Source organism: Streptomyces sp. NPDC058662 (assembly GCF_042716255.1).
In the GTDB taxonomy this organism is placed as follows: domain Bacteria; phylum Actinomycetota; class Actinomycetes; order Streptomycetales; family Streptomycetaceae; genus Streptomyces.
Window position 1 is genome coordinate 1 of sequence record NZ_JBHXRU010000036.1, and the last position, 56,511, is coordinate 56,511.

47 protein-coding genes (1 of these 47 only partly in view) are annotated in these 56,511 nt (G+C 73.6%); 18 read left to right on the top strand and 29 right to left on the bottom strand.

Annotation, left to right across the window (positions count from 1 at the left end; genetic code table 11):
* A partial coding sequence (locus ACFWUQ_RS15480) for an acyl-CoA dehydrogenase family protein (protein WP_384538020.1) occupies positions 1-1,214 on the bottom strand: 1,214 nt, incomplete at its 3' end.
* 300 nt (positions 1,215-1,514) lie between these two features.
* On the opposite strand from ACFWUQ_RS15480, the gene ACFWUQ_RS15485 reads away from it, so the two are divergent.
* The 4 genes from ACFWUQ_RS15485 to ACFWUQ_RS15500 all read left to right on the top strand — a co-directional run bounded on the left by ACFWUQ_RS15485 (position 1,515) and on the right by ACFWUQ_RS15500 (position 8,500).
* Complete coding sequence (locus ACFWUQ_RS15485; protein ID WP_384538022.1) at positions 1,515-2,738, top strand: acetyl-CoA acetyltransferase; 1,224 nt, start codon at positions 1,515-1,517, stop codon at positions 2,736-2,738.
* 329 nt (positions 2,739-3,067) lie between these two features.
* Positions 3,068-3,439, top strand: coding sequence for a CU044_2847 family protein (locus tag ACFWUQ_RS15490; protein ID WP_384538023.1), 372 nt, complete (start codon positions 3,068-3,070; stop codon positions 3,437-3,439).
* Positions 3,440-3,443: 4 nt separating this feature from the next.
* Positions 3,444-7,820, top strand: a complete 4,377-nt coding sequence (locus ACFWUQ_RS15495; RefSeq protein WP_384538024.1) for a trypsin-like peptidase domain-containing protein — start codon at positions 3,444-3,446, stop codon at positions 7,818-7,820.
* A complete protein-coding gene (locus ACFWUQ_RS15500; RefSeq protein ID WP_384538026.1) occupies positions 7,817-8,500 on the top strand; it encodes a pyridoxal 5'-phosphate synthase in 684 nt (227 codons plus the stop codon). Before ACFWUQ_RS15495 ends, ACFWUQ_RS15500 begins: the two co-directional genes overlap by 4 nt.
* 77 nt (positions 8,501-8,577) lie before the next feature.
* Here the strand turns inward: ACFWUQ_RS15500 and ACFWUQ_RS15505 are convergent, their stop codons facing one another.
* The 3 genes from ACFWUQ_RS15505 to ACFWUQ_RS15515 all read right to left on the bottom strand — a co-directional run bounded on the left by ACFWUQ_RS15505 (position 8,578) and on the right by ACFWUQ_RS15515 (position 9,944).
* Positions 8,578-9,003, bottom strand: a complete 426-nt coding sequence (locus ACFWUQ_RS15505) for a Zn-ribbon domain-containing OB-fold protein (RefSeq protein WP_384538027.1) — start codon at positions 9,001-9,003, stop codon at positions 8,578-8,580.
* Positions 9,000-9,452: a DoxX family membrane protein gene (locus tag ACFWUQ_RS15510; RefSeq protein ID WP_384538028.1), complete on the bottom strand. Its 453-nt coding sequence runs from the start codon at positions 9,450-9,452 to the stop codon at positions 9,000-9,002. The genes ACFWUQ_RS15505 and ACFWUQ_RS15510 overlap by 4 nt, the downstream gene beginning before the upstream one ends.
* Before the next feature lie 90 nt (positions 9,453-9,542).
* Complete coding sequence (locus ACFWUQ_RS15515; protein ID WP_384538030.1) at positions 9,543-9,944, bottom strand: hypothetical protein; 402 nt, start codon at positions 9,942-9,944, stop codon at positions 9,543-9,545.
* Between the two features lie 206 nt (positions 9,945-10,150).
* Between ACFWUQ_RS15515 and ACFWUQ_RS15520 the strand changes: the two genes are divergently transcribed.
* The 3 genes from ACFWUQ_RS15520 to ACFWUQ_RS15530 all read left to right on the top strand — a co-directional run bounded on the left by ACFWUQ_RS15520 (position 10,151) and on the right by ACFWUQ_RS15530 (position 14,827).
* A complete protein-coding gene (locus ACFWUQ_RS15520) occupies positions 10,151-11,335 on the top strand; it encodes a flavin-containing monooxygenase (RefSeq protein WP_384538032.1) in 1,185 nt (394 codons plus the stop codon).
* Positions 11,336-11,574: 239 nt separating this feature from the next.
* On the top strand, positions 11,575-13,809 hold the full coding sequence (locus ACFWUQ_RS15525; protein ID WP_384538034.1) for an acetate--CoA ligase family protein: 2,235 nt from the start codon (positions 11,575-11,577) through the stop codon (positions 13,807-13,809).
* A 154-nt stretch (positions 13,810-13,963) separates the two neighbouring features.
* Positions 13,964-14,827, top strand: a complete 864-nt coding sequence (locus ACFWUQ_RS15530) for an enoyl-CoA hydratase/isomerase family protein (RefSeq protein ID WP_384538036.1) — start codon at positions 13,964-13,966, stop codon at positions 14,825-14,827.
* A gap of 48 nt (positions 14,828-14,875) precedes the next feature.
* Here the strand turns inward: ACFWUQ_RS15530 and ACFWUQ_RS15535 are convergent, their stop codons facing one another.
* The gene (locus tag ACFWUQ_RS15535) at positions 14,876-15,661 is read right to left on the bottom strand and encodes a VOC family protein (protein WP_384538038.1); all 786 of its coding nucleotides are present in this window, start codon (positions 15,659-15,661) and stop codon (positions 14,876-14,878) included.
* A 241-nt stretch (positions 15,662-15,902) separates the two neighbouring features.
* On the opposite strand from ACFWUQ_RS15535, the gene ACFWUQ_RS15540 reads away from it, so the two are divergent.
* Positions 15,903-16,520, top strand: a complete 618-nt coding sequence (locus ACFWUQ_RS15540; protein ID WP_384538098.1) for a flavin reductase family protein — start codon at positions 15,903-15,905, stop codon at positions 16,518-16,520.
* Positions 16,521-16,634: 114 nt separating this feature from the next.
* Here the strand turns inward: ACFWUQ_RS15540 and ACFWUQ_RS15545 are convergent, their stop codons facing one another.
* The 3 genes from ACFWUQ_RS15545 to ACFWUQ_RS15555 are packed head-to-tail and all read right to left on the bottom strand — an operon-like array spanning position 16,635 to position 19,929.
* A complete protein-coding gene (locus tag ACFWUQ_RS15545; RefSeq protein ID WP_384538040.1) occupies positions 16,635-17,702 on the bottom strand; it encodes a Zn-dependent alcohol dehydrogenase in 1,068 nt (355 codons plus the stop codon).
* Complete coding sequence (locus ACFWUQ_RS15550; RefSeq protein WP_384538041.1) at positions 17,699-18,973, bottom strand: acyl-CoA dehydrogenase family protein; 1,275 nt, start codon at positions 18,971-18,973, stop codon at positions 17,699-17,701. The genes ACFWUQ_RS15545 and ACFWUQ_RS15550 overlap by 4 nt, the downstream gene beginning before the upstream one ends.
* A 35-nt stretch (positions 18,974-19,008) precedes the next feature.
* A complete protein-coding gene (locus tag ACFWUQ_RS15555; RefSeq protein WP_384538043.1) occupies positions 19,009-19,929 on the bottom strand; it encodes an SDR family NAD(P)-dependent oxidoreductase in 921 nt (306 codons plus the stop codon).
* 108 nt (positions 19,930-20,037) lie between these two features.
* Between ACFWUQ_RS15555 and ACFWUQ_RS15560 the strand changes: the two genes are divergently transcribed.
* Positions 20,038-20,964 (top strand): cyclase family protein, encoded by a 927-nt coding sequence (locus ACFWUQ_RS15560; protein WP_384538100.1) that lies wholly within the window; start codon positions 20,038-20,040, stop codon positions 20,962-20,964.
* 243 nt (positions 20,965-21,207) lie between these two features.
* Here the strand turns inward: ACFWUQ_RS15560 and ACFWUQ_RS15565 are convergent, their stop codons facing one another.
* The 4 genes from ACFWUQ_RS15565 to ACFWUQ_RS15580 all read right to left on the bottom strand — a co-directional run bounded on the left by ACFWUQ_RS15565 (position 21,208) and on the right by ACFWUQ_RS15580 (position 25,347).
* Positions 21,208-21,672 (bottom strand): ATP-binding protein, encoded by a 465-nt coding sequence (locus tag ACFWUQ_RS15565; protein ID WP_384538045.1) that lies wholly within the window; start codon positions 21,670-21,672, stop codon positions 21,208-21,210.
* Positions 21,673-22,011: 339 nt separating this feature from the next.
* Positions 22,012-22,953: an acyl-CoA dehydrogenase family protein gene (locus ACFWUQ_RS15570; protein WP_384538047.1), complete on the bottom strand. Its 942-nt coding sequence runs from the start codon at positions 22,951-22,953 to the stop codon at positions 22,012-22,014.
* 4 nt (positions 22,954-22,957) lie between these two features.
* The gene (locus ACFWUQ_RS15575) at positions 22,958-24,121 is read right to left on the bottom strand and encodes an acyl-CoA dehydrogenase (RefSeq protein ID WP_384538049.1); all 1,164 of its coding nucleotides are present in this window, start codon (positions 24,119-24,121) and stop codon (positions 22,958-22,960) included.
* Entirely contained in the window at positions 24,112-25,347 is a 1,236-nt protein-coding gene (locus ACFWUQ_RS15580) for an amidohydrolase family protein (protein WP_384538050.1), read from the bottom strand. Before ACFWUQ_RS15580 ends, ACFWUQ_RS15575 begins: the two co-directional genes overlap by 10 nt.
* 136 nt (positions 25,348-25,483) lie before the next feature.
* Here ACFWUQ_RS15580 and ACFWUQ_RS15585 point away from each other — a divergent pair, with 136 nt between their 5' ends.
* On the top strand, positions 25,484-27,079 hold the full coding sequence (locus tag ACFWUQ_RS15585) for an AMP-binding protein (RefSeq protein ID WP_384538052.1): 1,596 nt from the start codon (positions 25,484-25,486) through the stop codon (positions 27,077-27,079).
* Between the two features lie 125 nt (positions 27,080-27,204).
* Here the strand turns inward: ACFWUQ_RS15585 and ACFWUQ_RS15590 are convergent, their stop codons facing one another.
* Positions 27,205-28,470 carry a maleylpyruvate isomerase N-terminal domain-containing protein gene (locus ACFWUQ_RS15590; protein WP_384538054.1) on the bottom strand — a complete coding sequence of 422 codons (1,266 nt, stop codon included), beginning with the start codon at positions 28,468-28,470 and terminating at the stop codon, positions 27,205-27,207.
* The gene (locus tag ACFWUQ_RS15595) at positions 28,467-29,030 is read right to left on the bottom strand and encodes a sigma-70 family RNA polymerase sigma factor (RefSeq protein WP_384538056.1); all 564 of its coding nucleotides are present in this window, start codon (positions 29,028-29,030) and stop codon (positions 28,467-28,469) included. The genes ACFWUQ_RS15590 and ACFWUQ_RS15595 overlap by 4 nt, the downstream gene beginning before the upstream one ends.
* Before the next feature lie 300 nt (positions 29,031-29,330).
* Between ACFWUQ_RS15595 and ACFWUQ_RS15600 the strand changes: the two genes are divergently transcribed.
* Positions 29,331-29,849 carry an EF-hand domain-containing protein gene (locus ACFWUQ_RS15600; protein WP_384538057.1) on the top strand — a complete coding sequence of 173 codons (519 nt, stop codon included), beginning with the start codon at positions 29,331-29,333 and terminating at the stop codon, positions 29,847-29,849.
* Between the two features lie 76 nt (positions 29,850-29,925).
* On the opposite strand, the gene purU is transcribed toward ACFWUQ_RS15600, so the two are convergent.
* Together purU and ACFWUQ_RS15610 are read right to left on the bottom strand one after the other, a co-directional pair.
* Entirely contained in the window at positions 29,926-30,795 is an 870-nt protein-coding gene (gene purU, locus ACFWUQ_RS15605) for a formyltetrahydrofolate deformylase (RefSeq protein WP_384538059.1), read from the bottom strand.
* A gap of 14 nt (positions 30,796-30,809) precedes the next feature.
* Positions 30,810-31,256 (bottom strand): hypothetical protein, encoded by a 447-nt coding sequence (locus ACFWUQ_RS15610; RefSeq protein ID WP_384538102.1) that lies wholly within the window; start codon positions 31,254-31,256, stop codon positions 30,810-30,812.
* Between the two features lie 220 nt (positions 31,257-31,476).
* Between ACFWUQ_RS15610 and ACFWUQ_RS15615 the strand changes: the two genes are divergently transcribed.
* Positions 31,477-32,760: an ABC transporter substrate-binding protein gene (locus ACFWUQ_RS15615; protein ID WP_384538060.1), complete on the top strand. Its 1,284-nt coding sequence runs from the start codon at positions 31,477-31,479 to the stop codon at positions 32,758-32,760.
* A gap of 13 nt (positions 32,761-32,773) precedes the next feature.
* Here the strand turns inward: ACFWUQ_RS15615 and ACFWUQ_RS15620 are convergent, their stop codons facing one another.
* Positions 32,774-34,222, bottom strand: coding sequence for a hypothetical protein (locus ACFWUQ_RS15620; protein ID WP_384538061.1), 1,449 nt, complete (start codon positions 34,220-34,222; stop codon positions 32,774-32,776).
* Between the two features lie 73 nt (positions 34,223-34,295).
* Positions 34,296-35,678 (bottom strand): transcriptional regulator, encoded by a 1,383-nt coding sequence (locus ACFWUQ_RS15625; RefSeq protein ID WP_384538062.1) that lies wholly within the window; start codon positions 35,676-35,678, stop codon positions 34,296-34,298.
* 215 nt (positions 35,679-35,893) lie between these two features.
* On the opposite strand from ACFWUQ_RS15625, the gene ACFWUQ_RS15630 reads away from it, so the two are divergent.
* The 3 genes from ACFWUQ_RS15630 to ACFWUQ_RS15640 all read left to right on the top strand — a co-directional run bounded on the left by ACFWUQ_RS15630 (position 35,894) and on the right by ACFWUQ_RS15640 (position 39,110).
* Positions 35,894-36,580 carry a bifunctional DNA primase/polymerase gene (locus tag ACFWUQ_RS15630; protein WP_384538064.1) on the top strand — a complete coding sequence of 229 codons (687 nt, stop codon included), beginning with the start codon at positions 35,894-35,896 and terminating at the stop codon, positions 36,578-36,580.
* Positions 36,581-36,678: 98 nt separating this feature from the next.
* Complete coding sequence (locus ACFWUQ_RS15635) at positions 36,679-37,512, top strand: ABC transporter ATP-binding protein (protein ID WP_384538066.1); 834 nt, start codon at positions 36,679-36,681, stop codon at positions 37,510-37,512.
* Positions 37,509-39,110, top strand: coding sequence for a transporter (locus ACFWUQ_RS15640; protein ID WP_384538067.1), 1,602 nt, complete (start codon positions 37,509-37,511; stop codon positions 39,108-39,110). The genes ACFWUQ_RS15635 and ACFWUQ_RS15640 overlap by 4 nt, the downstream gene beginning before the upstream one ends.
* 180 nt (positions 39,111-39,290) lie before the next feature.
* Here the strand turns inward: ACFWUQ_RS15640 and ACFWUQ_RS15645 are convergent, their stop codons facing one another.
* On the bottom strand, positions 39,291-40,223 hold the full coding sequence (locus ACFWUQ_RS15645) for an alpha/beta fold hydrolase (protein ID WP_384538068.1): 933 nt from the start codon (positions 40,221-40,223) through the stop codon (positions 39,291-39,293).
* 272 nt (positions 40,224-40,495) lie between these two features.
* The gene (locus ACFWUQ_RS15650; protein ID WP_384538069.1) at positions 40,496-41,188 is read right to left on the bottom strand and encodes a metal-dependent transcriptional regulator; all 693 of its coding nucleotides are present in this window, start codon (positions 41,186-41,188) and stop codon (positions 40,496-40,498) included.
* A gap of 311 nt (positions 41,189-41,499) precedes the next feature.
* On the opposite strand from ACFWUQ_RS15650, the gene ACFWUQ_RS15655 reads away from it, so the two are divergent.
* A complete protein-coding gene (locus ACFWUQ_RS15655) occupies positions 41,500-42,255 on the top strand; it encodes an SIS domain-containing protein (RefSeq protein ID WP_384538070.1) in 756 nt (251 codons plus the stop codon).
* 49 nt (positions 42,256-42,304) lie between these two features.
* Here the strand turns inward: ACFWUQ_RS15655 and ACFWUQ_RS15660 are convergent, their stop codons facing one another.
* Positions 42,305-43,627 carry a PAS domain-containing protein gene (locus ACFWUQ_RS15660; protein ID WP_384538072.1) on the bottom strand — a complete coding sequence of 441 codons (1,323 nt, stop codon included), beginning with the start codon at positions 43,625-43,627 and terminating at the stop codon, positions 42,305-42,307.
* A 425-nt stretch (positions 43,628-44,052) separates the two neighbouring features.
* Complete coding sequence (gene pdxH, locus ACFWUQ_RS15665) at positions 44,053-44,724, bottom strand: pyridoxamine 5'-phosphate oxidase (protein ID WP_384538073.1); 672 nt, start codon at positions 44,722-44,724, stop codon at positions 44,053-44,055.
* 201 nt (positions 44,725-44,925) lie between these two features.
* Between pdxH and ACFWUQ_RS15670 the strand changes: the two genes are divergently transcribed.
* A complete protein-coding gene (locus ACFWUQ_RS15670) occupies positions 44,926-46,032 on the top strand; it encodes a citrate synthase 2 (RefSeq protein ID WP_384538075.1) in 1,107 nt (368 codons plus the stop codon).
* Positions 46,033-46,101: 69 nt separating this feature from the next.
* Here ACFWUQ_RS15670 and ACFWUQ_RS15675 read toward each other — a convergent pair whose 3' ends face one another.
* The 7 genes from ACFWUQ_RS15675 to ACFWUQ_RS15705 form a co-directional block, all read right to left on the bottom strand.
* A complete protein-coding gene (locus tag ACFWUQ_RS15675) occupies positions 46,102-46,689 on the bottom strand; it encodes a TetR/AcrR family transcriptional regulator (protein WP_384538077.1) in 588 nt (195 codons plus the stop codon).
* Complete coding sequence (locus ACFWUQ_RS15680) at positions 46,677-47,402, bottom strand: enoyl-CoA hydratase family protein (protein WP_384538079.1); 726 nt, start codon at positions 47,400-47,402, stop codon at positions 46,677-46,679. The genes ACFWUQ_RS15675 and ACFWUQ_RS15680 overlap by 13 nt, the downstream gene beginning before the upstream one ends.
* A 143-nt stretch (positions 47,403-47,545) precedes the next feature.
* Positions 47,546-48,706, bottom strand: coding sequence for an acyl-CoA dehydrogenase family protein (locus ACFWUQ_RS15685; RefSeq protein ID WP_384538081.1), 1,161 nt, complete (start codon positions 48,704-48,706; stop codon positions 47,546-47,548).
* Positions 48,703-50,661 carry a biotin carboxylase N-terminal domain-containing protein gene (locus ACFWUQ_RS15690; protein ID WP_384538083.1) on the bottom strand — a complete coding sequence of 653 codons (1,959 nt, stop codon included), beginning with the start codon at positions 50,659-50,661 and terminating at the stop codon, positions 48,703-48,705. The genes ACFWUQ_RS15685 and ACFWUQ_RS15690 overlap by 4 nt, the downstream gene beginning before the upstream one ends.
* Before the next feature lie 8 nt (positions 50,662-50,669).
* Positions 50,670-52,268 (bottom strand): acyl-CoA carboxylase subunit beta, encoded by a 1,599-nt coding sequence (locus ACFWUQ_RS15695; RefSeq protein WP_384538085.1) that lies wholly within the window; start codon positions 52,266-52,268, stop codon positions 50,670-50,672.
* Entirely contained in the window at positions 52,265-54,187 is a 1,923-nt protein-coding gene (locus ACFWUQ_RS15700; RefSeq protein WP_384538087.1) for an acyclic terpene utilization AtuA family protein, read from the bottom strand. Before ACFWUQ_RS15700 ends, ACFWUQ_RS15695 begins: the two co-directional genes overlap by 4 nt.
* Entirely contained in the window at positions 54,184-55,023 is an 840-nt protein-coding gene (locus tag ACFWUQ_RS15705) for a TIGR03084 family metal-binding protein (RefSeq protein WP_384538089.1), read from the bottom strand. The genes ACFWUQ_RS15700 and ACFWUQ_RS15705 overlap by 4 nt, the downstream gene beginning before the upstream one ends.
* A gap of 350 nt (positions 55,024-55,373) precedes the next feature.
* Between ACFWUQ_RS15705 and ACFWUQ_RS15710 the strand changes: the two genes are divergently transcribed.
* Positions 55,374-56,511: the 5' portion of a CocE/NonD family hydrolase gene (locus ACFWUQ_RS15710; protein WP_384538090.1), read on the top strand. It continues 488 nt past the right edge of the window; 1,138 of the gene's 1,626 nt are visible here — the first part of the coding sequence; it begins with the start codon at positions 55,374-55,376; its stop codon lies off the right edge, out of view.

The following is a 56,511-nucleotide window of genomic DNA, read 5'->3' on the forward strand; positions in this document are numbered from 1 at the left end:
CTCGGGCCGGGCGGCCCTCCGAACCCGGGCTCCTCGTCCGGCCCGCCGCGCGCCGGGTCGAACAGGCCGGCCAGCTCGGCGGCGTGCGCCCGCAGCCGGTGGACGGGGCCGAACAGCAGCTCGTCGGCCGCCGCCCGTTTGAAGTAGAGGTGCGCGTCGTGCTCCCAGGTGAAGCCGATGCCCCCGTGCAGCTGGATCGCCTCGCCCGCGGCCGCCCGCAGGGCTTCCAGCGCCTGGGCGAGGGCGAGCCCGCCCTGCGCCGGGTCCCATGCGGCGTAGTAGGCCGCCGACCGGGCCGCCTGCACCCGTACGTACAGGTCGGCGAGCCGGTGCTTGACGGCCTGGAAGGAGCCGATCGCCCGGCCGAACTGCTCGCGTCCGCGTACGTACTCCACGGTGCGCTCCAGCGTCCGGTCGGCCGCGCCGACCGCTTCGGCGGCGAGCACCGTGCACACGGTGCGCCCGGTGGCCGCGAGGGCGCCCGGCACGTCCGCCCCCTCGTCCCCGAGCAGCTCGGCGGGCACGTCGCGCAGTTGGACCCGTGCCTGCGGCCGGGTCTCGTCGAGTACGGTCTGGCGCGCGCGGACCAGGCCCGGCGCGTCCTCCCGTACGAGGAACAGCAGGCTGCGGCCCCGCGCGAAGCCGCCGGTGTGCGCGGCCACCAGCAGCAGGGAGGCACTGTGCCCGTCCAGCACCTGCGCCGCCTCCCCGTACAGCCGCCAGCCGCCGGAGCCGTCGACGCGGGCCTGGATCCCGCCCGCGCGGCCGCCGCCGGCCCAGTCCCCGCCGGTGTTCCGGCCGGTCAGCGCGAGGGCGGTGGCCAGCGCGGGGCCGGGGACGGCGAGGGCGGCCGTCAGCCCGCCGGTGGCGAGCGGCGGGAGCAGCGCGGAGCGTTGGGCGCCGGTACCGAGGGCGGTGACGAGCGGGACGCAGAGGGCGGCGGTGGCCAGCAGCGGCGAGGGCAGCAGCGCCCGCCCGGTCTCCTCGCAGGCCAGGGCCAGGTCGGCGGGGGCGCAGCCGACTCCGCCGTACTCCTCGGCGACGGCGATGCCCGGCAGCCCGAGCCGTTGGGCCAGCTGCTGCCAGAGCTCCCGGTCGTGGCCCGCGGGTGTGCGGACGGCGGCCTTGACCTCGTCCGGGCCGCAGCGTTTGCCCAGGATCTCGCGCAGGGTACGGCGCATCTCGTCCTGCTCCGCGGTGAAGGCGGCATCCATCGTCGGGCTCCTCCCCGTATCTGACGGGGCGTCATGTTAGGCCGATGGACGCCAGATGCCCAGAGGGCGGCGCCGCCGTCCCGGGACGGCGGCGGGATCCGGCCGCGCCGGGGCCGGGAGGGGTGGACCCGTGGCGCGGGGACGGGGACGGGGACGGGGGGCGGGGGCGGGGGCGCGGCGCGGCACGCGCACGGACACCGACGCCAGCACCGACACGGCACCGGCACTGGCACTGGCACTGGCACTGGCACTGGCACTGGCACTGGCATCTGACGATACGTCAGATGTACCGTCGTCCCCATGCCCGCATCCCGCTCAGGACCCTTGTCCGGCCCCGTGTCCGGCCCCGTGTCCGCCCCCGCGCCGCGCCGCCGGGTGGCCGTGGTCGGAGTCGCCCTCTCCGACTGCGGCCGCGTCGACGGCCCCACCCCCTACGCCCTGCACGCGCAGGCCGCCCGGCGCGCCCTCGCCGACTCGGGCCTGGACCGCGCCGTCATCGACGGCTTCGCCTCGGCCGGGCTCGGCACCCTCGCACCGGTCGAGGTCGCCGAGTACCTGGGCCTGCGCCCCACCTGGGTCGACTCCACCTCCGTCGGCGGCGCGACCTGGGAGGTCATGGCGGCGCACGCGGCGGACGCCATCGCCGCCGGCCACGCCGACGCCGTCCTGCTGGTCTACGGGTCCACCGCCCGCGCCGACATCAAGGCCCGCCGGCGTACCTCGAACCTCTCCTTCGGAGCGCGGGGCCCGCTGCAGTTCGAGGTCCCGTACGGCCACACGCTGATCTCCAAGTACGCCATGGCCGCCCGCCGGCACATGCACGAGTACGGGACGACCCTGGAGCAGCTCGCCTCGGTCGCCGTCCAGGCCCGCGCGAACGCGGCCGCGAACCCGGACGCGATGTTCCGCACGCCCCTCACGGTGGACGAGGTCCTCTCCGGCGAGATGATCGCGGACCCCTTCACCAAGCTGCACTGCTGCATCCGCTCCGACGGCGGCTGCGCGGTGCTCCTGGCGGCGGAGGACTACGTACCGGACACCGCGAAGGCCCCGGTCTGGATCCTCGGGTCGGGCACCTCCGTCTCCCACACCGCGATGTCGGAGTGGGAGGACTTCACGGTGTCCCCGGCGGCGGTCTCGGGGCGACTGGCTTTCGAGCGGGCCGGCCTGACCCCGGCGGACGTGGATCTGGCGGAGATCTACGACGCCTTCACCTACATGACCCTCGTGACGCTGGAGGACCTGGGCTTCTGCGCCAAGGGGGAGGGCGGGGCGTTCGTGGAGAAGGGTCGCCTGCTGCGCGGCGGGGAACTCCCCGTCAACACCGACGGGGGCGGCCTGTCGGCCTGCCACCCCGGCATGCGCGGCCTGTTCCTGCTGGTCGAGGCGGTGCGCCAACTCCGCGGCGAGGCCGGCGCCGGCCAGGTCGCGAAGCCGGACGGACGGCTCCCCCAGGTGGCACTCGCCTCGGGGACCGGCGGTTGGTTCTGCTCGTCCGGCACGGTGATCCTCGGACGGGACTGACGGACCCAAACCCCCCGCCGCGCGCCCGCGCGTACAAGCCCGCCCCCAGCGCGCCCCTGCGCCCGCCTCACAGCTCCCGCGCGCCCGCTCCACCGGATGCGAAGCGCGCCGGACGGGACGATGATCGATGTATACGGCCCTGGCGACCGTGTCCGTGTCCGCGTCCGCGGCGCCCCGGCCGATGAAGGGCTCCCGTCCGGCGTGGTTCCCCTGCGCGAGCCCGTCCCGCGACGCTTCCCCTGCCGCCCGTCACGACGCCCGCGCCCGACCCCTCGCGGGAGCGCGGCCCGTACGTCGGACCCGGCGGTACGGCGGGCGAAGGAGGAGCCATGACGCATCTCGCGCGAATCTCCCTGGAAGGCGGCGGTTCCGTCCTGGTCGAGTCGCCCGCGACGACGGCGGACGGCCCGGTGAAGGCGGGCCGCGTCGGCGACGTCATCCAGCAGCTGCCGAACAACCTGCAGGACGCGATGGGCTCCGTCGCCGACGCGTCCCGCACCGTACTCGACCAGCTGCGCAAGGCCGGCCCCGACGCGATCTCCGTCGAGTTCGGGGTCAACCTGGCCGTGGAGGCCGGAGTCGTGATCACCAAGAGCAGCACCACCTGCCATCTGCGGGTCACCATGACCTGGAAGAAGGACGAGCCTGCGGGTCGCGGCGCCGGCGGTCCGGGCACGGCCGAGGGGTGGACCGAGGACTGATCCCATGGACGCCACCGCCAACGGGCCGACCGGCGAGGAAGCCCCGCAACTCCTCCCGGCCGTGGCCCAGATCGTAGGACCGGACGACGAGGTGGCCGGGGCGGGATTCCTCGTCGCCGACGACATCCTCGTCACCTGCGCCCACGTCGTACGCGCCGCGGCGACCGGCCCCGGCGAAGCCCTGCGCGTGGACTTCCCGCACATCGAGGGCGCCCCCCGCACCGAGGGCGTGGTCCTGGCCGAACCGTGGCGGGACCCCGAGGACGACGACGTGGCCGTCGTCCGCCTCACCGACGCCCCGACCGGCGCGCACGGGCTGCCCCTGGGCTCGGCGTCGGGCCGCCGCGGCCACCCGGTGCGCTCCTACGGCTTCCCCGCCCAGGCCCCGGTCGCCGGCCACTTCGGCTACGGCACGGCCGGCGACCTGATCCCCGCCTCCGAGCACCGGGGCCCGCACCTCCAGCTGACCGCGGCCAACGACCTGACCACCGGTTTCAGCGGCGGACCGGTCGTGGACGAGGTGACCGGCCTCGTCATCGGCATGCTCACCGAGATCGCCGCCCCCGACGAGCACGAACGCGGCCAGGGCATCGCGTACGTCACGCCGACCGAGGTCCTCCGCGAGGCGTGGCCCGCCCTGACCGAGCAGGACGTGTGCCCGTACCGAGGGCTGGAACCGTTCACCGCGGAGGACGACCGCTGGTTCGAAGGCCGCAAGGAGGCCGTACGGCAGGTCCTGGCGAACCTGGCCGACCAGCGCGTCACCCTGCTCCTGGGCCCCTCCGGCTCGGGCAAGTCCTCACTGGTGCAGGCCGGCGTACTGCCCGCACTGGCGGCGGGAGCGCTGCCGGGCAGCGACACCTGGCTGCCCGTGACCGTCCGGCCGCGGCAGGACCTGCTGGACGAGCTCGAACGCGGCGGACTCCCCGGCGTGCAGAGCGAGGGCATCGTCGCGGCCGTCAGCCACCGGCTCGCCGTCGAACCGGGCCGCCAGCGCCTCGTACTGATCGTCGACCAGTTCGAGGAACTGCTCACCCAGCCCTCCACCGGCGACCAGTTGGAACGCCGCCTGGCCGCCACGGAGCAGATCACCACCGCGGTGAAGTCCCACGCCCGGCTCGGCGTCCTCCTGATCATGCGTGACGACTTCTACCCGCAGCAGGCGGCCCTCGCCCCCAAGCTGCTGGAAGCCGCGATGCCGGGACTCCTCAACATCCCGGGCACGCTCAGCGAGGAGGACCTGAACGACATCATCACCGAGCCCGCGCGCAACGCGGGCGCCCGCTTCGAACGCGGCCTCCCCGAACAGATCATCAACGACGTCCTGGCCACCACCCCCGACGGCGTGGCCAGCCGCCGCGCCCCGGTCACCGTGCTCCCCCTGCTGGAGCTGGCCCTCAGCCAACTCTGGCAGCGCCGCCACGACGGCTACCTCACCCACGACGCCTACCGCCGCATCGGCGGCGTCACCGGCAGCCTGACCACCTGGTGCGACACCGCCCTCGAACAGCTCCCCGCCGAGCACCGCCCGATCGCCCAGCGCATCCTGACCTCCCTGGTACGGCCGGCCGACCCCGACCGCAACATCCCGGCCGTCCGCAGGCAGGTCACCCTGCGGGAACTGCGCGACGTGGCCGCCGCGGGCGGGGAGCCGGCAGGTACGAGCGGCTGGGAGCCGAAGGCGACGCCCGACGGGGGGAGGGTCGGCGGCGGGGCGGCACCCGGCGAGGCGAAGGCTGGCCGGGCGAGGGCCGATGGGGCGACCACCGACGCGGCGGCACCCGACGCGGCGAATGCGGACGCGGCGAGGACAGACGCGCCGGCATCCGACGGGGCGACGCTCAAGGACATCGACGACGTCCTCGCCGCCCTCACGCGCCAGCGCATCATCACCACGCACACCCCCAGGATCTCCCTCTACCACGATGTCCCTCCCGGGCTGCCGGTGGCCGAGCTGATCCACGACGCGCTGATCCGCGACTGGCCGACCCTGCGCGAATGGGTCGGCCAGGACCACCGCTTCCAGGAGTGGCTGGAGCACACCCGCACCCGGCACTCCCGCTTCGCCGAGGACAAGGACCCGGGAGACCTCCTCGCGGGCACGGCCCTCGCGGAGGGCCTGGAGTGGTCCGAACGGCGCCGCCTCCCGGGCGACATCGCCGCCTTCCTCGGCACGAGCAAGGAGCACCAGCAGACCGCCATCCGCCGCAGCCGCCGCCTGAACCGCATCCTGGCGTCCTTGCTGGCCCTGGCCCTCATCGTGGGCGGACTGGCCCTGTGGCAGTGGCGGGAGGTCGAGACCGAGCAGGAGGAAGCCAGTTCCCGGCAACTCGCCAGCCAATCCAGCACACTCATCAACGCCAGCCCGGACCTGGCCGCGCTCCTGGCCATCCGCGCTTACCGCACCAGCAAGACGTTCGAGGCCGAGGAAAGCGTGCGGAACGCGGCGGCCCTACCGCTGCAGCGCCGCTTGGACGGCCACACAGCGGCGGTGCGCTCGCTCGACTTCAGCCCTGACGGAAAAAAGCTCGTGACGAGTAGTGACGATGCCAGCGCCCTGCTCTGGGACGTGAACACCGGTGGCACCCTCGTTCCCTCGATGAACCACGACGGCATCGTGGGATCCGCAGCGTTCAGCCCCGACGGACAGACCCTGGCCACAGGTAGTCAAGACGGCACCGCAAGGCTATGGGAAGCGAAAACCGGCGACCCTCTCGGCAAAACGATGCAGCACCAGTCCTGGGTGAACCAAGTGGCTTTCCACCCCGACGAGGTTACGCTCGCCACCGCCAGTTTCGAGGGCAGTCAACTCTGGGACGCGGACGGCACACCCCGCTCCGATCACGACCCGATGCCGCACACCAGCGAACCGTGGTCATTGGCGTTCAGCCCCGACGGAAGGTCTCTGGCCACAGCTACCGACGCCGGCACCGCATTGCTGCAGGACGTAAAAACCGCCGACTACCTCGGGAAGCCGATGACACACGCAGGAGCGGTGTACTCGGTGGCGTTCAGCCCCGACGGCGAACTCCTCGCCACCGCGGGCTCCGACACCAACGTGGTTCTGTGGGACGTGAGGACCCGCACGCGCACCATCCTGAAGGGCCATGGCGACGCGGTGTACTCAGTGGCCTTCAGTCCTGACGGCGAGACCCTCGCGACCGGCAGTGCTGACAACCAGGTGTTTCTGTGGGACCGGAAGACGGGTGCCCTTCTCACTTCACTGGTCGGCCACACCGACACGGTGCTCTCAGTGGCTTTCAGCCCCGATGGCTCCATCCTCGCCTCGGGCAGCAAGGACACCACCGTGCGGTTGTGGGAAATCGACACCGGCAAAGGGTTGGTCGACGACACAGAGCCCGTGTTGTCCGTCGCCTTCAATTCTGACGGGCACACTCTCGCCACCGGCAGTTACGACGGCGCCGTCCGTCTTTGGGACTTGCGCACGGGAAGCACAGAGGAACTCCTGCCCGCGCACAAATCCAGTGTGGCCTCGGTGGCGTTCAATCCCGACGGAACCATCCTCGCCACCGGCAGCTACGACGGCACCGCTCGACTATGGGATGTAGCCGACCGCAAGCCCGCGGGAGATCCCTTGCGCGATCACACGGATTCCGTCGTCGCGGTTGCGTTCAGTTCACATGGCAACACGTTGGCTACCGGCAGTATCGACGCGACGGCACAGCTGTGGGACGCCGACAACGGCAAGAACCTGGACCGCCCGATGGGGCATTCAGACACGGTGGGCGCGGTGGCGTTCAGTCCCGACGGCAAGGTTCTCGCCACCGGCAGTACCGACAACACCGTCCGTCTGTGGGAGGTGCGGACGCGCGCTCTGAAAGACACATTGACGGGCCACACCGGTCCCGTGAACTCGGTGGCTTTCAGTGCTGCGGGACAACACACACTCGCCACAGCCAGCAACGACAACACGGTCCGACTGTGGGACATGCAAACCGGAGAAAGACGGACACTCCCCGGCCACGTGCAAGGAGTCAGCTCAGTGGCGTTCAGCTCCGACGGAATTCTCGCCACCGGCAGCCACGACCAGACCGTCCGCCTGTGGGACGTGAAGGAGGGTAAACCCCTCGCCACCCTGCCCCAGCTCTCCATGCCGTCGTCCCTGGCATTCAGTCCCGACGGATCCACGCTGGCCATCGGCGACGACGGTGGCGCTGTTCGGATCCACGACCTCGGAAACCGTCTCGACCGCGCACAGTGGCACGACGAAATCAAGGACGCGATCGACGACATCTGCCGCACCCTCAACCGGGACCTCACCTCGGACGAACGCACCGCGTACCTGTCCGGCCAGTCGGACGGTTCCGCGTGCCCGGCCCCCGAACCCGCGCCGCCGCCCGGGGCTAAGCTCGCGCCATGAGCAGCGAGTCCGCACCCCGTGACGACGACTTCCACACCACCCTGCGCTCCCTGCGCGTCTGGGACACGGACCTGCCCGCCTTCGACACCGGGGCGGCTCCGGCCGAGCCCCTCGGGCTGTTCCGGGAGTGGTTCACGCACGCCGCGCGGGCCGGGCAGTTGGAACCGCACACCATGAGCCTGGCGACCGTGGACGGCGACGGGCGGCCCGACGTGCGCATCCTGATGCTGCACGACGCCGACGCCCGCGGCTGGCACTTCGCCTCGCACTCCACCAGCGCCAAGGGCCGCCAGCTCGCCGCCCGCCCCGATGCCGCGCTCGGCTTCTACTGGCCCACCGTGGGCCGCCAGGTGCGCGTACGGGGCCGGGTCGCCGCGTGCGGACCCGAGGAGAGCCGCGCGGACCTGGCGGTCCGCTCGCAGGGCGCTCTGGCAGCCGCGCTCACGGGACGGCAGAGCGAGGTGCTGGACTCCGTGGCGGAGCTGGAACGCGTCTCGGCCGCCGCCTGGGAACGCGCCGGGGCCGAACCGGACGCCCCCGCACCGACCTGGACCCGGTACGTACTGGACGCCGACGAGGTCGAGTTCTTCCAGGGCGACGCCGCCCGCCGGCACATCCGCCTGCGCTACCGCCGCACCGCCGCCGGCCAGACCTGGGCCCGCGAGCTGCTCTGGCCGTGACGGCCGGGGGGCGGGGGGCGCGTACGGCGGCCGGGAGTGTCCGGGCGGCGCGGCGGGATCCGATCCCGCCCGCCCGGTCAGTCGGTCCGGTCCGACGGCCGGAACACCGCCACGGACACGCCCTCCGCCGCCTCGCGGAACGTGACCGCCAGCGGCATCCCGATCCGCAGGTCCGCCGCCTCGCAGTCCACCACCTCGGTCATCATCCGCGGCCCCTCCGCCAGGTCGACGACGGCCGCCGTGTACGGGACGCGCGTACCGAAGGGGGGCAGGTCGTTGCGGTGGATCACCGACCAGGTGTACAGGGTGGCGAGCCCGCTCGCCGGCTCCCACCTGACGCGGTCCTCCCCCGCCCAGCAGAACGGGCAGAACTCCCTCGGGTAGTGGTGCGCACGCCCGCAGTCGGCGCAACGGCGCAGCAAAAGGCGTCCGCGGGCCGCCGCGTCCCAGTAGGGGCGGGTGAACTCGTCCGCCTCCGGGAGGTCGTACCGCACGCCGCTCACAGGAAGAGTCCGATCGCCGCGTCGAGGGACCAGGCCTGCCAGCCCATCGCGAAGAGCGCGACGAGCGAGATGAGCGCCATCATCGCGTTCTGTCCCTGCTCGGCCCAGTCGTGGATCATCAGCACGAGGTAGAGCAGGTTCAGCAGCAGGCCGCCGACGAGGGCGACCGGCGTGAGGAACCCGAGCACGAGGCCCAGGCCGAGTGCCAGTTCGGCATAGACGACGATGTACGCCATCAGCTTCGGGCGCGGCTGGACGACCTTCTCGAAGCCGCCCTTCACGAACGGCCAGCGGTGCTTGCCCGCGACGTCGGCGGCCCACGCGATGCCGGTGCCGCGTTCGAACCACCCCTTCTTGTCCTTGTGCCGCCAGCTCTCCAGCCACCACAGGCCGAGGCCTATCCGGAGCACGGCGAGCCATTCGGCCCCACTGAGCCAGACGGTCTGCATCGGCAGCTCCCACCTCTCCCACGCACGCGCAATCTGACGGTACGTCAGTTCACCGGATCGGCACCGGTTGCGCAAGGGCCCCCGGTGGTCTCAGGTGCCGGTCGGGCCGGAGCTGCGGTTGTCGGTCCGGGTCAGGGCTGCGATCAGCGCCGACACGGCGAAGGTGGCCACCAGGCTGCCCACCATGACCATCCCCACGCCGACCATGAACAGGCCGCTGCCGTCGTCGGACCAGTCGTAGTAGGCCGCGGCGGTCAGGCCGGCCGTGGTGCAGAGCGAAGCACCGACGACGTAGCGCCGGGAGGCCGCCCAGTACACGGGCACCAGCAGGGTCAGTACCAGCCCGATCACCTGCCAGGCCTCATAGGGGCCGGTCACCGATCCGTCGGGGTGGACGTCGCGGTGCTGGTCCCAGCCCAGCCAGGCGGCCCAGGCCGCGATCGGCGCGAGGACCAGCACGTAGGGGGCGAACTTCAGCGATCTCCGAGGCATGGCTCCAGTGTCCCGGCCGCCCTCCTGGAGCGGCAGGGCGCGCGTACTCACCTCCCGTTGAGTACCGGCCGCGCGCACAGTGGGGCTTCTGCGTGCCGCGGCACATCCCGGCCCGCCGGAACCCCGCCGCCCCCGTGATCGATCCGCAACCGATTCCCTCCCCCTCCGAGACCCATCAACGCTGAGTGTCGATACGATCACTCCTCATGCCTGGAGTCCCCGCACCCCCCGACCTGACCACTCAGCCCCGCCCCGTGTACGTGATCGGCGGCGGCCCGGGCGGGCTCGCCGCGGCGGCCGCGTTGCGGGCCCGCGGGGTTCGCTCCGTGGTGGTCGAGAAGTCCGACTCGGTCGGCGCCTCCTGGCGGCAGCACTACGAGCGGCTCCGCCTGCACACCACGCGCCGCCTCTCCGCGCTCCCCGGCCTCGCGATACCGCGCCGGTTCGGGCGCTGGGTCGCGCGCGCCGATGTCGTGCGGTACCTGGAGAAGTACGCCGAGTTCCACGAGCTGGAGCTCGTCACCGGCGTCGAGGTGACCCGGATCGAGCGCGCCCCCGACGGCGGCGGCTGGACCCTGCACGCCACCGGCGGGCGGGTGCTGAACGCCGGGGCCGTGGTCGTCGCCACCGGGTTCAACCACACGCCCAGGCTGCCGGAGTGGCCGGGCCTGGAGGAGTACACCGGCCGGGTGCTGCACGCCGCCGAGTACCGCGAGCCCGGCCCGTACGCGGGCCAGGACGTCCTCGTGGTGGGTGTCGGCAACACCGGCGCCGAGATAGCCGTCGACCTCGCCGACGGCGGGGCCTCGCGGGTGCGGCTCGCCGTGCGGACGGCCCCGCACATCCTGCGCCGCTCGACGGCCGGCTGGCCGGCCCAGCGTACGGGGATCCTCGTACGGCGGCTGCCCGTGCGGCTGGTGGACCGGCTCGCGGGGCTCGTCGCGAAGGCCTCCGTCCCGGACCTTTCCGCGTACGGGCTCCCCCGCCCCACCACCGGCCTGTACAGCAGGGTCCGGGAGGGGGCGATCCCGGTGCAGGACGTCGGCCTGATCGACGCGGTGCGGCGCGGCCGGGTGGAACCGGTCGCCGCCGTGACGGGATTCGACGGCGGCGAGGTACTGCTCGCGGACGGCAGCCGGATCAGCCCGGACGCGGTCATCGCGGCCACCGGCTACCGGCGGGCGCTGGAGGGCCTGGTGGGCCACCTCGACGTCCTGGACGAACGGGGGCGCCCGCGCACGCACGGCGCCGGATCCGGCACCGGCGCCGCGGAGCAGGTTCCCGGCCTGTACTTCACCGGGTTCTCCAACCCCATCAGCGGCATGTTCCGCGAGATGTCCCGCGACGCCGAGAGGATCGCCCGGGCCATCGCCCGCCACCCCCACCCCTGACCGCACCCGGCGGGCCCGCACCGCCGGCCCCCGGGGCTCCGCATCCCCGCACCCCCGCCCGCACGGTGGCTGGAACGGGGTCTGGACCCGCCCCGCCGGGGTCTGGCACCGTTCCACACACCACCTCCACCACCTTTCCTGCGCAGCCCCATTCCTGACGGCACGTCAGTTCAGTAATCTGACTGCACGTCAGTTATCGAGGTTCCATCGATGTTCATCGAGCAGGAGCGGGCGGAACGATGCTTGGATCTACTCACGGCACCCTCACCACCGACTTCCGCGCACGCGTCGAGGCCTGCGGGGAGACCCCCAGAACCGCCGTCCACTCCTGCGCGCCGCCGTCCGCCGAGGACGCCGTCGCGCTGGACGTCAGCGGGCGGCCCCTGCACGCCGAGGTGCCCGACCTCGACCGGTTCTTCCGGCCCGAGTCCGTGGCCGTCGTCGGCGCCTCCGACGCGGAGGGCCGGCCCAACACCGGCATCACCCGCCAGCTCATCGCCTGGGCCGAGCGCGTCGGCGCCCGGATCCACCCCGTGCACCCCACCCGCCCCACCGTCTTCGGACTGCCCTGCCACGCCTCGGTGGCCGACCTGCCCGAGGACGTGGACCTCGCCGTCCTCCTCGTCGGGGATCCGCTGCCGGCGATCGAGGAACTCGCCGAGACGAAAGTCAGGTTCGCGGTCGCCTTCGCCTCCGGCTTCGCCGAGACCGGCGACGCCGGCGCCGCCGCCCAGGCCCGCCTCGCCGCGGCCGTCGGCCGCTCCGGACTGCGCCTGCTGGGGCCCAACACCAACCTCAACGCCTTCGAGGCCTTCCGCGACGACCTCGACGGCCCGGCCATCGCCCTGATCACCCAGTCCGGCCACCAGGGCCGCCCCGTCTACACCCTCCAGGAGCTCGGCATCCGCCTCTCCCACTGGGCGCCCACCGGCAACGAGGCGGACCTGGAGACGTCCGACTTCATCTCCTACTTCGCCGAGCAGCCCGAGGTCGGCGCCATCGCCTGCTACGTCGAGGGGCTCAAGGACGGCCGGTCCTTCCTCCTCGCCGCCGACCGCGCCGCCCGCAACGGCGTCCCGGTCGTCGCCGTCAAGGTCGGCCGCACCGAGGCCGGCGCCCGGACGGCCGCCTCCCACACCGGGAAGCTGACGGGGGCGGACACCGTCGTCGACGCCGCCATGCGCCAGTTCGGCGTCATCCGCGTCGACGGGCTCGACGAGTTGCAGGACACCGCCGCCCTCCTGGCCCGGGCCCGCAGGCCGCAGGCCGACGGCGTGGTCGTGTACTCCATCTCCGGAGGCACCGGCGCCCACTTCTCCGACCTCGCCACCGAGGCGGGCCTCAGCCTGCCCACGCTCTCCCCGGCCAAGCAGGACGAGCTCCACCAGTGGATACCGGACTACCTGAACGTCGCCAACCCCGTCGACAACGGCGGCCACCCGGTCGGCGACTGGCGCGGCCGCAAGATCATCGACGCGATCCTCGCCGACCCGTCCGTCGGGGTCCTGATCTGCCCGATCACCGGGCCCTTCCCCCCGATGAGCGACCGGCTCGCCCAGGACCTCGTCGACGCCGCCGAGCAGAGCGACAAGCTGGTCTGCGTGATCTGGGGCTCCCCGGTGGGCACCGAGGACGCGTACCGCACCACCCTCCTCGGCTCCTCCCGCGTGGCCACCTTCCGCACCTTCGGCAACTGCATCACCGCCGTCCGCGCCTACCTCGGCCACCACCGCTTCACCACCGGCTACCGCTCCCCCTTCGATGACGCGCCCCGCACGCCCTCGCCCTCGTACCGCAAGGCACAGGCCCTCATGCGGCCCGGCCAGCAGCTCAGCGAGCACGCGGCGAAACAGCTGCTGCGCGCGTACGGGATCCGGGTGCCCCGGGAGCAGCTGGTGACCAGCGCGGCCGCGGCCGTCCGCGCGGCGGGCCTGGTCGGGTACCCCGTGGTGATGAAGGCCTCGGGCCCCCAGCTGGGCCACAAGACGGAACTGGGCCTCGTGAAGATGGGACTGACCTCCGCGAGCCAGATCCGCGACGCGTACCGCGAGCTCACCGACATCGCGCGCTACGAGAACGTCCCGCTGGACGGCATCCTGGTCTGCCAGATGGTCGAACGCGGGGTGGAGATGGTCGTCGGCGTCACCCAGGACGACCTCTTCGGCCCGACCGTGACGGTCGGCCTCGGCGGCGTCCTCGTGGAGGTGCTGAACGACGCGGCCGTCCGCGTGCCGCCCTTCGGGGAGGACCAGGCCCGCGCGATGCTCGGGGAACTGCGCGGCCGCGCCCTGCTGGAGGGCGTACGGGGAGCGCCGCCCGCGGACGTCGACGCGCTGGTGGAGGTCGTCCTGCGGATCCAGCGGATGGCTCTGGAGCTCGGCGACGAACTCTCCGAGCTCGACATCAACCCCCTGATGGTCCTGCCCCGGGGCCAGGGCGCGGTCGCCCTGGACGCCCTCGCCATCTGCCGCTGAGCCCCGCACCGGGCCCGGGAGTCCGAACCCCGGGCCCCTTCCGAGCACCGGGCCCCGCACCGGGCCCGGGGGCCCGGGGCCCCTTCCCCACGCATACGCCCCTCCCCGTACGCCCCTCCGCGGACGGGGACCCTCCGCGAACGGGAGCGCACCCATGAGCCGATCCCCCGAGGACGAAGTCCTCCACCGCACCGCCGACGGCGTCTCGTGGATCACCCTCAACCGGCCCGAGGCCATGAACGCCGTCACTCGGGACCAGCGCGAACGGGTCATCGCCCTGCTCGGCGAGGCCTCCGCCGACCCCGCCGTGCGCGCCGTCGTCCTCACCGCCACCGGAAAGGGCTTCTGCGCGGGCGCCGACCTGCGCGGCGCACTGCCCGCACAGAGTGCACCGCCCGCGGGCGCGCCGGTCACGGGTGAGCGGGACGCGGGTGCGCCGGTCGCGGGTGCGCGGGTCGCGGGGGACGTGGCGCGCATGATCCGGCTCGGCGCGCAGCGCCTGATCACCGCCGTCCTCGACTGCGAGAAGCCGGTGATCGCCGCCGTCAACGGCACCGCGGCGGGCATCGGCGCCCACCTGGCGCTGGCCTGCGACCTCGTCATCGCCGCCGAGACGGCGCGATTCATCGAGGTGTTCGTACGGCGCGGCCTGGTGCCGGACGGCGGCGGCGCGTACCTGCTGCCCCGGCTCGTCGGCCCGCAGAAGGCGAAGGAGCTGATGTTCTTCGGGGACGCTGTGCCGGCGGCCGAGGCCGAGCGGCTGGGGCTGGTCAACAAGGTGGTCCCGGACGCGGATCTGCAAGCGGTGGCCCGGGAGTGGGCGGAGCGCCTCGCGCAGGGCCCCACGCGGGCCCTCGCGATGACGAAGCAGCTGGTCAACGCCTCACTGGAGGTGGACCGGGCCACAGCGCTGGCCGCCGAGGCCACCGCGCAGGAGATCAATATGGGCACCGCCGACGCGAACGAGGGGGTGGCGGGCTTCGTGGAGCGCCGCACGCCCGTGTACCGGGGCTGCTGACGCCCGCACCGGGCGGCCGACGACCGGGGCCGCCCGGGCGGATCCGCCCTACGCCTGGCGGGGGTTGGGCCGCAGCAGGGCGAACACGGCGCCCGCCGGGTCCGCCAGCCACGCGATCCGTCCGACCTCGGGCACGTCCGCGGCCGGCATCAGCACCGTCCCGCCGTTCTCCCGGGCCGCCGCCTCGGTGGCGTCGACGTCCGCCACGGCGAAGTACGGGACCCAGCGGGCCTCCTCGCCCTGCCCCTCGCCCAGCGGGGCGACCCCGCCGAAGGAGCCGTCCTCCTGGTCGCCCTCCCCGATGCTGAGCACGTGGTACGCCATTCCGGGCACCTGCATCTCGGCCTGCCGCCACCCGAACAGCGAGGCGTAGAAGGCGATGGCGGCGGCCGGGTCGGGCACGTGCAGTTCCACCCACACCAGCGTGTTCTCGGCGGAGGCCACCTCGAACCCGGACGTGTTCCCGGACTGCCAGCACGCGAACTCCGCGCCCTGCGGGTCGGTGAACTGGGCCAGCCACCCCTCCCCCATGACGTCCATGGGCTCCATCCGGACCCTCCCGCCGCCCGCCCGGACGGCCTCCGCGGTGGCCTGCGCGTCGGGCGTCTTGAAGTGCGGCATCCAGGCGGACTTCGCCCCCTCCTCGGTGAGCTGCCCCAGCGCGGCGACGGTCCTGCCGCCCTGCTGGAAGAAGCCGTACCCGCCGGCCTCGGGTCCGGCGGAAGCGAACTGCCAGCCGAACACGGCGCCGTAGAAGGCCGCGGCGGCGCCGGTGTCGGGGCTGCCGAGGTCGAGCCAGTTGGGCGATCCGGTACGGAAGTCGGTGCCGAGCATGGGTCCTCCGAAGGAGTGCGGCGGTAGCGGTGGGCCGTGCGGTACGGGCCCGCCGGCCACGATGCCCCGCTCCGGCGCGCCGGCGCTCGTACGGCCCCCAGGCGGGCCGGGTTTCACCCGGGCGGCCCCCCGTCCGGCGGTGTCCCGCGCGGGGTACGGGCACGACCCGCGCGGGTGGCGCACGACCCTTCACATCTGACGCCCCGTCAGGTTCAATCGTAAGGTGATGGGACATGCAGGGATGGCGGCCACCGTCGTCCGATACCTCAGGTCAGCCGGCTCCCCCACCTCCGCGCCGCCGGAGCCGGGCACGGAGCCCCTGGACGCGCTCCCGCGCCCGCACCTGCGGGCCGTCGGTGAGGACGAGCGCGCGCCCGTCAGCCCCGCCGAGTTCCGCTCGGTGCTGGGCAACTTCGCCAGCGGCGTCACCGTCGTCACGGCCCCGCCCGGGGCAGGCGAGGAGGGGCCGGCCGGTTTCGCCTGCCAGTCCTTCGCGGCCCTGTCCCTGGATCCGCCCCTGGTCACCTTCATGGTGGCCCGCACCTCGACGACCTGGCCCCGCATCGCGCGCGCCGGAGTGTTCTGCGTCAACATCCTGGGGGCCGGGCAGGGCGAGCTGTGCCGCTCCTTCGCCGTCAGCGGCGCCGACAAGTTCGCCGGGGTGGTCCACGACCCCGCGCCCGTCACCGGCTCGCCGCGGCTCGACGCCGTGCCCGCCTGGATCGACTGCCGCATCCACGCCGTCCACACCGGCGGGGACCACCTCATCGTCGTGGGCCGCGTCGAGGCGATGGGAGCGGCGGGAGAAGGCGCGCCGCTCCTCTTCCACAAGGGCCGCTTCGGCCACTTCACCCCCTGACCCTGCCGGCCCCCGCCCCCCTCCTGCCGCCGGCGGGTGCGCGTGCCCACCGGCTGGGGGCCGTGCCCGGACGGGACGCCGCGGACCGGCAGGACGTGAGGGCGCCCCGGCCCGTCAGAAGGTGAGGACGCCTCGCGCGACGCGCCCGTGGCGGGCGTCGTCCACGGCCTTGGCGAAGTCCTCGACCGGGTAGACCTCCGTCACCAGTTCGTCCAGCAGCAGCTTCCCCTGCCGGTAGAGCTCCGCGTACAGCGCGATGTCCCGCTGCGGGCGCGAGGACCCGTACCGGCAGCCCATGATCGTCTTGTCCAGGTACATCGACGAGACGAGGAACGACGCCTCCTCCCGAAAGCCGGGCACCCCCAGCAGGACGGCCTGCCCGTGCCGGTCCAGCAGGTCGATCGCCTGGCGGATCAGCCGGACGCTGCCCACGCACTCGAAGGCGTGGTCCGCGCCCGTCGGCAGGATCTCCCGCACGGCCGCGCCCGTGTCCGCGACCGCCGAGGCGTCGATGAAGTGGGTGGCCCCGAACAGGCGGGCCACGGCCTCCTTCGCCGGGTTCGCGTCGACCGCGACGATCGTGGTGGCTCCCGCGATCCGGGCCCCCTGGAGCACGTTCAGCCCGATCCCGCCGGCGCCGATGACGACCACCGACTCACCCCGGTCGACCCGGGCCCGGTTCAGCACCGCCCCCACGCCCGTCAGGACCCCGCAGCCGATCAGCGCCGCCGAGGTCAGCGGGATGTCCGCCGCGATCCTCACCGCCTGCACGGCCTTGACGACCGTGCGCTCCGCGAACGCGGAGTTGGAGGCGAACTGGAACAGGGGCCTGCCGCTCCGCGAGAAGGGCTGCCCGGGCATCCCGATGGCCTTGCGGCACATCGTCGGCCGCCCCCGGTCGCAGTCGGCGCAGGCCCCGCAGTTGGCGAGGGTGGACAGCGACACGTGGTCCCCGGGCGCCACGTGGGTGACCCCCGTGCCCACGGCCTCCACGACCCCGGCCCCCTCGTGCCCCAGTACCACCGGCGGCGGGAACGGGATCGTCCCGTCCATCACCGACAGGTCGCTGTGGCACAGCCCGGCCGCCGCCACCGCGACCAGCACCTCGCCCGGCCCCGGATCCCGGACCTCCAGGTCGTCGACCACCTGGGCCTGCTTGCCGTCGAACACGACGCCTCTCACCTGGGCTCCTTAGGCAGGCCGAGCACGCGCTCGGCGATGATGTTCCGCTGGATCTCGTCCGAGCCGCCGTAGATCGTGTCGGCGCGGGTGAACAGGAACAGCCGCTGCTCCTCGTCGAGCCCGAGTTCGTACGGGAGCCCGTGCTCCCAGGCCGCCGGCCCGGCCGCGGCCGCCGCGCCCCGCACCTCCACGGCGAGTTCGCCGAGGCGCCGGTGCCAGCCGCCCCACAGCAGCTTGGCGACGCTCGGCGCCCCCGCGTCGTCCCCGGCGGCCAGGGTCCGCAGCGCGTTCCACCGCATGGCGCGCAGCTCGGCCCACTGCCGTACGAGGCGATCCCGCAGCACCGGATCCCCGCCGCGGGAGCCGCCGGAAGCGCCGGAGCCGCCATCACCGAAGGAACCGCCGGAGCCGGAGCCGCCGCCGGAGCCGCCGCCCGCCGCCGCGTGGGCGGCCAGGACGCGCTCCAGTTCCGCGGCGAAGCCGATCTGCTGGACCAGGGTCGAGACGCCCCGCTCCAGGGCGAGCAGGCCCATGGCCACGGTCCAGCCGTCGCCCTCCCGGCCGACGACCTCCGCCGCGACCGCGCCGTCGAGGAACACCTCGTTGAACTCCGAGGTCCCCGACATCTGCCGGATCGGCCGCACCTCGACGCGTCCCGGCTGGTCCATCCGTACGAGCAGGAACGACAGCCCCCGGTGGCGCCGGGACCCCGGCTCGGTGCGGGCCAGCACGAAGCACCAGTCGGCGTCCCGGGCCAGGGAGGTCCAGATCTTCTGCCCGGTGACGCGGAACAGCCCGTCGCCCGGGTCCCGGACCGCTGCGGTACGGATCCCCGCCAGGTCGGAGCCGGCGCCCGGCTCGCTGTACCCCTGGCACCACAGCTCCTCGCCGCGCGCGATGCCGGGCAGGAAGCGGTCCCGCTGCTCCTGGCTGCCGTGGGCGACCAGGGTCGGCGCCAGCAGGTTCTCCCCGATGTGCCCGACGCGGCCCGGCGCGCGCAGCGCCGCGTACTCCTCCGCCCACACCACCTGGCCGGTGAGGGAGAGCCGCCGCTGCCCGTAGGCCCCGTCCGGGATGTCCCAGCCCTGCCCGATCCAGCCGCCGCGCCCCAGCTCGCGCTCCCACGCGCGCCGCGCGGCGACCCCCTCGTGCTCGCTGCCCGGACCGCCGAGGCCGACGGCGCGGGCGTACGGGCCCACGAGGTGCGCGGTCAGCCAGGCGCGGGCGTGCCCGCGCAGCTCCTCGTCCTCGGCCCCGAAGTCGAAGTCCATCCGTCGCGGCCCTCCCCTCTGGCTCCTGGCCGGGCTTACGCGTTGGGGCGGTCCTTGGCGGCCGCCGCCTTGGCCATGGCCTCCAGCTGGGCCAGCATCGGCATCGGGTCGGTACCGACCGTCCCCGGCAGGAAGTCGGCGATCCGCTCCGGCGTCCAGGGACCCTCCGCGTACGCGGCGCGCAGCTCGCGCGGCTGTGCCCAGACGGCGATCTTCGGGCCGGCGATCGTGTAGACCTGTCCGGTGATCCGCTCGCCGCCCGCGGCCACGGCCCGGTCGCTGAGCAGGTAGGTGACCAGCGCCGCGACATCCTCGGGCTCGCCGATCTCCGTCAGCTCCATGGGGACGTTGGCCGACATGCGGGTGCGGGCGACGGGCGCGACGGCGTTGGCCGTGACCCCGTACTTGGCCAGCCCGAGCGCGGCGGAGCGCACCAGCGAGATGATCCCGCCCTTGGCCGCGCTGTAGTTGGCCTGGGCCACCGAGCCCTGGTGGTTGCCGCTGGTGAAGCCGATCAGGGTGCCCGTCCCCTGCCGGCGCATGACGGCGGAGGCGGCGCGGAAGACGGTGAAGGTGCCCTTGAGGTGGGTGGCGACCACCGGGTCCCACTCCTCCTCGGACATGTTGAACAGCATCCGCTCGCGCAGGATGCCGGCCACGCACACGACGCCGTCCAGCCGCCCGTACCGGGCCAGCGCGGTGTCGACGATGCGCCGGCCGCCGGCCATGGTGGAGATGTCGTCGGCGACGGCGACGGCCTCGCCGCCCGCGGCCGCGATCTCCTTGACGACGGTCTGGGCGATCTCGCTGGTCGGCTCCCCGCCCTCGATGCCGACGCCGTAGTCGTTGACGACGACCCGGGCCCCCTCGGCGGCCGCGGCGAGTGCCACGGCCCGCCCGATGCCCCGGCCGGCGCCGGTGACGGCGACGGCCTTGCCTGCCAAGAAGTTCCCCATGCCGGCCCCTTCCCGCGTTTTCTGACGGACCGTTAGATTCTTGGGCAGCCGGATACCGCAGCACAAGACCCTGTTGCCCTCCGCCTCCACGAGGAGCTGATGAGACCCGTGAGCCTGCCCGCCGAGTTCCACGACATCGCCAAGCGCGTCAACAACTGGGGCCGTTGGGGCGCCGACGACGAGATCGGCACCCTGAACCTCGTCACCGACGAGGTGGTCCGGGCCGCCGCGGCCGAGATCCGCACCGGACGCCGCGTCCCGCTCGCGCTCCCCCTCAAGGAGGACGGCGTACAGGTCGGCATGATCCCCGGCCGGATCAACCCGCTGCACACGATGGTGCAGATCAACCAGGAGATCTTCGGCCCCGGCACGGTGGCCTGCAGCGACGACGCCGTGACCATGGGCCTGCAGGCGGGCACCCACTGGGACGCCCTCACCCACGTCTCGCACTCGGGCCGGATCTACAACGGCCGCCCGGCGACCACCGTCACGGCGCACGGCCGCGCCGCGTTCAGCGGCATCGACAAGGCCGGCCACATCGTCTCGCGCGGCGTCCTGCTGGACGTGGCGCGCGCCAAGGGCCTGGACCGGCTGCCCGGCGGCCACGCGGTCACCCCCGAGGACCTGTCCGAGGCCGAGGAGTTCGGCGGGGTCCGCGTCCGCGCGGGCGACATCGTGCTGGTGCGCACCGGGCAGATCCAGGTCTATCTGGCGGGCGACAAGCACGGCTACGGCTTCCCGTCACCCGGGCTGTCGGTCCGCACCCCCCAGTGGTTCCACGCCAGGGACGTCGCGGCGGTCGCGAACGACACCCTGACCTTCGAGATCTTCCCGCCGGAGATCGAGGACCTGTGGCTGCCGGTGCACGCGCTGCACCTGGTCGAGATGGGCATGCACCAGGGCCAGAACTGGGATCTCGAAAAGTTGTCCACAGCCTGTGGAGAAGAGAACCGGTACGCGTTCCTGCTCTCCGCGATGCCGGAACCCTTCGTCGGCGCGGTCGGCACACCCGTGGCCCCGGTGGCCGTCCTCTGACGGCGGCCGACGCGCCCCCTCGCGGCCGCGATACGGGCACGGACCGGGAGGCGGGACGGGATCGCTTCCCGGTCGGGCGGACGACGACTTGCGGGTGGCGGCGTACGCGCGTGCACGCCCCGAGCGCGGCACGGCAGCCGCCACCCCACGACCCGCACTCGTCAAGGCGTGCCCTTGGCGTCCCCTCGCGTCGAATCGCTCCACACCAGGGTGATCAACTTGTGACGAACCGTCAACACCTCGTTAGAGGTACACGCGCGGTTCCCGTGTCGGAGTACGAACATCGGACGGGCCGTCGGACGCGTCGTCCGCGGCCGCCTTCTCGGCGCGGTCCACCTCGCACCAGATGCGTTTGCCCGCCCCTTCGCGCTGCCAGCCCCAGCGGTCCGCCAGGCCGTCCACCAGCTCCAGGCCGCGCCCGCCGGTGTCGTCGCCGGCGGCCTGCCGGCGGGCCGGCGCCCGGTCGCTCGCGTCGGCCACCTCGACGCGCACGCCGGGCCCCCCGAACAGCATCCGCAGCACGGCCGGACAGCCCGTGTGCACGACCGCGTTCGTGACCAGCTCGGAGATCAGCAGGATCAGCGTCTCGGCGAGCGGCTCGTCGTCCCCTATGCCGGACCCCGCCAGCCGCGACCGGGCCCACCGGCGCGCGCGGCCGACCTCGGCGGGATCGGGTCCTACCTCCAGCTGAACCTGAAGCACCTGCACCGCTCACACCATCCGAACCGGCGGACACTTCGCCTCGCGACAGGATGGGATCACCCAGTGTGATCCCCTTGCGGAGCAGCTTGGTTGACCTACAGTCACCGCAACAAGCGCTTCGGGCATATTCCCGCGCGAAGGCGTAGGCGTGGTGCATACTGTGCGACGCTCACGCCGCTCAACCGCTCGCATTCGTGGGAGCGTACCGGAGCGACCCCCCGCCTCCGGCCCACAATGAGGCGGGCGAAGGACACAAACCGATATCAACTCTCTGTAATCGGACATGCGTCCCGCGTCGTCCCTCCCGCACCCCCTCTCACCCTCCCGCGTCACACGGTGCTACGGCTACGACGCCCGCGACCCCGCCCCCAGCAGTTCGGCCGCCAGCAGCTCCTCCGCGTCCGCGGCCGTCCGCCACTGCTCGGCCCGCACCCAGGCCCGCTTCAGGTGCAGGTGCACCTCCGCCTCCCAAGTGAAACCCATCCCGCCGTGCACCTGGAGGCAGTCCCGTGCGTTGCGCACGGCCGCCTCGTCCGCGAGCAGCTTGGCCGCCGTGATCTCCCCGGCCCCGGCCCCGCCCGCGGCGGGCCCCGCCGCCACCGCCGCCGCAACCACCGCCGCCGCGTAGACCGCCGTACGGGCCACCTCCGCACGCACCAGCATGTCCGCGCACAGGTGCTTGACCGCCTGGAAGGCGCCGATCGGCTGCCCGAACTGCTCCCGCTCCCCCGCGTACCGCACCGCCAGCTCCAGCGTCCGCGACGCACTCCCGACCTGGAGCGCGGCTGTCAGCAGCGCCCCGGTCCCGCGGTACGCGGAGCTGTCCCCCGCCACCGCCAGCCGGTGCAGCGGCGTCAGCGGGTCCGCGGAGCGCACCGGCTCCCCCGCCGGGAGCACCGGGGCGCCCAGGACCGCGTCCGCCTCCCCGAGGTGGGCCACCAGCCGCTCGCCGAGGTCGAAGGCCGTCACCACGGCCGTGCCCCGCGCCGCCCCCGGGACCACCCCGGCGGCCAGGTGCGTGGCCACCAGCGGCCCCGGCAGCAGCGCCCGCCCCGCCTCCTCGAAGAGCAGCACCGCTTCCGGCAGGCCCAGTCCGACACCGCCCTCGGCCTCCGGGAGCCGCAGCGAGAAGAACCCCGCCCGGCCGAGCTCCCGCCACAGCCCGCGGTCGACCGCCGCCCCGCCGTCCACCGCCGCGCGCAGCGCCTCGGGCCCGTACCGCCCCGACAGCAGGTCCCGCAGGCCCGCCCGCAGGTCGCGCTGCTCCTCGGTCGGCTGGAAGTCCATGCCGTCACCGGCCCTTCGGGAGGCCGAGGATGCGCTCGGCGACGATGTTCCGCTGGATCTGCGAGGTGCCCGCCGCGATCGTGTACGACAGGGACGAAAGCCGGTCCAGGACCCAGTCCTCCTCCAGCGAGAGCGCACCGGCCCCCAGCACCTCGGCGGCCGCGTCGTACAGCTCCTGGCGCGCGTGCGAGTACGCCAGCTTGAAGACGGAGCCGCCGGTGCCGGGCACCCCGCCGGAGCGCTGCGCCTCGCTGACGTTCCACTGCGTGAGCCGCCACAGCGCGCCGAACTCCCCGTACAACCGTCCGAGCCTGCGCCGCAGGACCGGATCGTCCCAGCGGCCGTTCACCCGGGCCGTGCGGGCGAGCTCGCCCAGGGTCCGCCGGCAGGCGACGACCTCGCCGACGAAGGCGGTGCCCCGCTCGAAGGACAGGGTGACCATGGTGACGCGCCAGCCGTCGTTCTCGGCGCCGACCCGGTTGGCGACCGGGACCCGTACCTCGTCCAGGAACATCTGGGCGAACTCGGTGGACCCGGCCAGGGTGCGCAGCGGGCGGACGCTCACCCCGGGCGCGTCCATGGGCATGGCCAGCCAGGAGATCCCGCGGTGCTTGGGCGCGTCCGCGGTGGCGGGCCCCGTGCGCACCAGCAGTTCGCACCAGTCGGCGACCTCGGCGTGCGAGGTCCAGATCTTCGACCCGGAGACCACGTACTCGTCGCCGTCCCGGACCGCCCGCGTCCGCAGCGAGGCCAGGTCGGAGCCCGCGTCGGGTTCGCTGAAGCCCTGGCACCACACCTCGTCGCCGCGCAGTACGGGCGGGAGCCAGCGGGCCCGCTGCTCCGCGGTGCCCTCGGCGGCGATGGTCGGGCCCGCGTGCAGCAGCCCGACGAAGTTCGCGCCGACGTACGGGGCGCCGGCGCGCTCCGTCTCCTCCAGGAAGATCAGATGCTGGGTCGGGGTGGCGCCGCGGCCGCCGGCGTCCAGCGGCCAGTGCAGTCCCGCGTAGCCGGCGTCGTAGAGCCTGCGCTGCCAGCCGAGGTCGTAGGCGCGCCGCCCGGGCCAGTCGTCGGGGGACGGCCGGGGGGGCAGTCCGGGCAGCGTCGTGGCGAGCCATGCGCGCAGGCGGGCCCGGAACTCCGTCTCCTGCTCCGTGTACGTCAGGTCCACTGCCGGGCCGCCGCGCCGTCGGAGCGGACGTCCTTGTCGAGGTCGAGCCCGAGCATGCGGATGGCGTTGCCGCGCATCAGCTTGTAGACGGTCTCGTCGTCGAGGCCCGCGACGTGGTCGAGGGCGATCTCCTTGGTGTGCGGGAACGTCGAGTCCACGTGCGGGTAGTCGGTCTCGAAGGTGGCGTTGTCGCGGCCGACGGCGTCGAGCGAGGCGATGCCGTGCTTGTCGCGGAAGAAGCAGCAGAACACCTGCCGGTAGTAGTACGTGGACGGCGGCTCGGGGACCAGGCCGCGGACCCCGCCCCAGGCGCGGTGCTCGCGCCACACGTCGTCGGCCCGCTCCAGCGCGTAGGGGATCCAGCCCATCTGGCCCTCGCTGTAGGCGAGCTTGAGCGTCGGGAACCTCACCAGGACCCCGCTGAAGAGGAAGTCCATCATCGAGGCCATGGCGTTGTTGAAGCTGAGCGCGGCCTGCACGGCGGGCGGGGCGTCGGGGGAGGCGGCGGGCATCTGGGAGCTGGACCCGATGTGCATGTTGACCACCGTGCCCGTGTCCTGGCAGGCGGCGAAGAAGGGGTCCCAGTAGCCGGAGTGGATCGAGGGGAGTCCGAGGTGGGTGGGGATCTCGGAGAAGGTGACCGCGCGGACGCCGCGGGCGGCGTTGCGCCGGATCTCGGCGACGGCGAGGCCGATGTCCCAGAGGGGGATGATGCACAGCGGGATCAGCCGGCCGCCGCTGTCGCCGCACCACTCCTCGACCATCCAGTCGTTGTAGGCGCGCACGCAGGCGAGCGCGACCTCCTTGTCGCGGGCCTCGGCGAAGGTCTGCCCGCAGAAGCGCGGGAAGGTGGGGAAGCACAGGGAGGCCTCGACGTGGTTGAGGTCCATGTCGAGCAGCCGCGCCTTGGGATCCCAGCACCCTCGGCGCATCTCCTCGCGGGTGATGCCCTCCAGGGTCATGTCGTCGCGGTCGAAGCCGACGGCGGCGATGTTGCGCTTGTACGGGAACCGCAGGTCCTCGTAGATCCACCAGTCGGTCGGGGGTCCGTCGGGGTCCATGGTGATCACGTACTTGCCGCCGGTGTACTCCAGGTCTCCGATGCCGGCGGTGAGCGGCTTGGGGCCCCGGTCGCGGTACTTGGCGGGGAGCCAGACGTCGAAGAGGTGCGCGGGTTCGATCACGTGGTCGTCGACGCTGATGATCCGAGGCAGTTCCTGTTCCATGACCGTCTCCCCAATCTGATGGATCGTCAGAAACAAGCTAGCCCCGCCACCCCTGGACCGACAAGCGCCGGAGGCCTACGCTCTGCGCTTGATCTGACTATCCGTCAGCTACAGCGGCGAAGGGGAGGTCCGGGACATGACGGACACCGCGACAGAACTGAGCCGGTCCGCGACCCTGTGGGAACTGGTCGCCCGCCGGGCGGCACTGACCCCGGACGCCACCGCCCTGATCGAGGCCGCCGAAGCCCCGGCGGACGGCCCGGCGGGCGCCGCGGGCGCTCTCGCGGACGGAGACCCCGCCGCCGACCGGCGGCTGACCTTCGGCGGGCTCCGCGACCGCTCCGAACGCGTCGCCGCCGGCCTGTACGGCATGGGCGTGCGTCCCGGCACCGTCGTCGCCTGGCAGCTCCCCACCCGCATCGAGACCGTCCTGCTGTCGGTGGCCCTGGCCCGGATCGGCGCCGTGCAGTCCCCCGTCATCCCCTTCTACCGGGACCGCGAGGTCGGCTTCGCCCTCCGCGAGGCGAAGGCCGAGTTCTTCGCCGTCCCCGGCACCTGGCGGGGCTTCGATTACCCGGCGATGGCCCGGCGGCTCGGCGCGCGCGGCGTCTTCGAGGCCTACGCGGACCTCCCCGACGGCGACCCGGCCGTCCTCCCCCCGCCGCCCGCCTCCGGCACCGACGTGCGGTGGATCTACTGGACCTCCGGCACCACCTCCGACCCCAAGGGGGTCCTGCACACCGACCGGTCCCTCATCGCGGGCGGCTCCTGCCTCGCGCACGCCCTGCACCTGACCCCGGCCGACGTCGGCTCCATGGCCTTCCCCTTCGCGCACATCGCCGGCCCCGACTACACGGTGATGCTGCTGCTGTACGGCTTCCCCGCCGTCCTCTTCGAGAAGTTCGCGATGCCCGACGCCCTGGCCGGCTACCGCCGCCACGGGGTCACCGTGGCCGGCGGGTCGACGGCCTTCTACTCCATGTTCCTGGCCGAGCAGCGCAAGGACCCCGCCACGAAGCTCATCCCCACCCTGCGGCTGCTGGCCGGCGGCGGCGCCCCCAAGCCCCCCGAGATCTACCACGCCGTCGTCCGCGAGCTGGGCTGCGGCCTGACCCACGGGTACGGCATGACCGAGGTCCCGATGATCACGATGGGCTCCCCGGACGACACCGCGGAGAAACTGGCGACCACCGAGGGCCGCCCCCCGGCCGGCATGTCCATCCGCATCACGGCCCCCGACGGCACCCCGCTCCCCGCCGGCGCCGACGGCGGGGTCCGGCTCCGGGGCGAGGCCGTCTGCCAGGGCTACCTGAACCAGGAGCGGACCGCCGAGGTCTTCGACGCCGACGGGTACCTGGTCACCGGCGACCTCGGCCACCTCACCGAGGACGGCTACCTGGTCCTCACCGGCCGCAGCAAGGACGTCATCATCCGCAAGGGCGAGAACATCTCCGCGAAGGAGATCGAGGACCTCCTGCACCGGCTGCCCGGCATCGCCGACGTCGCGGTCATCGGCCTCCCCGACCCCGAGCGCGGCGAACGGGTCTGCGCGGTCGTCGAACAACCCCCCGCCGCCGCCCCGCTGACCCTGCCCCAGCTGACCGCGTACCTGCGGTCCGAGGGCCTCGCCACGCACAAGCTCCCCGAGCAGCTGGAAGTACTGGAGGCCCTTCCCCGCAACGAGGCGCTGCGCAAGGTGCTGAAGTACAAACTGCGCGAGCGCTACGCCTGAACGCGGCCGGCACGCCCGGACACCCGCCCGTGAGCCCGTGGACGGGTCCCCTGAGCTCGCGAACGCGGGCGCCTGGAGCCCCTGGACACCCCGGCGGCCCCCGCGGGGGGGCGCCGGGCCGGGCGTCAGAGGCGGCTCAGCGAGGCCGCCGCGAAGAGCACGTCGCGGATCGCCTCCCGGTCGCCGTGCTGGCCCGCGGCCGCCTCCTCCGGCGAGATGTGCCCGGCGGCCAGCTGGCAGAACTCCAGACCGTCCAGCGCGATCTCCGCGACCGTCCGGTCCGGCGAGGGCCTCGCTCCCGGCGAGTCCAGTGCGATGTCCCAACCCCCGCCGCCCGCGCCCTCGATCTCCAGGTGCAGGGTCCGCCCGGGCGCGCCCGCCGCGACGAGCCCGCGCGCCGGGGCCGCCAGTCCGGCCCGCCTGCGCTCGGCCAGCGCGCCCGGCAGCAGCCGCGCGGCCAGGTCGATCATCCGGTGCAGGTGCGGCGCGGACGGCGGCCCGTACGGGTAGTCCACCGCCTCGGCGATGTCCCAGGCGTGCACCCAGCACTCGAAGGCCCGCTCCAGGAAGGCGTCCCCGAGCGGCAGCGCGAAATTGCCGTAGTCGACGGCGAGTTGGGCCACGCCCCGCCCGGCGAAGGAGACCGTGCGCACCAGCGTGTGGCTCTGCTCCCGCCACGGCTCGCGGACCTGCCGCGTCGTCGGGTAGGCCGACGCGCTCCAGAAGTACTCCGTCCGCGCGGCCGGACCGCCCTGCGGCCCGTCCGGCCCCAGCGGGTCGTCGAGTCCCAGGGCCGTGGCCACCAGCCCGTCCACCGTCATCAGATGGCCGATCACGCCCGCGACCGTGGTCCGCCGGGAGCGGCCGCGCTCCTCCTCGAACCACTTGAGCCGCACCGGGGTGTGCCACTCGGAGTCCCCGAAGTCCTGGAGCAGCGCGTCGAGCCGCGCCGTCTCGGTGTCGTACGGGTTCGCCCACACCGGCACCGGGATCCGGGCCGGGCGCTTGCCCAGGCAGTCCTCCAGCACGCGCGAGCGCAGCAGCGGCTTGAGGTCGAGGGTCTCCTCCGGGTGCAGCAGCCCCACCGCGTCGCGCAGTCGCAGTGCCTCCTCCGCGCAGGGCGCGCACTCGGTGAGGTGGTCCTCCACCGCCTGCGTCTCCTCGGGGGAGCACGCGGCCAGCGCCCACGCCCCGAGCAGCGACTTCAGTACGGCGTGCGAGGGCGGCGGCTCCGGGAGCGGCGCCGGGGCGTGGCGCGGGTCCAGGTCGTCGGCGGCTCTGCGCGGGCCCGGTATCCGCGCCCGGCCGGCGGGCCCCCGGAACGCGCCGTACTCCTCGCTCGCGTCGTTCTCTTCGTATCCGTCGTCGGGTGACTCGGCGGGGCCGTTCATCGCGGACTTCCGTATCCGGGCTGGGCGGCGTCCTCCTGCGGGAGGGCGTTGGCGGTCGACAGCAGCTGGAGCCCGAGCCGCAGCCGGCGGCGCGCCTCGTCCTCGCTGATCTGGAGGTCGGCGGCGGCCTGCCGGTAGTCGCGCCGTTTGAAGTAGGCCAGTTCGAGCGCGGCGCGCAGCGGGGCGGGCATGGACGTGACGATGTAGTCCGCGCGGGCGGCCGCGTTGGCGCTGCGCACCTTCTGCTCCAGCTCCTCGCGCGAGCCGCGGCCCAGTTCGGCCTGGCGCAGCCGGGCCACCGCCTGGCCCTGGGTGATCCGGGCGACCCAGGAGCGCATGGAGCCCTGCTTGGGGTCGTAGGCGTCCGGGTTCTCCCAGATGTACCCGAACACCTCGCGCGTGATCCGGTCCGCGGCCTTCTCGTCGCCCAGCACCCGGTGCGCCAGGCTGTGCACGAGCGAGGCGAAGCGGTCGTACAGCTCTCCGCGCGCGGCGGCCTCGCCGCGGGCGAGCCGCTGCTGCATGCGGCGGTCCCAGCGCGGTGGTACGTCCTTCGGCATAACTGCCCCCAGCCGTGTGTCGACGCATCGAATGTAGTCGGCACTCGGCCGAACGCGCCTGTTTTGGGGGAAGCGGGCCCTGGAAATGGACCCTGCGTGATAGGGACGTGGCGGTGCGTCAACCCGTGGCGGGGGGCGGCACATGGCACAGGCGTACGCGCCCCACCGCGCTCCCCGTGCGCGGGTTCGATGCGGCCGCCTCCTTGACCACTTCGCTTAACGCACAGTCCACGTAGGCCTTACGCTCCTGCCTTGTCTGGAATCTGTACCCACCGCACACGTGAAGGCGGAACGCCTAACATGGACAGCTCAGAATACGAGCGCAAGATCGCCGCCCGATTCGCCACCTTCGACCAGGACGGGTCCGGTTATATCGACCGGGAGGACTTCAGTACGGCCGCGAAGGCCGTCCTGGCCGAATTCGGTACCACGGCCCGTTCGGACAAGGGCCAGGCCGTCTTCGCGGGCGCCGAGGCGTTCTGGCAGGGGATGGCCGGGATCGCGGACGTCGACGGGGACCAGCGGGTGTCCCGCGAGGAGTTCATCACGGGCGCGGCGAAGCGGCTGCGGGACAGCCCGCAGCGGTTCGCGGAGATCGCGCGGCCGTTCCTGCGGGCCGTGATCGCGGTGGCGGACGAGGACGGCGCCGGCGCGACGCCGCCCGCGACGGCGCGGGTCCTGCGCGTCCTGGGCACCGCCCCGGACCTGGCCACCGAGGTGGCGACGGCCCTGGACACCGACGGTGACGGCCGTATCTCGGAGGACGAGGTCCTGGCGGCCTTCGCCGCCTACTGCGGTGTGGAAGCCCCCGACGCCTAACGCGTGAGGCGCGCCGCCCGAGGACCCGACGCGGGGCCGCCCCCACCCGTGGGGGCGGGGCCCCGTGTCGGCGGTGCTACGCGAAGACGACCGTGCGGCTCCCGTTGAGCAGCACGCGGTGCTCGCTGTGCCACTTCACGGCCCGCGCCAGCGCCTGGCACTCCACGTCCCGGCCGATCGCCACCAGCCCCTCCGGGGTCACCTCGTGCCCCACCCGCTCGACCTCCTGCTCGATGATCGGCCCCTCGTCCAGGTCGGCCGTCACGTAGTGGGCGGTCGCGCCGATCAGCTTCACGCCCCGCGCGTGCGCCTGGTGGTACGGCTTCGCGCCCTTGAAGCTCGGCAGGAAGGAGTGGTGGATGTTGATGATCCGCCCGCTCAGCGCCTGGCACAGGTCGTCGGACAGCACCTGCATGTAGCGCGCCAGGACCACCAGCTCGACGTTCTCGGCGCGTACGAGTTCCAGTACCCGGGCCTCCGCCGCCGCCTTCGTGTCCTTGGTCACCGGGATGTGGACGAAGGGGATGTCGTACGAGCCGACGAGCTCCGCGAAGTCCGTGTGGTTGGAGACCACGGCCGCGATCTCCACCGGCAGGGCGCCGATGCTGGTGCGGAACAGCAGGTCGTTGAGGCAGTGGCCGAACTTCGACACCATCAGCACGATCCGCATGCGCGCGTCGGAGCGGTGGATCTGCCAGTCCATCCGGAACGATTCGCCGATCGCGGCGAAGCTGGCTCGGAGCTTCTCCAGGGTGACGGCCGGCTCGGCCTCGAAGTGCACCCGCATGAAGAACAGGCCGGTCTCCCGGTCTCCGAACTGCTGGCTGTCCTCGATGTTGCAGCCGGTCATGAAGAGGTAGCTCGACACGGCGTGCACGATGCCCTGCTTGTCGGGGCAGGACATGGTCAGGACGTACTGGGGCTGGGGCTGCGGGTCGTCGCTCATGACCGCACAGCCTTTCACACCGCGCGCGTGAGGATACTCAACACCTCCAGCGACCGCGGCCGGACGTCGGGGTCGTCCGCGTCCGCCTCGGCCAGCCGTACGTGGGCCTCGCGGGCGGCGCGCACCGCTTCGGGCCAGGCGTGGTGCTCCAGGTAGGCGGAGACGGGCGCGTCCGGCCCGACCTGGTGCAGGATCCGCAGGACGCGCAGCACGGCCAGGTCGACGAGGGCCGCCTCCTGCGAGTCGCGGAAGATCGTGCCGACGTACTTCTCCGCCGACCAGCTGTCGAGCCAGGTGTCCTCGACGAGCCGGTACACGGCGTCGGTGACGTCCCCGTAGCCTTCGGCGCCGGCCAGCCACGTGTCCTCGTGGAAGGCCGGATCGGAGAGCATGTGCAGCGCCGAGCGCACGTTGCTGCGCCAGCGCCACCACGGCATGTCGTTGAGGGGCATGCCGCCCATGGTGGAGGAGCGGCCGCCGCGGCGGGAAGAGTTCTTCGAACCTTGGGCGAATGTCACGCTTTCGATCGTACGTTCCCGTTCTCCGCGATCTTCAGGCGGCTGCGGGGCCGCCGACACCCGGGCGGGTGCGGGATCCGGCACCGGTAATTCACCTGGACGTCACCGAATGTTGTGGGCACCTCACTCCTGAGTTACCTCCGGAGCGGAATGGTGCATGGACATGACCGATCGGCGACGCGCAGCATTTCGCACCCGCACCTTCCTGGCCACGGCGATGGGCGCGTGTCTGCTCGCCGGGTGCGGGGCACTCCCCGGGGGCGCGGGGGGTTCGGGGGGCTCCGGGGGCACCCTCACCGTCATGACCTTCGCACCGGAGGACACCAAGGCGACCAACATGCCCGGAATGCCCGGCATGGCCAAGGCGTACGAGCGCTGGATCAACTCCAAGGGCGGCCTGGGCGGCCGCAAGCTCCGCGTGCTGACCTGCAACGAGAAGAACACGCCCGCCGGCGCCGCCGACTGCTCCCGCAAGGCGGTCGCCGAGAAGGCGGTCGCCGTCGTCGGCTCCTACAGCCAGCACGGGCGCGCCTTCATGGCCCCGCTGGAAGCCGAGGGCATCCCCTTCATCGGCGGGTACGGGGTCTCCTCGGAGGAGTTCCAGTCCACCCTGTCCTACCCCGTCAACGGCGGCCAGCCCGTGCTGCTCGCCGGCGCCGGGCACCAGCTCGGCCGCGCCTGCGGGCAGGTCGCCCTGGTACGCCCCGACACCCTCGCGGGCGACTCGCTGCCGGTGCTCCTCAACTCCGGCCTGCGGGCCAACCAGATGCCCGACGCCTCCGACATCCGGGCCGCCGAGGACTCGGCCGACTTCGCGCCACAGGCGCGCGAGGCCCTGACCACCGCCACCGCGGGCAAGGAGAAGGGCTGCGTGGCGGCGGTGCTGGGTGAGCGCACCGAGACCTTCTTCGACGCCTTCCGGCGCGCCGACGCGCAGCGCAGGAAGCCGCAGATCTCCTCGGTGCTGGGCAGCGTCAGCCAGTCCCTGGTGGACCGCACCGGCGGCAAGGAGAGCCCCTTCGAGGGCGCCTACCTGACCAGTTGGTACCCGGCGTCCGCCGACCCCCTCTGGGAGCCGATGCGCAAGGTGATCTCCGACCACGCCTTCGGCGACGACTCCGTGGACCCGGACGACAGCGGGGCGCAGACCACCTGGATCGCGTACACGGTGCTGAACCAGATCGTGAGCCGCTTCGACGACGGCGAGGAGGTGACCGCGCGCAAGATCACGCGCCGCTTGAACCAGTCGGAGTCGGTCCCGACCGGCGGCCTGACCCCGGACCTGAGCTGGCGCTACCAGGACATGCGCGCGGTGGCCGGCTTCCCCCGCATCGTCAACGGCCGGGTGACGTTCCAGGTCGTCCAGGCCGGCCGGCTGGTCGCCCAGCAGGGTGAGCAGACCATGGACATGACCCGCACGCTCGAACAGGGACCCCGCGCGGCCTGACCGCCGCGCGGGCTCACAGCTGGGACTTGTCCCGCTTGGTCAGGGAGTACTTGGCCGCGATGGTGTTCCACAGCGTCGCGGCCGACTCCTTGGCCTTGGTCGCCTCGCCGCTCGCCTTGTTGCCCTCAGCGGCGTTCTTGGTGGCCTTGGCCCTGCCGTCCTTGCACTTGTCCTCCTCCACGTCGTCCGCCCAGGCCGCGTAGCTGTTGTCGGCGTCCGCGGAGGACTTCCAGGCCCGGGTCAGGGCGGCGGACAGCTTCACGTGGTCCGGGAGCTTGTCGAGCTTCAGCTCCTGGAGGCGGGTGACGAGCTCCTCGCGCTGGCGGGCCGCGTCACGCAGGTCACCGGCGGCCTGGCCGAGGTTCTTGCAGCCCTTGATGTCCTCGACGGCCTTGATCACCGCGTCCCGGCTGTCGTTGCTGTCCGCGAGCAGCTTGTCGAGCTGGACGGCCTGCGGGCGGCCCGGATCGACGGGCGCCTCCCCGGCGGGGGCCCCGCCGGCCGTGCCGGTGGCCGGTGCGGAGGCCACCGCGCCGGGGTCGGAGTTCTGCGGCTTGCCGTCGCCCAGCAGCGAACCGACGCCCAGGCCGACGACGACCAGCCCGACGACCGCCGCCGCGATGATCCCGGGCGAGACCCTGCGCGGGCCCTCGGGGGCCGGGGGCGGGGGCGGCTGCGGCGCGAACTGCTGCTGCGGATAGGGCTGGTGCGGGTGCTGGGGGTGCGGGTGCTGCTGCTGGCGGGGCGGTACGGGACCCTGCCGGCGCGGCGGGTACGGGCGGCCCGGGGGCTGCTGCCGCAGTACCGGCTCCTGGATCGGCGGCAGGTGCTGGGTGTGGCCCGCGGTGTCGGCATCGCCCCGGAACAGCCCGTCGAACTCGGGGGCGGGCACGGGCGGGATGTGCTGCGTCGCCGCCTCCTCGTGCGCGGCGGACGGGACCGGCGCGATGTACTGCGTCGCCGCCTCCTCGTGCGCGGCGGACGGGACCGGCGCGATGTACTGCGTCGCCGCTTCCTCGTGCGCCGGCACGGGCGCGATGTACTGCGTCGCCGCCTCCTCGTGCGCGGGAGCGGCCGGGACCGGCGGGATGTACTGGGTGACCGCCTCGGGCAGGGGCGGGTAGCCGCGGCCGTGCGGGTCGCCCGGCCCCTCGTACCCCGGACCCACCACATGGCCCGGCGCGGGCGCGGCCTGCGGCGGGTACGGCTCCTGCGGGTACGGCTGCGGCGGGTAGCCGTACCCGGGGGCCGCGTGCGGGTACCCGTACGCGGCCGCGCCTCCCTCCGGCGGGGAGGACGGGGCCTGCCCGGGCCGCGGCGCCTGATCGGGCTGCGCGGCCTGCTCGTACCACGGCCGGTCCGGCTCGCCGGGCTGCTCCGGGTGTCCGGGCGCCGGGCGGGCCGGGTCCGGACCCCACGGGGCACCCTGCTGGGGGGCGCCGCCTTGTCCGCTCTCCGTCACCGGGACTCCTTCTCCGACCTGTCCGAACCTACGGAACCGTCGGATCACGCTACCCCGTCACCCGGTGCGACCGTCAGGCCACCCGGGCCTCCAGCCTCGCGCCGAACTCCCGCACCGCCGCTTCCTCCCGGTACGGCTCCAGTCGTGCCCGGAAGTCGTCCAGGTACTCGGCGCCCCGCTCGGAGCGCAGCCCCGACAGCAGGTCCGCCGCTTTCCCGGCCGTCTGGCAGGCCTGTTCCACCTCCCGCTGCTGCACCTGAGCGGCCGCCAGCAGCAGCAGCCCGATCGCCCGGCGCCGCGCCTTCGTCCTCGGCAGGCCGCGCAGCGCCTCCTCCGCCCGCTTGCCGGCCGCCTCCGCCTGGCCCAGATCCCGGTGGCAGTGGGCCAGTTCGTCCGCGAGGTACGCCTGGTCGAAGTGGCGGATCCAGACCGGGTCGTCGCCCGACTCCGGCTCCGCCCGCTCCAGCGCGGTCACCGCCCGCGAGGACAGCACGGCCGTCGCCCGGGCGTCCCCCAGCAGCGCGTGCCCGCGCGCCTCGGCCGCGTAGAACATCGCCTCCACCCGGGGGGTGACCTGCCCCCGGGTGCCCTCCTGGGCGGCGCGCGCGAGCTGGGCGATCTCGCGCGGGTTGCCCAGCTCGGCGGCGAGGTGGCTCATGGACGCGGCGAGGACGTAGCCCCCGTACGCGCGGTCCCCGGCCGCCTGCGCCAGGCGCAGCGCCTGGATGTAGTAGCGCTGCGCCAGACCGGGCTGTCCGGTGTCCACGGCCATGTACCCGGCGAGCTCCGTCAGCCGGGCGACGGCCGCGAACAGCGCCCGCCCCACCGGCTCCTGGTACGAGCCGCCGATCAGCCCGGACACCACGGAGTTGAGGTAGTGGACCACCACGGGCCGCACATGCCCGCTGCCGAAGCGGTGGTCGAGTTCGGTGAGGGCCTCGGTGGTGGCCCGCACCGCCTCGACGTCGGACATGCCCACGCGCGCGCCGCCGGTACGGGCCACCTGGCTGTCCGCTCCCGTGATCAGCCAGTCACGGCTCGGCTCGACCAGCGCGGAGGCGGCCACGCTGGAGCCCGCCAGGAAGTCGCGGCGGCCGACGTCGCTCCGCCACAGCTCGCTGACCTGCTCGATGGCTCCGAGGACGGTCGGGGAGAACTGCAGCCCGACCCCGGAGGCGAGGTTCTTGCCGTTGGCCATGCCGATCTCGTCGATGGTGACGGGCCGGCCGAGTTTGCGGCCGATCGCCTCGGCGATGATGCCGGGCGCCCGGCCGCGCGGCTGCTGGCCGCGCAGCCAACGGGCCACCGAGGTCTTGTCGTAGCGGAGGTCGAGGCCGTGTTCGGCCCCGCACATGTTGACCCGCCGGGCGAGCCCGGCATTGGAGCACCCGGCTTCCTGGATGAGCGCCTGCAGCCGTTCGTTCGGCTGGCGGGCGACGAGAGGCCTGGCTGCCATGAAAACCCCCTGGGGCCGCGGGTGATCAGTTGCAATGATCACTTCCCGCCTGATGTGCGGAGAATCTTCCGCTCTGCGTCTTGTCGCTACCCAACGACCGCGCCCCGGCCTCCTACGCGCCCCCACTCGTGCATCGATGCGCCCCGTGTGCAGGATCGATGCTCCGCCCAACAGCCGGTTTGCGCCCGTAACCCCGGGTGACCCCGGGAGTTGTGATGGGCGTGGAAGAGACCATGGGAGTCACGGAGACCGCACCCATCCCCAAGCAGCGCGGCGAGCAGTTGCTGGACCATGCCGTGCGGTACGCGGAAGAACGGCACTGGGACGTCTTCGCGGGCACCTGGCTGGAGGCCGGCGACGGCCGGGAGCTGTGCTCGTGCGGAGCGGCGGACTGCCCGGCGCCCGGGGCGCACCCGGCGGTGAAGGACTGGGCGGGCCAGGCCACCGGCAGCGCGGTACAGGTCCGGCGGGTCTGGGGAAAGCACCCGCAGGCCTCCATCCTGATGCCGACGGGCCGTACGTTCGACGTGATCGACGTCCCGGACGCGGCCGGGTTCCTGGCGCTGGCGCGGCTGGAGCGGATGCAGCGCACCATCGGGCCGGTGGCCCTCACCCCCTGCCACCGGATGCTGTTCTTCGTGCTGCCGGGCGCCGGGGTGAAGGTGCCGGACCTCGTGCGCACGCTGGGGTGGTCGCCGAGCGCGATCGACCTCGTGACGCGCGGCGAGGGCGAGTACGTACCCGCCCCGCCCACCCGGTTCGGCGGCCGGGGCTCGGTCCAGTGGGCGCGGCGCCCCACGCCGGCGAACCGGTGGCTGCCCGACACCGAGGAGCTGATCGACGCGCTGGCCTACGCGTGCGGCAGCGAGGCGGCGGCGGAACGCAAGCGGCGTCAGGCCTGACCGCCCGAAACTCATGACATACGTAATGGTCCGGCCCTCTCCCCCTCCTCCTATGGTGAGGAAAGAACGACCACGGGGACGAAGTGAGAGGCAGGCGCATGCCGGACCAGGGTATTGCGACGGGCGGGGCGTACGGGGCGGGTGGCGCGGACACCGCGCCGCCCGCCGTGCGGGTGGAGGGTCTGTGGAAGCGCTTCGGCGACCAGGTGGCCGTCGGGGGAATCGACGTGGAGCTGCCCGCGGGCAGGTTCATCGGCCTGGTGGGTCCCAACGGCGCCGGCAAGACGACGACGCTGTCCATGGTGACCGGTCTGCTGCGCCCGGACATGGGGCGCGTCCTGGTGGCCGGCCACGACGTGTGGGCGGACCCGGTGGGGGTGAAGTCGCGGATCGGCGTGCTGCCTGAGGGCCTGCGGCTCTTCGAGCGGCTGTCGGGCCGCGAACTGCTCGGCTACATGGGCCGGATGCGGGGGCTGCCGGGCGAGGAGACCGACAAGCGGGCGACCCAGCTGCTGGAGGTCCTCGACCTCGCGGGCTCGCAGCACAAGCTGGTCGTCGACTACTCCACCGGCATGCGGAAGAAGATCGGCCTGGCCGCCGCCCTGCTGCACAATCCCGAAGTGCTGTTCCTGGACGAGCCGTTCGAGGGCGTCGACCCCGTGTCGGCGCAGACCATCCGAGGAGTGCTGGAGCGCTACACCGCCTCCGGCGCCACGGTCGTCTTCTCCTCCCACGTGATGGAGCTCGTCGAGTCGCTGTGCGACTGGGTGGCCGTCATGGCCGCCGGCCGGATCCGGGCCGCGGGCCCGCTGGCCGACGTACGGGGCTCCGCCCCCTCCCTCCAGGCCGCCTTCCTCGAACTGGTCGGCGCCCGCGGCCGGGACGCGGCCGGGGACTCCCTGGACTGGCTCGGCGGGACGGCGGGACGATGACCACGGCCACCCCTCCCGTCGCCCTGACCCCGCTGTTCGTCCGCCTCAAGCTGTCGCTGCTGCGCAACGGCCTCAAGGGATCGTCGAAGCGCAAGGCGGTCTGGTTCACCACGCTGGCCTTCGCGCTGGTCGTCGGGTTCTTCGTCACCCTCGGCCTGGCCCTGCTGCGCGGCAACGCGCAGGCGGGCACCGTCGTCGTCCTGCTGGCCGCGATCCTGGCGCTCGGCTGGACCGTCATGCCGCTGTTCTTCGCCGCCGGCGACGAGACGCTCGACCCCAGCCGGCTGGTGATGCTGCCGCTGCGGCCGCGTCCCCTCGTACGGGCCCTGCTGGTCTCCTCGCTGGTCGGCATCGGGCCGCTGTTCACCCTGTGCCTGGCCGTCGGCTCGGTCATAGCGGTCGCGCGGGGCGCGGCCGGGGTCGCGGCCTCCGTGGTCGCCGTACCGCTGTTGATCCTGGGCTGCGTGGCCCTGGCCCGCGCGGTGGCCACGGCCAACGTGCGCCTGCTGACCAGCCGCAAGGGGCGCGACCTGGCGCTGCTCAGCGGGCTGCTGATCGCGGTGGGCGCGCAGGTCGCCAGCTTCGCGAGCCAGCGCCTGTTCGAGGTGGGCGGCCTGACCCAGCTGGAGCCCGTCGAGGCGGTGGTGCGGTGGCTGCCTCCGGCGACCGCCATCGGCATGGTGGACTCGGTGAGCGAGGGCGCGTACGCGCGGGCGGCGGCCCAGCTGCTGCTGACGCTCGGCGCGCTGGCCCTGCTGCTGTGGTTCTGGGAGCGCGGCCTGACCAAGCTCATGGTCGCCCCGGACGGCTCGACGATCTCGGCGGCCGAGCCGCGCGGGGACCGGGGCACGGGCGCGTGGTCCCTGCTTCCCGGCGGCCGTACGGGCGCGGCCATGCAGCGCACGCTGCGCTACGCCGTCCGCGACCCGAAGACCAAGTCCGCGTTCGTGACCGCGCTGGCCCTCGGCCTGATCGTCCCGGTCTTCAACGCCCTGCAGGGCACCGGCTCCGTCTACCTCGCCTGCTTCGGCGCGGGCATGCTCGGCATCCAGATGTACAACCAGTTCGGGCAGGACACCTCGGCGTTCTGGATGGTGGCGCAGACCATCTCGACCACGCGTGACGCGTACGTCGAACTGCGCGCCCGGGCCGCCGCGCTGGCCCTCGTCACGGTCCCGTTCACGGTCTTCGTGGCGGTGGTGACGGCCGCCCTGGTCGGCGACTGGTCCGGCTTCCCGGCGGCCCTGGGCCTGTCGCTGGCCCTGGTGGGCGCGATGTTCTGCACCGGTGCCGTGGCCTCGGCGCGCTTCGCGTACTCCATCCCGACGGACGGCGCCTTCAAGAACGTCGCCCCGGGCCAGGGCGGGCTCGCGTGGATGAGCATCTTCGGCGGCATGCTGGTGGCGGCGGTGATCTGCGCGCCCGTGATCGCGCTGACGGTCTACACGGCCGTGGCGGACCGGCAGGACATCGGCTGGCTCGTGCTGCCGCTGGGCATCGCCTGGGGCCTGGCGGCCGCGTGGGCGGGCCTGCGGCTGGCGGCGCCGGTGGTGGCGCGCAAGCTGCCGGAGATCCTGCTCGCGGTGAGCAAGGGCTGAGGCGGCCGGCCCGGGCCTGACCGCCGCCGGACCGGCCCGGCGGCCCTGCTGAGGCCCGGCCGCCCCTGCTGCGGCCCGCCCGCACCTGCTGCGGCCCGCCCGCACCTGCTCGGCCCGCCCGCACCTGCTCGGCCCGCCTGCCCCGCCCTGCTGCGGCGCGGGCGGGCGGGCCGTCGGCGGTCAGGTCCGGGGGGCGCGGGCCCCGATGCTGTCGAGGAAGGGCTCCAGGGCCGCGCGCCAGGCCGCGGGCTGGTCGTAGTGGAGGTAGTGCCCGGCGTCGGCGATCTCCGCGTACCGGCCGCCGGGCAGGACGCGGACCATCTCCTGGGCCTCCGCACGGCCCAGCTCGCCGTCGAGGCCGCGGACCACCAGGGCCGGGCAGCGGACCTGCGCCAGCTCCTCCCAGTGGGCGTCGTGCACCCAGGTCTCACGGGCCGTCAGCATCTGCTGCCGCGAGAAGAGCGGACGCCAGCCGTCCGGGGCCTGGTGCATGACCTCGGCGAAGAAGGCGCCCCGCCCCGGGTCGGGGCGCTCCACCCGGGGATCGTCCTCGCCGAACCAGCGGCGGGCCGCGTCCTGGGTGGGGAAGGGCAGCGGCCAGCGGTGGAACCAGTCCGCCCACTCCTGCTGGGAGGCCTCGCCGAGGGCCGAGGCGCGCATGTCGCAGATCACCAGGGCCTCGACCAGGTCCGGCCGGCGGGCGGCCAACTGCCAGGCGGTGAGGGCGCCCATGGAGTGGCCGATGAGGGTCACGGGGGCGAGGCCGAGCTGCTCGACGACCGCCTCGGCGTCCGCCACGAAGGCCTCGCGGGTGTAGGGGCCGGCGGGCGGGCGGTCGCTGTGGCCGTGCCCGCGCTGGTCGAGGGCCACGACGCGGCGGCGCTCGGAGAGCCAGCGCGCGGTGCCGGCCCAGTGCAGGGCGCGGCCCATCAGGCCGTGGAGTAACAGCACGCCGGGCGGCTCCGCGCCGGCGGTCCCGGCGGCGCGCCCGGGTTCGGCGGCCGGGGCGGGCTCGGCGGCGGCCGGGACGGGCTCGGCGGCGCGGGATTCGCGGAATTCCCAGGCGGCCAGGCGTACCCCGTCGGCTCCCGTCACATCGATGCGCTGTATCACCGCAGATGCACCCCCTTCGCTCCCGGCCAGAGTATCGAACCTGCATTCGAAAACACGGTTCTCTCCGCCAACACCGCTCTTTCGAGTGACCTTGCTCAAGGATTGGCCGCCGCTGCCGATGGAGATCCTTTCAACAGGGAGGCGGGCCGCTCGGGGAAGACGGTCCGCCGGGGGACGACCTTGAGAGCTCGGGGCTCCAGGTCAACAGGGGAGGACCGGTCCCGGCGCCGCGAGGCGCCGGGACCACCCACCGCGAGGCGACCGGCTCGGGCTCAGCGCTTCGCCACGAAGACGTGGGAGGCGATCTCCGCCTCCAGCTCGGCGGCCTCGCCGCCGCTGCCGACCAGCACTCCGCCCGGCGACTCGGTCACGCTCACCACCGAGCCGGGCTGCACGCCGGCCCGGCGCAGCGTGTACATCAGCTGGGCGTCCGTCTGGATGGGCTCGCCGATCCGGCGGACCACCACCGTCTTGCCCTCGGTGCCCGGGTCGAGCTCGGCCAGGCTGACCATCCCGTCCTCGATGAACGGGTCGGCCTCGGCCTTCTCGCCCAACTCCTCCAGCCCCGGGATCGGATTCCCGTACGGCGACTCGGTCGGGTGGCGCAGCAGCTCCAGCACCCGCCGCTCCACCGCCTCACTCATCACGTGCTCCCAGCGGCAGGCCTCGGCGTGCACCTGCTCCCACTCCAGGCCGATGACATCGACGAGCAGGCACTCCGCGAGACGGTGCTTGCGCATCACCCGCGTCGCCAGCCGGCGCCCTTCCTCCGTCAGCTCCAGGTGCCGGTCGCTGGCGACGGCCACCAGGCCGTCCCGCTCCATCCGCGCCACCGTCTGGCTCACCGTCGGGCCGCTCTGATCGAGCCGCTCGGCGATACGGGCGCGCATGGGGACCACACCTTCCTCTTCCAGCTCAAGGATGGTGCGGAGATACATCTCCGTAGTGTCGATCAGTCCGGACATTCGTGCCCCTCGGATTGCGTGCGCTGGCCCTGCCCCCAATTCTGACGCATTGAGCCGTCAACCGTCCCGTGGCGGGCGTCAAGGCCCGTCCTGGACATCTCCGGCGGAACTTCCGGGAGATCGCCCGGAAGATGTCCTGGAGACCACCGGGAAGGACGGGAAGATCGCCCGCGCGGTCTCGGGGGCGCCCGAGCGCCCCACCGCGCCGGCCCGGGCCCGGCATTGACGTCCGTATTGACACGCGCTTGGTCCAGACCGCACGGTGAGCGGCGGACACGGACCCCATCCCACCCCCGGAAGGCCATCGGCGTATGAGCGAGAGCAAGCTGGCCGGTCAGTTCTTCGACGCCGCCATCGGCCTGCTGGAGCGGGTGCGGGACGAGGAGTCCGCGCGCATCGCGGAGGCCGGGTCCCTGGTCGCCGACGCCGTCGCCGCCGGGAACCGGCTCTTCGCCTTCGGCGCCGGGCACTCCTCGCTGCCCGCCCAGGACGTGGTCTACCGGGCCGGTGGGATGGCCCTGATGAACTTCCTCGCCGTTCCGGGCACGGTCGGCATCGACGTCATGCCCGCGACGCTCGGCAGCGCCCTGGAGCGGGTCGACGGCCTCGCCGGCGCCGTGCTGGACAGCAGCCCCGCCTCGGCCGGCGACGTCCTCGTGATCATCTCGCTCTCCGGGCGCAACGCCCTGCCGGTGGAGATGGCGATGAACGCCCGCGCGATCGGCCTCAAGGTCATCGGCGTGACCTCGGTGGCGTACGCGACGGACACCAAGTCCCGGCACGTCTCCCACACCTTCCTCAAGGACCACTGCGACGTGGTCCTCGACAGCAAGATCGCCGTCGGTGACGCCGAGCTGAGCGTCGACGGCATCGACGCCCCCTTCGCGCCCGCCTCCACCGTGGTCACCAGCGCGATCATGCAGGCGGTCATGGCGGCGGCGGCCGGCGAACTCCTCGCCCGCGGCGTCGAGCCCCCGCTGCTGCGCTCGGGCAACGTCGACGGCGGCCACGAGTGGAACGGCCGCGTGATGCAGGAGTACGGCGACCGCATCTTCTTCCGCCACTGAGCCCCGCGGACCGCCCGCGGGGGCCGCGGCACTCCCGGTCCGCCCGGATTCAGATCGGGGTGCGGGCGGCGAGGTCCAGGTCCGCCGCCACACGGGCGGCCACCTCCTCCGCGTAGGTCGCGTCGGCCCGCTCGAACGCGGGCCGCGAGGGCCCGCGCAGGAAGGTCAGGGCTCCCAGCGTCCGCCCTCGGCTCCGCAGCACCGTGCACAGCGCGTGCGCCGCGCCGGAGGGCCACTGCCGGGCCCGCGCCCACTCCGGGTCCGCCTCCCCGCGCGGAGCGCTGCTGCGCACCGAGCCGATCCGGTCCAGCGCCTGCAGCGCCGGGTGCCCGGCCCCGTAGCGGACGGGGAGCGGCCCCGGCCCGGACAGCGCCGGCGGGGACGCCAGGGACCGTACGAGCCGTCGCCGGCCGGGCTCGGACGCCGGGGCCCGTACGTCCAGCACGTCCAGCAGCGCGTGCTCGGCGAAGCCCGCCAGCGCGAAGTCCAGCCGGACCGCCGCCGCCTCGGCCGGGTCCTCGCACTCGGCGGCGGCCCGCCCCGCGCGGTGCAGCTGGTGGGCCCGGAACCGCAGCTGCGCCGTGTCCAGCTGCGCCTGCCTGGACTCGGTGACGTCCTGGAACAGCCAGCCGACCCCGAGCGGTACGGGCTCCTCCGCCAACGGCGAGGCCAGCCGCAGGAACCCGCACCGCAGGCACCGCCGGCGCACCCCCTCGGCGGTGCGCACCGACACCCACAGCTCCACCGGCGCGGGCGGCGCGCCCTCGGCGAGCACGTGCTGGAGCGCCCCCTCCAGCTCCTCCACGCCCTGGGCGAGCAGCTCCCCCAGCGGGCGCCCGAGCAGCGCGGTGCGCCCGGTCCCGAGGGCGCGGGCGGCGTGCGCGTTCACCACGGCGGGCCGCAGGTCGACGTCGACCAGGACCACGCCCCACGAGGCGTCCTCCATCAGCGCCTCGGCCAGCGCGATGGACCGCTCCAGGTCGATCTGGGCGTGCACCTCGCTGAACGCGCAGTAGACCCCGGCCGGTTTCCCGTCGCCACCCGCCACCGCGGCCGACTGCGTCCGTACGAGGACCCGGCCGCCGTCCTTGGTCAGCAGGGCGAACTCGTGGACCTGGCGGCCGGGGACGTCCTGGACGGCCATGAGCCGGTCCTCGACGTCCCGGGCGTCGGCCGGCCGGACCGCCCATCCCGCGAAGCCCTTGCGGCCCACGGCCTCGGCGGCGGGCCAGCCCAGGATCCGCTCGGCCTCCCGGTTCCAGTGGGTGATCACGCCGTCGGCGTCGAACGCGCACAGGGCGGCGTCCATCCCGTCCAACAGCGCTGCCAGCAGGTCGTCGGCGGCGGTCTCATGGCGTCCGGAAGCACTCACCTGGCACCCCCCGCAGGCGTTCGCGTGTGCGGCACGTCAGATCATTGAACTGGAACGTGACGCAGCCCACACCCCGTTCCTCCGAATACCCCGGAATGATCCGTTTCGGTACGCGTCGGTCCTGGGGCGGGCCGGGGAAATAATCGCTTGTGCGCCGCGCGGACGGCTCCTAGGCTCGTCGTACACGAGAAGGGAGGTGGTTCCCGAAATGTACGGAAACCGGACGCGTGAGGTGACTGCGGGCTGAGCGCCCGTCGTCGCACGCACCTGTTGCGGTGCCCGGCGGGATCGCCAGGCGCCAATCCCAAGCAGTCACCCGACCCGCGGGCTCGCCGGTACGTCCGGCCGGCTCCTCTCACTGCAGGAGAGGAACCCGAGCCCGCGGGTCGTCTGCGTCCGCGCCCGCGCGCGGGCGCCCGGGCGCCCTAGGGGCAGAGCCGTTCCACGCGCCACTGTCCGGGGCCGTCGGCCTCCCGGGCGTACCGCAGGCGGTCGTGGAGGCGGTTCTCGTGCCCCTGCCAGAACTCCACCTCCCGCGGGGTGACCCGGTAGCCGCCCCACTCTGTCGGGACCGGCACCTGCTCTCCCTCCGGGTAGCGGGCCGCGAGCTCCGCGTAGCGGCGGTCCAGTTCCGTGCGGGATCCGATCACCGCGGACTGCTCGCTCGCCCACGCGCCGAGCTGGGAGCCGTGCGGGCGGGAGCGGAAGTACGCCGCCGTCTCGTCGCGGCCGATCCGGGCCGCCGTGCCGGTGACGACGACCTGGCGGGCGATGGGGTGCCACGGGAAGAGCAGCGCGACGTGCGGGTTCTCGGCGAGCTCGCGGCCCTTGCGCGAGCCGTAGTTGGTGAAGAAGACGAAGCCCCGCTCGTCGAACCGCTTCAGCAGCACCGTCCGGGAGCTGGGGCGGCCGTCCGCCGTCGCGGTCGAGACGACCATCGCGTTCGGCTCGAAGACGTGCGCGTCCGCGGCCTGCTGGAACCACCGGGCGAACTGCCGCATGGGGTCCTCGGCGAGGGACTCCTCCTCGACGATCTCCGAGCGGTACTGCTTGCGCATGGCGGCGGGGTCAAGGTCGTGATCGGTCACGCGGGCCATCCTGCCCCAGGAGGGCGACGGGCGGTGTGCCGTATGTCACGCTTCCGCAGTCCATCCGGAACGGACAAAATCTTGGGGCCGGTCCGACGGCCCCCGCGCGGGTGACCATCGGCCGTGCCGGGCATCAACGGGGATGACCGCGCCGGACCGCGAATCACGCCGGGAGCCGCGCGTGTTCGCACTATCTGAGGGAGCCGCCTGATGTCCGAGTTCGTACCCGGGCTCGAAGGGGTCGTCGCGTTCGAGACGGAGATCGCCGAGCCCGACAAGGAAGGTGGCGCCCTGCGCTACCGGGGCGTCGACATCGAAGACCTCGTGGGTCACGTCTCCTTCGGGAACGTCTGGGGTCTGCTGGTCGACGGGGCGTTCAACCCCGGCCTGCCGGCCGCCGAGCCCTTCCCGATCCCGGTCCATTCCGGGGACATCCGCGTCGACGTGCAGTCCGCGCTCGCCATGCTCGCCCCCGTGTGGGGTCTGAAACCGCTGCTGGACATCGACGAGCGGACCGCCCGCGACAACCTCGCCCGGGCGGCGGTCATGGCCCTGTCGTACGTCGCCCAGTCCGCCCGCGGCCAGGGCCTGCCGATGGTGCCGCAGAGCGAGATCGACAAGGCCGATTCCGTCGTCGAACGGTTCATGATCCGCTGGCGCGGCGAGCCGGACCCGCGCCACGTCAAGGCTGTGGACGCCTACTGGACCTCGGCCGCCGAGCACGGGATGAACGCCTCCACCTTCACGGCCCGGGTGATCGCGTCGACCGGCGCGGACGTCGCCGCGGCGCTGTCCGGCGCCGTCGGCGCCATGTCGGGTCCGCTGCACGGCGGGGCGCCCTCGCGCGTCCTCGGCATGATCGAGGAGATCGAGCGCACCGGCGACGCCGTGGCGTACGTGAAGCGGGCCCTGGACAAGGGCGAGCGGCTGATGGGCTTCGGGCACCGCGTCTACCGCGCCGAGGACCCGCGCGCGCGGGTGCTGCGGCGTACGGCCAAGGAGCTCGACGCGCCGCGCTACGAGGTGGCCGCAGCGCTGGAGAAGGCCGCGCTGGAGGAGTTGCACGCGCGCCGCCCCGACCGGGTGCTGGCCACCAATGTGGAGTTCTGGGCCGCGATCATGCTGGACTTCGCGGAGGTGCCGGCGCACATGTTCACCTCCATGTTCACCTGCGCCCGTACCGCGGGCTGGTCGGCGCACATCCTGGAGCAGAAGCGCACGGGCCGCCTGGTCCGCCCCTCGGCGCGCTACACCGGCCCGAGCCGGCGCGACCCCCGCGAGATCGAGGGCTACGAGGGCATCGCCGACACCGCCTGACCGGGTCTCCGTGGGGCGCCGCATCCCGGACGGGGTGCGGCGCCCTCGTGCGTGCGCCGGTCGCACCGCTCAGGGCAGGGCGGTCTCGATGATGCGGGACCACTGGGCCACCACGCGGGCACGGCGGGCCGCGTCGTCGGTCAGCACGTTCGCGAGGCCGAGGCCGCGGGCCATGTCGAGGAGGCCCTGCACGGTCTCCCGCACACCGGGCACGGACTCGTCGGCGCCCAGCAGGTCGACCGCGATGCGGTGGGTTTCGCGGCCGACCCTGGTTTCGAGTTCGGTGACGCGGGGGCGCAGCGGCTCCTCGTTGGAGGCGGCGACCCACAACTGGAGCGCGGCGCGGAACAGCGTGCCCGTGTACATGTCCACCAGGGCGCCGATGACGGCCTGGCGGTCGGCCGGGCCCGCCTGGAAGAGCTCGCGCAGGGCGGTGGAGCGTTCCTCAGCCACGTACTCGACGGCGGCGGTGAACAGGTCCTCACGGGTGGGGAAGTGGTGCTGGGCCGCTCCGCGGGAGACGCCGGCGCGTTCGGCGACGACGGAGACCGTGGAGCCGGCCCAGCCGTGTTCGGCGAGGCAGGACACGGCCGCCTCCAGGAGGTGGCGGCGGGTCGCGCGGCTGCGCGCCTGCTTGGGTCCGGTCACAGCGACCATGACGGGTCCCTGCGCTCGAAGCGGGCGGTGATGCCCTCGCGGGCCTCCGCGGACGCGAACAGGACGGCGGACAGGTCCGTGAGACGGGCCCCGTCCCGGTCGAGGTGCTCGCGCACGGCCGCGGACGTGAGCGCCTTGGCGGCGGCCAGGCCTTGGGGGGAGGCCTTGCGCAGGCCGTCGAGTACGGGGGCGAGCGCCTGGTCGACATCGTCGGCGTGCAGGGTGAGCAGGCCGATCCGGGTGGCCTCGGCGGCGTCGAAGCGCTCGGCGGTCAGGAAGTAGCGGGCGGCGGCGCGGGGGTCGAGGCGCGGCAGCAGGGGCATGGAGATGACGGCGGGCGCGAGGCCGAGGTGCGTCTCGGTGAAGGCGTACGAGGAGCCGGGCCCGGCGGCGGCGATGTCGCACACGCCGAGCAGTCCGAGGCCGCCGGCGCGGACGTGGCCGGTGACGCGGGCGACGACCGGTTTGGGTAGTTCGGCGATCTCGCGGAGCAGGGCCAGGAAGTCCTGCGGGTCGCAGGGGGCCTTGAGGTCGGCGCCGGCGCAGAAGGTGGTGCCGGTGTGGGTGAGGACGACGGCCCGCGCCGCGGGGTCGCGGCCGGCGGCGGCGAGTGCGGTGCGGAGGTCTTCGACGAGGGCGGCGGAGAGGGCGTTGCGGTTGGCCGGGGAGTCGAGGGTGAGGGTGGTGACGCCGGCGGTCGTTTCGGCGCGCATGGCTCCTCCGGAGGGGTGCGGGGCGGGTGGGGTTCCTCCCGAGGGAGGGTATGCGGGCGCCCGACCGGGCACCGTCCCGGGTGCCCTCCCGCCCGCCCCGCGGGCCGGCGGCGGGCGGGCGGGCGGCGGGTAGTGGGTTCCCGTCAGTAGGACTTCGGGAGGCCGAGGGTCTGGTGGGAGACGAAGTTGAGGATCATCTCCCGGCTGACCGGCGCGATCCGCGCCACCCGCGACGCGGTGATCAGGGACGCGAGCCCGTACTCACGGGTGAGCCCGTTGCCCCCGAGGGTGTGCACCGACTGGTCCACCGCCCGCACGCACGCCTCCGCCGCCGCGTACTTCGCCATGTTCGCGGCCTCCCCCGCCCCCATGTCGTCCCCCGCGTCGTACAGCCCCGCGGCCCTCTGCATCATCAGCCGGGCCAGTTCCAGCTCGATGTGCGCCTGCGCCAGGGGATGCGCGACGGCCTGGTGGGCGCCGATGGGGTCCTTCCACACCTGGCGGGTCTTCGCGTAGTCCACCGCCTTGGCGAGGGCGTAGCGGCCCATCCCGATGGCGAAGGCAGCGGTCATGATGCGCTCGGGGTTGAGCCCGGCGAACAACTGGAGCAGCCCCGCGTCCTCGTCGCCCACCAGCGCGTCCGCGGGCAGCCGGACCTCGTCCAGCGTGAGCTCCCACTGCTTCTCGGCCGCCTGGAGCTCCATGTCGATCAGCGAGCGGGAGAAGCCGGGGGTGTCGCGGGGGACGATGAACAGGCAGGGCTTGAGGCGCCCGCTGCGGGCGTCCTCGGTACGCCCGACGACCAGGGTGGCGTCGGCGATGTCGACGCCCGAGATGAAGACCTTGCGTCCGGTGAGGAGCCAGTCGTCGCCGTCGCGGCGGGCGGTGGTGGTGATCCGGTGGGAGTTGGAGCCGGCGTCCGGTTCGGTGATGCCGAAGGCCATGGTGCGGGTGCCGTCGGCGAAGCCGGGCAGCCAGGCCCGCTTCTGGGCCTCGGTCCCGAAGCGGGAGATGACCGTGCCGCAGATGGCCGGTGAGACGACCATCATCAGGAGCGGGCAGCCGGCGGCGCCGAGTTCTTCGAGGACGATGGACAGTTCGGCGATGCCGCCGCCCCCGCCGCCGTACTCCTCGGGCAGGTTGACCCCCAGGTAGCCGAGCTTGGCGGCGTCCGCCCAGAGCGCGTCGGGGCGGCCGCCCTCACGGGCGAGGCGGGCGTGGTACTCGCGGCCGTAGCGCTGCCCGAGGGCGGCGACCGCGGCGCGCAGGGCCTGGTGCTCTTCGGTTTCGATGGCGGAGCTCATGACTGCGGTTCCTCCTGGACGACGGCGAGCAGGGCGCCGAATTCGACCTGTTGGCCGGTGGCGGCGTGGAGCGCGGTGAGCGTGCCGGAGGCGTTCGCGAGGATGCGGTGCTCCATCTTCATCGCCTCCAGCCAGAGCAGGGGCTGCCCGGCGGTGACCTGGCTGCCGGGGACGAGGCCCTCGGCGACCCGCACGACGGTGCCGGGCATGGGGGCGAGCAGGGAGCCCGGTGCGGTGCGGTCCTGGGGATCGGTGAACCGGGGGACGGGTGTGAGGGCGTGGGCGCCGAGGGCGGAGTCGACGTAGAGCGTGCGCGCGCCCGCGGTGTTCGATTTTTGTTTCACGTGGAACAGGCGCCGGATCCCCTCGACTTCGAGGACTGCGCGGGTGGGCTCGACGGCCAGGACGCGGACGTTCGGCAGGTCCACGAGGGCCGGGGGCCCGCTGCGGGCCGGCAGGTAGCGGACCTCGTACTCGGTGCCGGCGGCCGTGTAGCGGCGGGTGTGGGGCTGGGAGCGGACGTTGCGCCAGCCGCCGAGCCTGGTGCCGAGGGCGGCGCCGGGCTGTGGGGCCAGTTCGGTGAGGGCGGCGGCCACGGCGGCGAGGGAGGCGTCCGCGGCTCCTTCGACGGGCGCGGTGAGTGCGCCGAGGTGGCGGTCGTAGAAGCCGGTGTCGAGGCGGGCGGCCGTGAACTCCGGGTGGCGCAGGGAGCGTACGAGGAGCTCGCGGTTGGTGGTGAGGCCGTGGATCCGGGCTGCGGCCAGGGCGTGCGCGAGGACGCGGACGGCCTCGGCGCGGGTCGGGGCGTGGGCGATGACCTTGGCGAGCATCGGGTCGTAGTGGATGCCGACGGTGTCCCCGCCGGCGAAGCCGGTGTCCACCCGGACCTCGCCGGGGACGGCGAGGGTGTGCAGCACTCCGGTCTGCGGGCGCCAGTCCTGGGCGGGGTCCTCGGCGTAGAGCCGGGCCTCGACGGCGTGGCCGGTGGGCTCGGGGGGCGCGGGCGGCAGGGCGGACCCCTCGGCCACGCGCAGTTGGAGGGCGACGAGGTCGAGGCCGAAGACGGCCTCGGTGACGGGGTGCTCGACCTGGAGGCGGGTGTTCATCTCCAGGAAGTACGGGCGCCCGTCGGCGGTGACCAGGAATTCGACGGTCCCGGCGCCCCGGTAGTCGACGGCGCGCGCGGCGGCGACGGCCGCCTCGTGCAGGGTGGCGCGCAGGGACGCGGGCAGGCCGGGCGCGGGGGCCTCCTCGACGACCTTCTGGTGGCGCCGCTGGAGGGAGCAGTCGCGGGTGCCGAGGGCCCAGACCGTGCCGTGGGCGTCGGCCAGGATCTGCACCTCGACGTGGCGGCCGCGTTCGATGTAGGGCTCGGCGAAGACCTCGCCGTCGCCGAAGGCCGAGCGGGCCTCGGCGCGCGCGGCGTCGAGGGACTCCGCGAGCTCGTCGAGCGCGCGCACCACACGCATGCCGCGGCCGCCGCCGCCGGCCGCGGCCTTGAGGAGGAGCGGCAGGTCGGCGGTGGTGGCCGCGGCCGGGTCCACGGGGTCGAGGAGCGGTACTCCGGCGGCGCGCATCAGGTCCTTGGCCCGGGTCTTGGAGGCCATCGCCTCGATGGCCTCGGGGGGCGGCCCGATCCAGGTGAGGCCGGCGGCCGACACCTCGCGGGCGAAGGCGGCGTTCTCGGAGAGGAAGCCGTAGCCCGGGTGGACGGCGTCGGCGCCCGCGGCGAGGGCGGCCTTGATGATCAGATCGCCGCGCAGGTAGGTGTCGGCCGGGGACGCGCCGGGCAGGCGTACGGCCGCGTCGGCGGCGCGGACGTGCAGGGCCTCGGCGTCGGGGTCGGAATGGACGGCGACGGTGGCCAGGCCGAGGGCACGGGCGGTACGGAAGACCCGTACGGCGATCTCGCCCCGGTTGGCCACGAGTACGGAGTTCAGGGGGGTGCGGGTCATCTGCGGGCTCACATCCGGAAGACGCCGAAGCCGCCGCGGGCGCCCTCGACGGGGGCGTTGTGGACGGCCGACAGGCACAGGCCGAGGACGGTACGGGTGTCGCGCGGGTCGATGACCCCGTCGTCGTACAGCCGCCCGGACAGGAACATCGGCAGGGACTCGGACTCGATCTGGGCCTCCACGAAGGCGCGCATCCCCGCGTCCTGCTCCTCGTCGTAGGGGAGCCCCTTGGCGGCGGCCGACTGGCGGGACACGATGGAGAGCACGCCGGCGAGTTGCTGGGGGCCCATGACGGCGGATTTGGCGCTGGGCCAGGCGAAGAGGAAGCGGGGCTCGTAGGCGCGGCCGCACATGCCGTAGTGGCCGGCCCCGTAGCTCGCGCCGACGAGTACCGACAGGTGCGGGACCTTCGAGTTGGAGACCGCGTTGATCATCATCGAGCCGTGCTTGATGATGCCGCCCTGCTCGTACTCCTTGCCGACCATGTAGCCGGTGGTGTTGTGGAGGAACAGGAGCGGGATGTCACGCTGGTTGGCGAGCTGGATGAACTGGGCGGCCTTCTGCGACTCGGCGCTGAACAGCACGCCCTGGGCGTTGGCGAGGATGCCGACGGGATAGCCGTGGAGGGTGGCCCAGCCGGTGACCAGGCTGGGCCCGTAGAGGGGCTTGAACTCGTCGAAGTCGGAGGCGTCGACGATCCGCGCGATGACCTCCCGGGGATCGAAGGGTGTCTTGAGGTCGGCCGGGACGATGCCGAGGAGCTCCTCGGGGTCGTGGACGGGCTCCTCGGCCGCAGGGGGGTCCGTACGGGGCTTGCGGTGGTTGAGGCGCGCCACGATCCGGCGGGCCCGGCGGATCGCGTCGTGCTCGTCGAGGGCGTAGTAGTCGGCGAGTCCGGAGGTGCGGGCGTGCATGTCGGCGCCACCGAGGGACTCGTCGTCGCTCTCCTCGCCGGTGGCCATCTTGACCAGCGGCGGACCGCCGAGGAACACCTTGGAACGGTCTTTGATCATGACGGTGTGGTCGGACATGCCGGGGATGTAGGCGCCCCCGGCGGTGGAGTTGCCGAAGACGACGGCCACGGTCGGAATGCCGGCGGCCGAGAGCCGGGTGAGGTCGCGGAAGATCGCGCCGCCCGGGATGAAGATCTCCTTCTGGGAGGGCAGATCGGCTCCGCCGGACTCGACGAGGCTGATGCAGGGCAGCCGGTTCTGCCGGGCGATCTCGTTCGCCCGCAGCGCCTTCCGCAGGGTCCAGGGGTTGCTGGCCCCGCCGCGGACGGTGGGGTCGTTGGCCGTGATCAGGCACTCGACGCCCTCGACCGTGCCGATGCCGGTGACCATCGAGGCGCCGACGGGGTAGTCGCTGCCCCAGGCGGCCAGCGGGGACAGCTCCAGGAACGGGGTGTCCGGGTCGAGGAGCAGCTCGACACGCTCACGGGCCAGGAGCTTGCCGCGGTTCCTGTGGCGGGCCGTGTACTTCTCGCCGCCGCCCAGCAGGGCCTTGGCGTGCTCGGCACCGAGGGCGTCGAGGCGCTCCAGGGCGGCGCTGCGGGCGGCGACGTGGTCGGGGGCGAGCGGGTCGACGGTGGTGGCGAGGCGGGTCACGGGCCGGTCCCCTCCGGGGTGGGTACGGGGCCCTGGGCAGGCCGCCGCAGCAGGTGGGTCGGGATGTCGAGGTGGCGGGCGCGCAGCCATTCGCCGAGGGCCTTGGCCTGCGGGTCGAAGCGGTGGCCGGAGGCGACGCCGTCGCCGAGGATGCCGGTGACGGTGAAGTTGAGGGCCCTGAGCCGGGGGAGCTCGTGGCGGGTGACCGGGAGGTGGCGGGTCTCCGGGAGCAGGTCCCGGAGCCGGTCGACGGTGAGGGTGGCGCGGAGCCAGTGCCAGGCGGCGTCGGACTCGGTCCAGACGCCGATGTTGGCGTCGCCGCCCTTGTCGCCGCTGCGGGCCCCGGCCAGGGCGCCCAGGGGGGCGCGGGTGGTGGGCCCTGCGGGGCTCTCCCCCGCCCCGCCCCTTCCCGTAACCGGGGGCGGCGCCCCCGGGCCCCCGTCCCGGGGCTCCGCCCCGGACCCGGTGGGGGCGCTGCCCCCGGGCCCCCGCGCCTCAAACGCCGACGGGGCTGGATCGGCGGCATCGCGGACGGGCGGGGGCGCATCGCGCGGCGGGGCTGGGAGGGTCGCCTCAAACGCCGGTGGGGCTGGATCGGCCGTATCGCGCGGCGGGGGGGTGGGGTGGGTGGGGGGTGGGATGGGGAGGTGGGTGCCGTTCGGGAGGACTGCGGTGTGGGGGGTGGAGGCGGCCGGGACGGTGGTGGAGGTGAAGACGCCGTACGGCTGGGCCGGGCCCGGTGGGGCGGTGACGTGGAAGCCCGGGTAGCTGCCGAGGGCGAGTTCGACCGCCGCCGAGGTCAGGGAGCGGCCCACCCGGTCCGGGGAGGGGTCGCGGACCACGAGGCGGAGCAGGGCGCTCGCCGTCTCCTGGGTCGGCGCGTCCTCGTGGTCCGTGCGGGCCAGGGTCCAGGTGGCGGTGGCCACGTCCGCCAGCGCCTCGGACAGCTGCGCCCGGACCAGGGCCGCTTTCTCCTCGATGTCCAGGCCGGTCAGCACGAAGACCACCTCGTTGCGCCAGCCCCCGAGCCGGGTGACGCCCGCTTTCAGGGTCTCCGGCGGCGGTTCCCCCTCCACCCCCGTCACGCGCACCCGGTCGGGACCGGCACCGCTCAGCCGGACGGTGTCCAGGCGGGCCGTCACGTCCGGGCCCAGATAGCGCACCCCCTGGGTCTCGTAGAGGAGCTGGGCGGTGACCGTACCCGTGGTGACGGCGCCTCCCGTGCCGGGGTGCTTGGTGATCACCGAGGAGCCGTCCTCGGAGATCTCCGCGAGGGGGAAGCCCGGCCGGCGGACGTCATGGGCGGTGAAGAAGGGGTAGTTGCCGCCGGTCGCCTGGGTTCCGCACTCCAGGACATGGCCTGCGACGACGGCTCCGGCCAGCCGGTCGTAGGCGTCCGGGGCCCAGTCGAACCACCAGGCGGCCGAGCCGCTGACCAGCGCCGCGTCCGTGACCCGGCCGGTCACCACCACGTCCGCGCCCGCGCGCAGGCAGGCCGTGATCCCGGCGCCGCCGAGGTAGGCGTTGGCCGTGAGGGCGCCCTCACCGCCGGTCCCGTACGGCATCAGGTCGTCGCCCTCGACGTGTGCGACGGACACCGGGACGCCCACCTCGGCCGCGAGGGCCCGTACCGCGTCGGCGAGGCCCGCCGGATTCAGGCCGCCGGCGTTCGCGACGATCCGTACGCCCCGGTCGTGGGCGAGTCCGAGCCCCTCCTCCAGCTGGCGCAGGAAGGTCTTGGCGTAGCCGAGGTCCGGGTTCTTGAGCCGGTCGCGACCGAGGATCAGCATGGTCAGCTCGGCCAGGTAGTCGCCGGTGAGCACGTCCAGGGGGCCGCCGGTCAGCATCTCGGCGAGCGCGCTGAAACGGTCCCCGTAGAAGCCCGAGGCGTTGCCGACGCGCAGGGGCCGCCGGGTCATCGGGAACCCCGCGGTGCCCGGCCGGCGCCGGCCGGGCCGGCGAAGGCCTGCGCGATGTCGAGCCAGTGGTCGGCGTCCGGACCGGTCGCCGTCAGGGCCAGGTCGCCCCGGTGGGCCCGCTGGGTCACCAGCAGGCAGAAGTCGAGTGCCGGGCCCGTGATCCGCTGCGCGGCGTCCTCGGGGCCGTACGCCCACACCTCACCGGTGGCGGACGTGCCGGAGCCGTCCGACGGACCCGGTACGGGCCCCGGGGCGGTCAGTTCCACACGGAACTCCGCGGCGGGCGCGGCCAGCCCCCGTACCGCGTAGGCGTAGTCGCGGGCCCGTACGCCGATCCGCGCCACATGCCGCAGCCGGGAAGTCGGGATCCGCTCCACGCCGAGGGCGTCGGCGACGTCCTGGCCGTGCGCCCAGGTCTCCATCAAGCGGGCGCCGGCCATCGAGGCGGCCTTCATGGGCGGCCCGTACCAGGGGAAGCGGGTGTCGCGGGAGGCCGCGGCGAGTGCCTCGTCCAGAGCCGTACGCCCCGCCCGCCAGCGGGCCAGCAGCTCGGCCGGCGCCAGCGCCGCTCCCTCCCGCGCCCCGTCGTCGACGAAGGAGTCGGGCGCCTTCAAGGCCTCCTCGACCATGCGGCCGAAGCCGGCGGCGTCGGTGAGGGACAGCAGGGCGGCCCGGTCGGTCCAGTGCAGGTGGGCGATCTGGCAGGCGATGTCCCAGCCCGGCGCGGGTGTGGCGCGGGTCCAGTCGGACTCGCTCAACTCCGCTACCAGGGCGTCGAGTTCGCGGCCCTCCTCGCGCAGGTCGGCGAGGACGGCGACAGCGGACGGATCGAGCACGGCGGGCTCCCCTCTCGGCGTGAGGGGAAGACTGGCACCGCCCGAGAAAACAATCAAGCGTGCTTGCATTATTTTCTCGATTTCCCCGTTGGGCGGCACCTTCCCGCCAGCCGCGGCAACCCGCCCTCGTCCGCGCGCCCTGGGCGGCCCCCGCGGGGGGCGCAGGTCGCGGCGCTGCGGGGACGATCCGCTCCACCGCAGCCTCCGGGGGGCGATTCAGGCCGTAAGCCGGAAACTCGCGATACGTCACTGGATGTCCCGCCGATACTGGACGCTCCCGCTCCGGGCCCGGGCGAGCGCACCCCGTTCATGTCACTCGACGAAGACACCGACGAAGAGGATGAACTGACGTGACCTCAGCCGCGCGTACCCCTCTCGCCTCCCTCTATCCCGAACTCGACCCGGCCGCCCTCAACGCCTTCGTCGCCGCCCTGCGGAGCGGCGACGTCACCGGACTCGCACCCGCCCGCGCCGCCGAGGTCGCCGAAGCCCGGTCCGTCGCCGTGTTCACCCGCGGCAAGGTGACCGGCGCCGACGGGGACCTGCTGGACGCCGCCCTCTGGCGGCACACCGGCGTCCGGCCCCGGCCGCTGATCGTGATGCCCTCGCCCTGGACCGACCTCGGCTGGCTCCCGTACGCCGTCCAGGCCACCCTCTTCGCCACCCGCGGCTACAACGTCCTCGCGTACACCGCGCGGGGCTTCGCCGGCTCCGAGGGCCAGGTCGAGATGGCGGGCCCGCTCGATGTCGCCGACGGCAGCCGCGCGTTGGACCACCTGATCGAGCGCAGCCCGGGCCCGGTGACGAAGGTCGGCTTCCTCGGCGCCTCGTACGGCTCCGGCATCAGCCAGCTGGTCGCCGCGCACGACGCCCGCGTGGACGCGGTGGTGGCGCTCAGTACGTGGGGCGACCTCGGCGAGGTTCTCCACGAGAACTCCACCCTCCACGTGGCCGCCGTTCGGGCGCTGCTCGGCGCGGCCTCCAAGGCCCGGCTGAGCCCGCGGACGCGGAGCGTCCTCGACAACGTCCTCGACGGCCGCGACATCGCCGGAACACTGCGCTGGGCGCAGCCGCGCTCCCCCTTCGGGAAGGTCAAGGAGCTGAACCGGCGCCAGGTGCCCGTGTTCTTCTCGCACGCCTGGCACGAGACGCTCTTCCCGACCAACCAGACGGTGAGGATGTTCGACGAACTCACTGGGCCGAAGCGGCTCGACCTCTCCATCGGGGACCACTGCGGCCCCGAGATGCCGGGCATGCTCGGCCTGCCGAACCGGATCTGGGCCGACGCCCACCGCTGGTTCGACCACCACCTCATGGGCATCGACAACGGCGTCGACGCCGAGGGCCAGGTGCTCAGCGAGGTCATGTGGAGCAGGACCCTGGAGCCCCGGCCCACCTGGCCCTCCCTCACCGAGCACGTGCACCGGCTGTACCTGGCGGACGCCGGGGAGCTCGCCGAGGAGCCCGAAGCCGGCTGGACGGCGGGCG

Coding starts and splice junctions, on each gene's coding strand:
- ACFWUQ_RS15700 (WP_384538087.1), bottom strand. CDS start 54,187: ATGACCCGGCGGCCCCTGCGCGTCGGCAACGCCTCGGGCTTCTACGGG.
- ACFWUQ_RS15495 (WP_384538024.1), top strand. CDS start 3,444: ATGGACGCCACCGCCAACGGGCCGACCGGCGAGGAAGCCCCGCAACTC.
- ACFWUQ_RS15580 (WP_384538050.1), bottom strand. CDS start 25,347: ATGGAACAGGAACTGCCTCGGATCATCAGCGTCGACGACCACGTGATC.
- ACFWUQ_RS15540 (WP_384538098.1), top strand. CDS start 15,903: ATGGCGGCCACCGTCGTCCGATACCTCAGGTCAGCCGGCTCCCCCACC.
- ACFWUQ_RS15610 (WP_384538102.1), bottom strand. CDS start 31,256: ATGGGCGGCATGCCCCTCAACGACATGCCGTGGTGGCGCTGGCGCAGC.
- ACFWUQ_RS15670 (WP_384538075.1), top strand. CDS start 44,926: ATGTCCGAGTTCGTACCCGGGCTCGAAGGGGTCGTCGCGTTCGAGACG.
- ACFWUQ_RS15595 (WP_384538056.1), bottom strand. CDS start 29,030: ATGCCGAAGGACGTACCACCGCGCTGGGACCGCCGCATGCAGCAGCGG.
- ACFWUQ_RS15550 (WP_384538041.1), bottom strand. CDS start 18,973: ATGGACTTCGACTTCGGGGCCGAGGACGAGGAGCTGCGCGGGCACGCC.
- ACFWUQ_RS15515 (WP_384538030.1), bottom strand. CDS start 9,944: ATGCCTCGGAGATCGCTGAAGTTCGCCCCCTACGTGCTGGTCCTCGCG.
- ACFWUQ_RS15490 (WP_384538023.1), top strand. CDS start 3,068: ATGACGCATCTCGCGCGAATCTCCCTGGAAGGCGGCGGTTCCGTCCTG.
- ACFWUQ_RS15630 (WP_384538064.1), top strand. CDS start 35,894: ATGGGCGTGGAAGAGACCATGGGAGTCACGGAGACCGCACCCATCCCC.
- ACFWUQ_RS15530 (WP_384538036.1), top strand. CDS start 13,964: ATGAGCCGATCCCCCGAGGACGAAGTCCTCCACCGCACCGCCGACGGC.
- ACFWUQ_RS15525 (WP_384538034.1), top strand. CDS start 11,575: ATGCTTGGATCTACTCACGGCACCCTCACCACCGACTTCCGCGCACGC.
- ACFWUQ_RS15625 (WP_384538062.1), bottom strand. CDS start 35,678: ATGGCAGCCAGGCCTCTCGTCGCCCGCCAGCCGAACGAACGGCTGCAG.
- ACFWUQ_RS15535 (WP_384538038.1), bottom strand. CDS start 15,661: ATGCTCGGCACCGACTTCCGTACCGGATCGCCCAACTGGCTCGACCTC.
- pdxH (WP_384538073.1), bottom strand. CDS start 44,724: ATGGCCCGCGTGACCGATCACGACCTTGACCCCGCCGCCATGCGCAAG.
- ACFWUQ_RS15485 (WP_384538022.1), top strand. CDS start 1,515: ATGCCCGCATCCCGCTCAGGACCCTTGTCCGGCCCCGTGTCCGGCCCC.
- ACFWUQ_RS15500 (WP_384538026.1), top strand. CDS start 7,817: ATGAGCAGCGAGTCCGCACCCCGTGACGACGACTTCCACACCACCCTG.
- purU (WP_384538059.1), bottom strand. CDS start 30,795: ATGAGCGACGACCCGCAGCCCCAGCCCCAGTACGTCCTGACCATGTCC.
- ACFWUQ_RS15685 (WP_384538081.1), bottom strand. CDS start 48,706: ATGAGCTCCGCCATCGAAACCGAAGAGCACCAGGCCCTGCGCGCCGCG.
- ACFWUQ_RS15615 (WP_384538060.1), top strand. CDS start 31,477: ATGACCGATCGGCGACGCGCAGCATTTCGCACCCGCACCTTCCTGGCC.
- ACFWUQ_RS15585 (WP_384538052.1), top strand. CDS start 25,484: ATGACGGACACCGCGACAGAACTGAGCCGGTCCGCGACCCTGTGGGAA.
- ACFWUQ_RS15650 (WP_384538069.1), bottom strand. CDS start 41,188: ATGTCCGGACTGATCGACACTACGGAGATGTATCTCCGCACCATCCTT.
- ACFWUQ_RS15555 (WP_384538043.1), bottom strand. CDS start 19,929: ATGGGGAACTTCTTGGCAGGCAAGGCCGTCGCCGTCACCGGCGCCGGC.
- ACFWUQ_RS15570 (WP_384538047.1), bottom strand. CDS start 22,953: ATGGACTTCCAGCCGACCGAGGAGCAGCGCGACCTGCGGGCGGGCCTG.
- ACFWUQ_RS15675 (WP_384538077.1), bottom strand. CDS start 46,689: ATGGTCGCTGTGACCGGACCCAAGCAGGCGCGCAGCCGCGCGACCCGC.
- ACFWUQ_RS15640 (WP_384538067.1), top strand. CDS start 37,509: ATGACCACGGCCACCCCTCCCGTCGCCCTGACCCCGCTGTTCGTCCGC.
- ACFWUQ_RS15635 (WP_384538066.1), top strand. CDS start 36,679: ATGCCGGACCAGGGTATTGCGACGGGCGGGGCGTACGGGGCGGGTGGC.
- ACFWUQ_RS15680 (WP_384538079.1), bottom strand. CDS start 47,402: ATGCGCGCCGAAACGACCGCCGGCGTCACCACCCTCACCCTCGACTCC.
- ACFWUQ_RS15690 (WP_384538083.1), bottom strand. CDS start 50,661: ATGACCCGCACCCCCCTGAACTCCGTACTCGTGGCCAACCGGGGCGAG.
- ACFWUQ_RS15510 (WP_384538028.1), bottom strand. CDS start 9,452: ATGCAGACCGTCTGGCTCAGTGGGGCCGAATGGCTCGCCGTGCTCCGG.
- ACFWUQ_RS15600 (WP_384538057.1), top strand. CDS start 29,331: ATGGACAGCTCAGAATACGAGCGCAAGATCGCCGCCCGATTCGCCACC.
- ACFWUQ_RS15590 (WP_384538054.1), bottom strand. CDS start 28,470: ATGAACGGCCCCGCCGAGTCACCCGACGACGGATACGAAGAGAACGAC.
- ACFWUQ_RS15520 (WP_384538032.1), top strand. CDS start 10,151: ATGCCTGGAGTCCCCGCACCCCCCGACCTGACCACTCAGCCCCGCCCC.
- ACFWUQ_RS15655 (WP_384538070.1), top strand. CDS start 41,500: ATGAGCGAGAGCAAGCTGGCCGGTCAGTTCTTCGACGCCGCCATCGGC.